We start from the raw sequence: 55,531 nt of genomic DNA, 5'->3' as shown, positions 1-55,531 counted from the left end.
GGATAGAACGATTCAACATGTTATTGACCAAGCTCCCGATGAAGCGCGCGGCGACGGCTTTTTACGTAGGGATCGCCTTCGTCGTCGCGAAACTCCCGTTTAATTTCGTTCTTGTCCATGCGCAGACGGCGCAACCACAGAAAGCGCTGGATGAGGTAGTCAGCGACGGCAGGTGCAATCTGCGATGCGGCCATCCAGGCAAGCAGGTGCGAGTGCGACGTCGCCGTATAGCCGAGGTGAACCGGCAACGAGAACGCCCAGATCGGCACAAGCTGCCGCAGCCATGCGACGATTGCCTGAACGAACAGAAATAGCAGGATCGCGAACTGCAGTAGCGTGAGCGCGGTGTCCCACAAGAGGCGCAGACTGAACATCTGCTTGAGCCCGTTGACCGGGTTCAGACGCTTCGGGTCGAGCGACACACGCTTCCATGCGATTAGCCCGCGCGTCTGCATCAACTCGGGCACCAGAACGGCGAGCGCCCCCACGCCAAGCGCCATCAGTGTCGATGGCATGACCGCGCTCAACGCCGCGAGCGTCGACACGAGCCGATCGCCGAATGGACGCGTAGCATCTAGCGTCGTCACATGCAGGATCAGTCTGGTGGCGAGTGCATACAAATGCGGCGCCTCGATGAACAGATACAGCCACCAGCAGAGGCCGCTGAACGCCACTGTCAAATGCGTGCTCTTCGCGATCTCGCCGTCCTGGCGTGCGCGGCGGATCCGTTTGGGGGTTGGGGCTTCGGTCTTGTCGCTCATTGCAGATGGATCACGTGATCAAACGCGGCGCGCAACTGTGCGAACAACGGGGGCACGCTCAGCATGGCGGCAAACGACAGGATCAACGCCTTGACGGTGCGTGCGGTGGCAAACGGGTTGAGTCGCTTCGCGTGCCGCGACATCAGTCCGAACGCGACATCGACCAGCAGCGCGAGGCCGAGCAATGGACTGGCGAGCCGCACGCCTTCGGTCAGCGCCACGGCCAGGTCGCGTAGCGCGAGTTGCCGAAACACATCGACTAGATCGACGCGCCAACGGCCTGGTGGCCATAGCACCCACGCATCCGTGAAAAAGCCGAAGAGGAGCGGCAAACCCGGCCCCGTGAACATCGTCAACGCAGCAAACTGCGAAAACAACGTTTCGAATAGCGCAGCTTCCTGCTGGAAGTGTGGATCGTAAATCGCCGCGCTCGAGTAGCCGCCTTGCTGGTCAAGCACCGCACCAGCCGCCGAAGCTGCATGAAAGATGGTGCCGAGCAGAAGCCCGAGCGCCGCACCGGTCGCCGCCTCTAAAAAGATTGCCGGTAGCAGTTGCGGCGGCCAACCGGCCTGTCGTGGCAGCATCGCCAGCGCGAGCATCATTGGCAACCGCAACAGGATCCCGAGTGAGCCGCTTTGGCCAAATGGAATCAGGGATAGTGCCACCGCTGGCCTGATCGTACAGAACGCGAAGCCCTCGATATAGTCGATGTAGTTCATGCTCAATGCAGACGCCCCGCGGCGATAAAGGTAAACACATGAGAAAGAAAGCGCGCGAGTTCGCGGCTCGCCCAAGGCGCGGTCACGATCAGCACCGCGCCAACGCAGATAATCTTTGCCCCGTAGGGCAAGCTCTGATCCTGAATCTGCATCACCGACTGCAGCAGTCCAATCAATAAGCCGACCACTGTCGCGACGGCAAGCGCGGGCAGCGATAGCCAGAACACCAGCATGAGCGCATCGCTGGACAAGGTGGCAAGAGTGGGGACACTGTTCATTTGACATAGCCGACGATAAGGCCGTGAATCAGCTTCGACATGCCTGACACCGAAACAAAGACGAAGAGCTTCAATGGAATCGACACCGTGCTCGGTGACAGCATCACCATGCCCATGGCGGTCAGTATGTTGGCAACGACCAGATCCACCACCAGAAACGCGATATAGAGCAAAAAACCCACTTCGAAGCCGCTCGATATTTCGCTGATCAGAAACGCCGGAATCAGCAATTGGAGATCTGTCTCGCGAGCGTCGTGCTCGGGATCGATCCGCTTCGCGGCGCCGACGAGAAACTTCCGTTCGTCGGGCCGCGAATGCGCCAACATGAATTCGCCGAGCGGGCCGCGTACCGCCTGAAACAGATCGAGGGCACGCGGCATGACCACTTCACCGCTATCGCCGGTCGGCAGCGCGGCCCCGATCTTTGCGATGGTCGGCGACATGACGACCAGCGTCGCCGCGAGCGCGATCCCCGAGATCACCAGGTTGCTCGGCGCCTGCTGCACGCCGAGCGCCGAGCGCAGCAGCGTCAACACGATGCTGAACTTCGTGAACGAAGTCATCATCGTGACCGCAAGCGGTAGCAAGCCGAGCATGAAAAACATGCTGACGACCTGGAGCGGATCGAATTGGTCGGTCATGCGGGCAGGTCCCCTTGGGTCATCCGGGTCACGCGCACGCCTAGCGAACCTTCGATATCGATCAGCTCGCCGCGCGCAAACGGAACGCCCTGGCAAAGCAGCGTGACCGTTCGCTCACGCGCGGGCAGCCGGAACGCGACGATCGACCCCTGGCGTAGATGGGCCAGTTCGGCAACCGACAGGGACAGCGTGCCGAGCACAGCTTCGAACGCGAAAGTCAAGGCGTCGATCGGCAGCAGTTCGCTGGTCACTTCCACGGGCGTCGTTTCATCATTCAGGACTTGGTCTACCATGGTGTACTCCTCAGTAAAGTTCAACAAGATCCTGCACGCGCCCAACCGCATTGGCACGCGCAGGTAACACGAATCACGGTCGAACAGCAGCGCATCACCCACCGCGACCTTGCGCAAACGCTGCACGGACATCGACGGGCCGGGCACGCAGATCGGCATACGCACGTACAGACGGCGCAGCAGCGCCGCGCTGGACGACGGCGTTGGCAGGCGCCGTCGCAGCCATGCATCGACCGCCGGACTGCAAAGCGAGAAATGGGCGGCTCGGCCACTCGCCACCTGCGTGACGGCGAGGCCGTATGCGCCCGCTTGGGGGACGGCGTCGAAAGCGACGCCGGCGAGCTCGATCGTGAAGCCGAACAGGCCTTCCAGAGCGCACAACCAGTCGCTCAGTGCGTCGACGACGTGCGTCAGCGCAATGTCACCGCGCTCGCTGATCACCGACGGCGTCAGCTCCGGCAACAGCGCGCCAGCATCGCACGCGGCAATGAACGGCGCTTGCGATGCCACGCCGGATACCAACAAGGGATAACGCTCCCGGCACGGCTCGAACTCCAGCGTGAAGCGCTGCGAGCCGACGCGCACCGTCTGCGGTCCGCCGAAGTGCCGGATCGCCAGGTTGTGGCGCTCGACATCCGCCAGCGCGACGGCTTCCATGTCCGGCCAAAGACTCATGCCGCCTCCCGCACGAACGGACGTCGAAAAACACCGGCCATGCCCGGCGAAGGAGGCCGCGTAGGTGGGGGTGCAAGCGGCGCAGCCAGCGCGGCCAGCGTCTGGCGCAGGTCGTGCCGGACCGCGTCGAGTGTCGTACGCCCTGAGCTGTCGGCCAGGTCATAGGTGCGCAGCACCGCGGCCACACCATCGCGGATGCCACGCTCCAGCGAGCGCAACTGCACCTTCAGACCGCCATCGATAACGCCGGATTCGGTTTCGATGACACACGAATGAGCGGGCAATCCCGCATCGGACAGTACCGTGCAAAACGGCGTGCCGAGTTCCCGCTCGATAGATGAGATCAGCTGCGTCGCATCCTCGAACGCCGCCGGCGCAACCCGTACGGAAACGAGCCGTTGCGACTGCGCCACGGCAACCGCGCGCCGCAATTGATTGACCAACGCCGCTGACGGCGGTAGTTCGCCGACAATATCGCTCACTGCGCCCAGTACGATCTGCGTTAGCCGGTCCTCCAGACGATGAGCGGCGAACACTGCTGCAGCAGTGCGTCCAACCTGTTCGCGCAGCGCAGCTGCCTTGCCGGCCAAGTGGCCCCGACGCCACGCTCGGCGTTTGAGTTCGCGCGCCTGCACCGCGAGGCGGTCGCGCTCATGTGACGCTTCGGCCGCGCGCTCCGCTTCGACGGTACGCAAGCCTTCGAGCGACACCAGTTCCAGCGCGCTCAAATGCCCATCAGATTCAATTCTCCATGGGCCCATTCGACAGATCAGCATGAGTGACCCTCCATCAAACGCCGCGCGTCGGCAACCAGTTCCCGCGCGTCAAATGCAGACAGTCCGTGCACGCGATAGCACGCCGCGGCCTCCGACATCTCGCGCGGCAAGCGCAAGCCCCACCAGAATGCATAGCGGGAGTCTCCAGCCGCTTGCATCGCCAGCGCCAGACCGAGCGCCGTCATCTCGCGCCGACTGAATAGCGACGGTGTCGGCTCGACCGTCAGGTCGGCGGTGTCGGCGCGCGGATGCCGTTGAATCGCGCCAAGCAGGCGCGGCGCAACACCGGCCGCAAACGCGGCACGGGCCTGCGCGGCGACCACGCGGCGCAACGAACGGGCGAATGCGAGCGCGGCAACGATACGGCACAAGCGCGCGCACGCCGGTCGTGGCAAGAGCGGGAGCATGGGCGGCACGTCCGCAAGCGTCACCCGAACCAGTTGCGGGTAACGGCCGAACAAGAATGCATGTGCGGCACGCGCAACACGCTCGTTACGGATGGAATGCCCGGATTCAAGCCAACTGCGATGCGCCCAGTAGGCCGGTGCGCAGGTATAGGCGTGCTTCATGCGTGCTCTCCGGTTCGGGTTGCGGACTTCGATGCAGCTTCGGTGGTGTTTGCTGCGGTTGCTGCATTTGCTGCGGTTGCCTCGGACGCATCGGGCGTCGCTTCCTGGACGACCTGCCTAGGATTTTCAACCGGCGCTCTGGTGCCGCCCCTGCGTGCTTTCCGCTTGAACCACGTGCCCGCCTTCGAACTCCAAAACCACATGAAGCCCGCCACCAATAGCGCTAGCACTGTCAACGCGCATAGCACTACCGTGGTCCGCGACTGCGCTTTACCTCCGTCTTGCTCGCAGGTCGTCACTGCGACACCACCCGCAGCACTGGCGACATCTGCGCCGTCCGCGCAGAGGCCTGGAAAAATCAGTACCGGCGTCACCGGCAGCAGCGTCAGCGACACGCGCGCGGGCGTCAGCCCCTCGACACCGCCTGCCACCAGCGCGCGAATCCGGTCGCGCATTAGTTCGAGGTTGTAGTCGCTGCGGTAACGCATCATCACGGACGCAGACGGCAGCGTGTCTTTCGCGGGCTCCATTGGATCCTTTTCGGGCAGCACGATGTGCACGCGGGCGAGCAATACGCCGTCCATCTTTTCGAGCGTTTCGGACAGTTCCTGCGACAGCCCGAAGATGTAACGGACGCGGTCCTCCTCCGGGCTTGAGATCAACCCTTGACGGCTAAACAGCTCGCCGAGATTCGCGTGCCCGCCGCGCGGTAGTGCATACGCGCTGGCCAGCTCGGTGGCGACCACTGCATCGGCGTCGTCGACCGAGATGTTCCAGGTCCGGTCCGCATTGCGCTCCTTGTAGCCGTTGATACCGTGGTGGCTCAGCGCAGCCACGATGCGGTTCGCCTGGTCCTCGTCCAGGCCTTCAAATAGGGAGGTTCTGCAGCCGACGAGGAAAAGCAGGATCGGCAGCAGGATCAGAGTGCGCCGCATCAGCTTCGTTGCGTCAGCGTCTGGATGGCGCGGCCTACCTCGTCGGAGACGCGTACCACCATCTGCACCTGAACCATAAAGGTGCTCATGTTGGCCTGAAAACGCAGCATGTCGATCGTCGATGGGCTGCTAGATGCGAGTTGGTCGAGGTGCATCGACAGTTGCTGCGTCGACGTATCCTGCTTGTCTTGCGCGCTCGCCAGCAGACGCTCGATCTGCGATCCTCCATCGCCGACTCCGTCTGCGGACCGGTCGGTAGCGGGAGACAGAGGAGACAACGCGCCGGTATGGACCGGTATGCTAGTGACAGGAAGTTGCAACATATCAATGCCTATTTCGCTTAGTCAGTCGTTCAATGGTTGAAAGGGAGGCCGCGGCCGGCGCAACCTGTGCAGCGCGGGTATAGGGCACACATTCAGGCAGATTAAGGAACGCCGCCGCCATCGAACTCGCACCCGGCTCGTCGCCATCCGCCACGGTCATCAACATGCGTGCGCCGAGCGCGTAATGTCCTTCGAACACTTGGCACACGCCGAGCCACGCACGCGCTAACGCACTGTCGGGCACGACCTCCACCGCACGGCCGAACAACAACGACGCACCGCGGTAATTCGCGCGATCGAGTTCGACAAGACCCTGCCCGAGGTACGGAAAGGCCCGCTTCGGGTACAACAGTGCCAGCCGATCGAATAGATACCGCGCCTCGTCGAAGCGTCGATGAATGCGGGCGTAATGACCTATCGAAATCAGCAGTTCCAGTGTGTCGTCCCGCATCTGCAATGGCTCCCGAAGACGCCACGAGGGCGTCTTCGTCCTGGTTAAAGAATCGTTAGCGGATATTCTTCGCGACGCTCTGCTGCGCTTCGCCCATGCCCGCCATCGTGGTGGTCAAAATGTTGATATCCGTGTTCATGACGGTAGTCGCCTGCTGGAGTTTCGCCATCTTGAGGTTGTCCTGGGAGTTGTCGGTACCGTTCTGCGTGTTGCCGGCGCCCGCGCCCTGCTGCGTGTTGTTTGAATCATTGACCTCGTTCATGGCTTGCTTGACATTCCCGGCATCCTTCTGGATTTTCGCTGCCATGACTGCGAAAACTGCCCCTGTCGATAAGCCACTGCCAGTCAATATTCCCTGGGCGCCCTGATTCGGTGAGAAACCCGTGATAGCCATATTTTCCACTCCTTACTTTAGTCACGCGCAATTTTGAAGCTCGCGCTTCGTTCCACCACCTGTCGAGCTGCGCGCAAACACTCGACAAGCAGAATCAGTTCCTTTTTCAAAGCCGGCGAAGCAATCAGCAACGCGTTATTCAAGCAGCCAATTTCGGCAGTGAGCCGGGCTTCGATCGCCTCTCGGCCGGCGCCATCGTCTTCGAGAAGTTGCGCTTCGATTGGCAAATCGGTGAACGAGCCGAGCGTACTTTTACCCGCATTTTTTTTGACCATGGGTAGCATCCATAAAAAATTCGTATACCGAACCGTCGTCGTCGCGCGTGATATCCGCTGTGCAAGCCGAGAGTCGCGTGATCCGTCCGATCGGCAGTCGCGCGCCGACGAAATAGCGCACGCCCTGTGCATCGCTGAGCCAGAACGCGTGACGGCTGGCAAGCAGATTCAGACCAAGCGCGTCGAGCGGCACGCGCACCCGTTCGCCTTGCTGCGCGTGGCCCGGAAAAGTCAGGTCACGCAACCCGTGAACCTCAGCGCGCGCCAGGCGGGCCACACGTGCGTAGTCCCACGATTCGGGCGACAGAAACCCGTGCACGTCAGGCAGCGTCGCGGTGAACGCACCGGGTTCCGCGGTGTGCACCTCGGCGCCGCGGTAGTAGCGCGCAAGAAATTCGCCAACCTCCTCCTGCAACTGATCGAGCACAATCACATGCATCACCGGCGCCCGCTGCCGCGACCACGCGCTCGCGGTCAGCGCTGCGAGATCGGTGGCCGACTGCACATAGCCTTCATAAACGAGCGCACCGGACTTCGGGTCGAGATGCGTGGTCACCAGCCGGAATGCTTCGTTGATGCGCGTCGTGCGCGGCACGCCGGACATTGGGCTCGACGAGATCCATGTCAGCAGCCCAAATACAACCGGTGTGACTAGAACGATCGCTTTCGTCACGGGCGACGCATCGGACCAACGTTTCGCGAGATACGCGAGCGGCGCATTGCGCAGCAGGTAGGCACGCTCGGCATCACGCGCCAGCGTCGCGCTCGGCGCATCGCGGCCGCCGAACTGGAAAGTGACACTACCTACTGAAAACCACGCACCGCGCCCTAACAGCACGCGCCGTCCCGGCGGTATCGGTCGGCCGAACACGGCAACGTTCGCGTGGTGCGCGACCACCGCGAGCGACGCACCTCGAGATTCGACGGTGGCATGCTGCGGTTCGACACCCTCGTCGATCACCATCAGGTCCGCGTCCGCGCCACTACCTATGCGTACCGGCTTCCCGGACGACAGCACCACCCTCGCACCGATGTGCACGCCATCCATCACGACGATCAGCGCGTCAGCGGTCATGGCGGTTCTCCCACGGCATCTTGCTCACCGCCGGCAAAACGGCCGGAGTAACGGGAGATGACGCTGACGACTGCGACGTGTCTCGTGCAACTGGCTGTACCAGGCTTCGCAACGCGGCGTCGACGTTTGGCGCAACGCCGACAACCACTGGTTGCACCGATTCCACCGTGCGGGGCGCGATATTGGTCGGCGACCCCGGCTGCGAAGGCGAAGCGGTTGCTGCAACCGGCGCTCGAGCCGCGATGAAGTCCGGATTCGGACTTGCGTTGCCCGACGTCGGGCCCGCGACGGCCAGCGTCCCATCCGGCGCCCCGTCACCCGACAGCCGTTTGAGGCGCGGTGTGATCAGAATCAGCCGTTCGAGGCGCTCATGCGTGGTCTGCGTATCGCGGAACAGCGCGCCCAGGTACGGCACGTCGCCGAGCACCGGCACCTTTGATGTGGTGTTTTCGCTGCGCTCGTATTGATAGCCGCCTATCAGCAAACTCTCGCCGTCGCGCACGACCGCCTGGGTGACAACCGAATGGTTGTCGACCCGTGGAATGCCATCTACAAACGTCGTCGAGCTGAACGTACCGTCGTCGATCTGGATGTTGAGCCGAATATTGCGGCGCGGGTCGCCGGTCGATTCGACACTCGGCGTAACCTTCAGCGTCAGCCCCGTATCTATATTGAAGAGGTCGACTGCCTGGTTGCCCGCTACGCGCACATACACTGAACTGCGCGAAGTCAACGCCGCTTCCGTGTTGTTCAGCGTCAGCACTTGCGGACGCGATAGCACGCGCGCCTTGCCTGCGTCCTCCAATGCATGAATCTGTGCAAAGAGGTATTGCGCCGAGTTGCCGACCAGCGTCGCCAGATTCAAGCCGCTCGCCGCACTGGCTGCCGTCACCAGGTCCGGAACACCGAAGCTGAGCGGTGCGCTCGCGGTTCCGGAGGCGCCGTTGATGCGCCCATTCGCGCCACCCCAACGCACGCCGAGCGAGCGCGCAGCATTCGAAGACACGTCGATCACCACCGCGTCGATCTCGACCAGTTCCTGCGGCTGGTCAAGCATCGCAATTGCGCGCTCATAATTCGGCATCATCGACACGATGTCGCTGATGATCACCGAGTTGGTACGCTGGTCGGCGACGATGTTGCGGCGCGCGGGGGTTGCGACTGGCTTCGCGGTATCGGAGTCGGGTAGCGGCGGACGATCGACGTCGCCGACGGGCAGCGCGCCTCCCAGCCCCAGGCCAAGCAGGCTGGGTAGCGGAGGCGGCCCGCTGCGCGCGCTGCGGGCGGCGGCACGGGCATCTTCGGCGCGTGGGCCAGGTGCGCGCGGCGCAGTAGGCTGCCAGGTATCCGTCATCAACTGGCGCAGCAACGTAGCGACGCCCGGCATGACTTGCTCCTGCGCCCCAACCGTAAAATGAATGTCCTGCGCTTGCGCGTAGCGCAACGGGAAAACCCGGATGACGATCTCGTCGAACGAAGGCTCAACGGTGGTCTGCCGTTGTGCGTTATCGATTGCCTGTGCAACCGCGTCGACGAATTTCGACGGGCCGGCAACCTTGACGGTCGTCGCCGAATATTTGATCGGCAGGCGGGCATCGTCGAGATCCAGGTTGCGAAGCAAGGACGCGACCGCTTCGCGGGTCATCGGCGCAAACGGGATAACCCGGCTGCGCACGTCCGACGCGGTCGCGACATGCATCGCCTTGCCGTCGAAATACCAGACAAGGCCGTAGGCCTCTACCAGTTGGGTGAATACATTGCCCGGCGTGTCGTCGAAGCGGCCATTGACCGCACCTTTCACGTCGCGGCCTATGTCCGCGCTCAGGCCCTCGACGGCAAGCACGTCGCGCAACACGTCCGGCAGTGGCGCACCGTTTACTGCGTAGTGAATCGGCGCGCCCTGCCAGACGGGCGTTGCGGCGTCGGCCCCCGGTATCAACAGCACCAGGCAGGCCACCCCGAGCGAACCAGCGAGGCGACGTACGGCGGCCGAGGGCATGCACGGCGACAAGGACGGCAGTTCACCGCTGCCTCTCCTGAGAACCGAATCGTTGAGTCGCGTGATAAGCATTAGAAAATCCCTGGCTACGTGTGTTGACCGCATTAGCCTGAAATTTAATGACGCTTCCATCCACCCTGGTCATATACATGTAAGACATTCGCGAAAGAGCAGACGCGGTGGCCGCCTGTTCCATTGTGCTACTCAAGCGAATACCAATATCCACGACTCATCCGCGACCAAATCCACCCAATTGACTCGCCCATCTCTAAATTAAGAAAAAATACCAATGCCGATAAGTCATACATCTGTATGACCCGTTTCCGCCGTATAGAGCGAGGATTGATGGGTAGCCAACCTGATTAAACCGATCATGACAAACGACCTATTAAATTCATGTTGCACCGCCAAGGTTTTCTCAAAATTATTCAGCGCCTTTAAGGACTTCGACTCCTCAATCGTCGTTTTGCACAGTCCGAATTTCCGGTGCGCCTACACATGCGGGTGACACGCTACTGCACCTTCACTCCGCAACTGGCAAGGCCCAAGCTGCGCTCTGTCAGAATTAACGGATTCGCAACCTGCCTACGGCTTGAAGAGATCTACTGGAGAATCATTGAAGAAATCGCGCGTCAGGAGTCTCTGACAGTCGGAAAGCTAATATCAAAATGGGCCATTGAAATTGACATGACGCAAGAAACCATCTGTAACTTCACCGGATTCATCCGAATAATTTGTGTAACTCAGGTACTCGCACACAAACACCCGATCGACATGAGGACGATCGACCCGGACGCGCCATGCAACTCATTTTAATAAAGCACAAGGAGGTTTATCGAATAATCATATTTAGTTCTTTCGTACAACCCGGTACGACAGCAGTTGACCATTCCGCTCAATTTCATACGGAATAACAACTGAGCGTTTTAATTACTCATGAGAAGGATTTGAGAATGACGAATGCAATCAACAACATGGGCCAGAGCAACCCCATCCCGTCGAATTTGCCCCCGGCGACAACGCAGGGCACGGGCAACGCTGCGTCCCCCACCGTGCGGGCGTACGAGTACGCCCCGAACGGCAAGCTCGCCGACGTTCCGTCGAATGTGCCCCGGCCGGACAGAACGCCGCCAGGTTTTGACCCGTCCCACGACGCGTTGGTGCGCCTGCCCGACAACACGCACAACACGGTCCCGCCCGCGCAACAAAACACCGGGTCACAAGACGCCGTGCCGAACGACACGGACGCTTTGCCGCAAACGCAGAGCTGTCTTCACGGAGGGGCGGCGTGTGAAATTGGTGGCGCAGCGAAGAAAGAATCGCACAAGACGGCCTCGCCCCCTGCGCCCCCCCGCGTGAATTCGGACAGCCCCTCCGATACCAATGGGAAGTCGACGCCGCCCGCTCGGGAAGAGGGGAAGAATGACCTTATGGTCTGGTGAGTAAGGTCATGGACGTCGTCCAGTCGCTCATTCCCGCCGTGATGCCTCTTCTCGGCGCAGCCATATCGATGATGAGCCAAGCGGGAGCGGGTGGAACTGGTCGAGTGGGTGGAACAGACGGAGCGGGCACCGCCTGACGAGCCCCTAAAACAACTGGCTAGCGCAGTGAGGCTGGCCGGGCCAAGGAGCGGCTCCACGGTACGCCGCCCCGTTTCGAGTCGCGCTATTCCCCTTACGTTGCAATTAATTAATGAGAAGGATTTAAGAATGATGAATGCAATCAGCAACATCAGCAGCACCCGGTTCGATATGCCCATGCCGGCAGCGCCGCAAAATAACGTGCAGACGGAGACGCACTCCGTCTCCGTACGGACGTTCCCGCCCGATGACATGGGCGATATGAACGGTGCGCCGCCGGCCATGGCTTCAGCCGATCTGCACGCCGAACATGCCTTGAACGCGGCCGCGGACAACACCGGCAATGCGCCGCAGGCGGGCAACGCAGCGCAACAGGGAGCGAACGGCGGCGGCTTGCTGGGTGGTCTGTTGAGTGGGCTCATGGACCTCGTCAAACAGGTCCTTCCCGCAGTGATGCCTCTTCTTGGCTCGGCCATGTCGATGATGGGCCAAGCGGGAGCGGGTGGAGCTGGTGGATTGGCTGGTGCTGGTGGATTGGGTGACGCTGGTGGGTTGGGTGACGCTGGTGGAATGGGTGGAACAGACGGAGCGGGCGCCGCCTGACGAGCCCCTAAAAAGCAACCGGCCAGCGCAGCGACGCTGGCCGGGCCAAGGGGAGGCTCCGCGGTACGCCGCCCCGTTTCGAATCCCGCTATTCCCCTCACGACGCAATGAATAATTCCCGCAGGCTGGGTTCCGTCGATTTCCGGCGCCTGGACGACCTCGTCAGACGCTCGAATGCAGGGCTGCACCCGGCGATTGCCGAGTTCGTCGACGGAGGCCATCGTCGAATCGGTCAGATGCTGCGCAGCGGGTCGCCGCCAGACGCGGCCGCGCAGCGTTTCCTCGACGCACTGCAGTCGATGCAGGATTACGTCGGCACCTCATACCGGGTATCGCAGATCACCCTTGGTGGTCTCGCCGCGCTACGACGCGGCCGGGACCGCCAATTTGCCGACTCCGGTATACAGTGCGCCTTTGTGCTGCCTTGTAGCGCAGCGACATGGGCGGCGCACGCGGCTCAAGCACAACTGCACGAAGGTGTGTATCGGCTGTTCTCGATCTTCGACGAATCAGTCCCACAGAAGAATCTGTCGACCGCACGACTCGCGGATCATGTCGCGGTACCTCCCGGAACGCCGTTGCGGCTCAAGGCTCTGCGCATCATTGCCAGCCAATGTGCGGCGGGCCCGGGCCTTGCACGCGTTGTCGCACATTTCGCCCGTGCGAATCACGCAGGCGGTACGCCATACGATCTTTACAGCGGTGGGTACGCGACGCCGCAACCTGCCACTGAAGTTGCTGCCGGCTAACACGATCATGTTTCGCGGCGAGCGGCCCGCGCCGCACGCCATGGACCACAGCAGCCAAACCATACTACCCCAAGTGCGAGGGCACATTGCCCGTCTCCACCTGGCTCGCTGCCCAGCGGGACCGTCGGCCGCTTAGGGCCACAGCAGCGCCGGCCGGCCCAGACTGCCCGCCGCGCCGCAGCAAATTCAGCCGGCGCTGTACAATAGCCCGCCTGACGCGAGCTTTTCCGGCCTCCCCTGGCCGCGTTCCGCGCCGTCTGCGCCTTGGTTTGCGTGCTCGATCCGCGCGTTTGGTTTGCGCTTCGGGTCAGCGCATATAGTCCGTGTTCCGTCACCTGCGTTTCATCTGACTCCTGCCTATGTCCGCCCCGCGACCCGACTCAGCCCGTCAGCGCCGCCCGATGCGTCCGCTGCCCGCCATCATCTTCATGAGCCGCTGGCTCCAGGTGCCGCTTTACCTCGGTCTGATCGTCGCGCAAGGCGTCTACGTCGTTCTGTTCCTCAAGGAAGTCTGGCACCTCGTCACGGCCTCGATGACGCTCGACGAGACCAACATCATGCTGGTGGTACTTGGCCTGATCGACGTGGTGATGATCTCGAACCTGCTGATCATGGTGATCGTCGGCGGGTATGAAACCTTCGTGTCGCGCTTAGGCGTGGAGGGGCATCCGGACGAACCGGAATGGCTCGACCACGTGAACGCCGGCGTGCTGAAGGTCAAATTATCGATGGCGCTGATCAGCATCTCGTCGATCCATCTGTTGAAGACTTTCATCAGCCCCGATCAGAATTCGACGCACACCATCATGTGGCAGGTCATCATCCACGTCGCGTTCCTCGTGTCGGCGCTGGTGATGGCTCTCGTCGACCGTCTGACCACCCATACGCATCCGAAACATTTTCAGGAACCCACGGCGCTGCATGTCGTGGGTTCGACCGGTTCCATTCCCCTGAAGGCGCACGACTGACCGCACTGCCCTGCGTGTCCGAAAACAAGCGCCACTGTCCCCACTGAGCTAGCCATGACCATCATCAAACAGGAAGATCTGATTCAAAGCATTGCTGATTCGCTTCAGTACATCAGCTATTACCACCCGCTCGACTACATCCAGGCCTTGGGCCGCGCTTACGAGCTCGAAGAGAGCCCGGCCGCGAAGGATGCGATCGCGCAGATCCTCACCAACAGCCGCATGTGCGCCGAAGGCAAGCGCCCGATCTGCCAGGACACCGGCATTGTCACGGTGTTCGTGAAGGTCGGCATGGACGTGCGTTGGGACGGTGCGACGATGGGCGTCACCGAAATGATCAACGAAGGCGTGCGCCGCGGTTATCTGAACCCGGACAACGTGCTGCGCGCGTCGATCGTGAGCCCACCGGAAGGCGCGCGCAAGAACACGAAAGACAACACGCCGGCCGTGATCCACTACGAGATCGTGCCGGGCGACAAGGTCGACGTGCAGGTTGCAGCCAAGGGCGGCGGCTCGGAAAACAAGTCGAAGTTCGCGATGCTGAACCCGTCGGACTCGATCGTCGACTGGATTCTGAAGACCGTGCCGACCATGGGCGCAGGCTGGTGCCCGCCGGGCATGCTCGGCATCGGCATTGGCGGCACCGCTGAGAAAGCGATGGTCATGGCGAAGGAATCGCTGATGGATCCGATCGACATTCAGGACGTGATCGCCCGCGGCCCGAAGGACTGGATCGAAGAACTGCGCGTCGAACTGCACGAGAAGGTCAACGCGCTCGGTATCGGTGCGCAAGGTCTCGGCGGTCTCGCCACCGTGCTCGACGTCAAGATCATGGCCGCACCGACGCACGCTGCGAGCAAGCCGATCGCGATCATCCCGAATTGCGCGGCCACGCGTCACGCACACTTCACGCTGGATGGCTCGGGCGTGGCGAAGCTCGAAGCGCCGTCGCTCGACGCATGGCCGAAGGTGCAATGGGAACCGAATACGGAAACCAGCAAGCGCGTCGATCTGAACACGCTGACGCCGGAAGAAGTCGCAGGCTGGAAGCCGGGCCAGACGCTGTTGCTGTCGGGCAAGATGTTGACGGGCCGTGACGCTGCGCACAAGCGCATCGCCGATATGCTCGCGAAGGGCGAAAAGCTGCCGGTCGATTTCACGAATCGCGTGATCTACTACGTCGGCCCGGTCGATCCGGTGCGCGACGAGGCAGTCGGCCCCGCCGGCCCGACCACCGCCACGCGCATGGACAAATTCACTGAGACCATGTTGTCGCAAACCGGTCTCATTTCGATGATCGGCAAGGCCGAGCGCGGCCCGGTTGCGATCGAGGCGATCAAAAAGCACAAGGCCGCGTATCTGATGGCCGTGGGCGGCGCTGCATACCTCGTGTCGAAGGCCATTCGCAGCGCGAAGGTTCTCGCGTTCGAAGACCTCGGCATGGAAGCGATCTACGAATTCGACGTGCAGGACATGCCGGTGACGGTTGCCGTCGATTCGAACGGCACCTCGGTGCACCAGACCGGCCCGAAGGAATGGCAAGCGAAGATCGGCAAGATTCCGGTCGCGACGGTTTAATTCGCCGCTAACGCCTGTTACGTATGTCAAAAGCCGGGACTTTGGTCCCGGCTTTTTCATTGCTGCGTGAGACGCGACGCCAGATGCCTGCAACAACGTCAAAAGATGTGTCTGTTTCCTTGGCTTTTTCGGGTCTGGCGTTTATTGTTGTTGAAAATTCAAAGCCCCTAAAAGGAATCCCCATGCAAGGCGACAAGAAAGTTATCGAGTATCTGAACTCCCAGCTCAAGAACGAGTTGACCGCCATCAATCAATACTTCCTGCACGCGCGGATGTACAAGCACTGGGGCCTCGAGAAACTCGGCAAGCATGAGTACGACGAATCGATCGGCGAAATGAAGCACGCCGACTGGCTAATCGAACGCATTTTCATGCTCGATGGCCTGCCGAACCTGCAAGACCTGCACAAGCTGCTGATCGGCGAGGAAACCAAAGAAATCCTCGAATGCGATCTGAAGCTCGAACAGATTTCGCAAAGCACCTGCAAAGAAGCGATCGTGTATTGCGAATCCGTTCGCGATTTCATCTCGCGCGAAATCTTCGTGAAGATTCTCGACGACACCGAAGAACACATCGACTGGCTCGAAACGCAACTGGACCTGATCGACAAGGTCGGCATCCAGAACTACCAGCAAACTGCGATGGGTTCGGTCGAGTCCTGATCGAACCAGGTTGAAACAGCCCGCGCGCCGGCTCATGGGCCTGCTCGCGAACGCCGGCTCGTTTGTCGAGCTTATTTGTCAGCTTATTTGTCAGTTCATTAGCCGGCTCATTTGCAAGGACAAGCGCCGCGCGGGCGATATACTTGCGCACTTCCCCGTTTTCGTGAGTTTCCCGTGACCGCTGTGCCGCGCGTCTCCTTATCGCCTATGCCCGCAGAATCGCCGTCTTCGAGTGCCCCGATTGCCACCTCAGGTGGCGGCTCGCGGGCGCCGGTCGGCATTTTCGACTCGGGTCTGGGCGGTTTGTCGGTGCTGCGGGCGGTCCGGGCACAACTGCCCGGCGAAGCGCTCATCTACGTTGCCGACTCGCTCTACGCCCCCTACGGCGAACGCGACGACGACTTCATTGCCGACCGCACCCTTGCGATTGGCGAATGGCTGGTCAAGGAAGGCGCGAAAGCGCTGGTGGTCGCATGCAACACGGCGACCGCGCAATCTATCGCACTAGTCCGCGAAAAGCTGTCCATTCCGCTGATCGGCGTCGAGCCGGGCGTCAAACCGGCCGCGCTGCAGTCGAAAACACGTGTTGCCGGCGTGCTCGCCACACAAGTGACCTTGCGCAGCGCCCGCTTTCAGGCCCTGCTGGAGCGCTACGCCGCCGATTGCCGTTTTCTTTGTCAACCAGGCCACGGACTCGTGCAGGCGGTGGAACGCTGCGACGTCGGGTCCGCTGAACTGCGCGCATTGCTGCGCAGCTACCTGCAGCCCATGCTCGATGCCGGCGCAGACACCCTGGTGCTCGGCTGCACCCACTACCCGTTTCTCAATGCGGCGATCCGCGATATCGTCGGCGACCGGCTGATGCCGATCGATACGAGCGTGGCCATCGCGCGCCAGCTGGAACGGGTACTCGACCAGCACGGGCTGCGCGCCGCCCCGGAAAATACCCGCGCTGCTCTGCCCCGTTTTTATTCGACCGGCGACGGCACGCATCAGCAGCAGCTCGCCGCTACGCTTCTGCAAATCGACGCCGCTGTCGAGCAGGTCGAGATCCCGTCGCGCCGCACGGCGGCGCCGGATTCCCAAGCCGCATAAAGCCCTCGTCCACTGCGCTTTAGGCCGCCATACGGCCTTTCTGCGCGCTTTTTAGGCATTTTTGCGCCCTCCCCGCCGCTCGCGCCGAATCCCGCCCCGCAGGTGAAACCCTGCTAACAGTCTGGTTTTGTTACAAAAAATCATGCAGGACGCTTGCCAAACGGCCCAATCAAAATGATAATAGTTCGCATTAACGTTAGCTATGACGCCCTGCCATGATTGTCTGTGTCTGCAAGTCTGTTTCTGACCGAAAGATCCGTGCCTCGATCGCGGAAGGCGTCGATTCGTTCGACGAACTCCAGTTCGAACTCGGCGTCGCCTCCTGCTGTGGCAAGTGCGCGGATTCCGTGCGCGACGTCATGATGCAAAGCGGCGTGTGCGCGAGCCGGTGCGGCTTCGAGCATCACCCGCAGGCTATGCCGCTGACGTTTTACGAACGTAAGGCCGCTTAAGTCCGGTTTTAGGGCGCAGCCCACGCCGCGTCTTGGGATTCACCACGTTACTGCTTCATGCGCTGCTTTTCGCGCCGCGTCATACTCCTGCTCCACGCGTTATCCCACTGCCGTCAGCAAGCCAGTATCCGTACCAGCCAGCTACCCGCTCACCCGTTAAAAGGAGTTCGAGATGGAATTGCTGATTGGTTTCGTGACTACCTTGTTCATTTCGTTGCTGATCTTCCGAACATGACGATGTCTTGTCTGACGTGCCGCATCGACGGCGCGTCGCCACGCTAATATGCAGGCCGCGCATCCCGTTTCAGCCGGCGCCACGCCGGCGTCGTCCGCCCGAATGAATTCCCGTGCCTTGATCGCGACTGCCGTGGTCGCGGCGATTCACGTCGCGTTGCTTGCAGTGGTCCTGACATTGCGTCATGAACCCGTGCAACCGTCACTCGAATCGCGCGTCATGACCGCGCAGCTGCTGGCGCCGGCCGCTGCGCCCGTCGCACTGCAATCGATCGCGCCGCCGCCACCCAAACCGGTGCCGCCGGTTCATACCAGGCCCAAAGTCCAGCCAAAGCCGGCGCCAACGCTCAGGCCGACGCCTGCGCCGTTGCCCGAGGCCGCCGCGCCGTCGCCCACGCCTGTTGCTGCAGCTGAGCCAACGCCGCCCCCGCCGGCTGCACCACCCGCTCAGGCTGCACCGGCAGTCGGCCGTCCGATGATGGAAATCACCGCGCCGAAGAACGTTTCGCACATCGACTGCAACATGGTCACGCCAGAGTACCCGTCGCTTTCCAGGCGACGCGGTGAAACCGGCACCGCCTATGTGAAGTTCGTAGTCGGACTGACGGGCAAGCTCGAGAGCATCGAACTGAAGAAAAGCAGCGGTTTCAACCGCCTCGACGATGCCGCGGTTGCCGCGGCGCATGCGAGTGCCTGCAAGCCCTATCTCGAGAATGGCCAGCCGATTCGGGCCGCGTACACCCAGCCTTACAACTTCAATCTGAACGATTGAGGCAGAATTTAAAAGAAGGAATTGCAATGCAAAACTACGGATTGGCGCACGTGTGGGCGCAAGGGGATTTCGTGACGCGCGGTATCGCGCTCGCGCTGTTGATCATGTCGGCGATGTCGTGGAGCGTGATCGTCATCAAAGGCTGGAATGTGATGCGCCTGAAACGTCTCACGAAGAACGCCGAACAACAGTTCTGGCATTCGGACGATCTCGCCGACGGCGTAAAGAAGCTCGGTGCCGGATCGTCGACGCCGCAGGACAATCCGTTCCTCGCACTCGCGCTGTCGGGCCAGGAAGCCGCCGATCACCACCATCAGACGCAGCCGCATCTGCACGATCGCATGGACGTGTCGGATTGGGTGACGCGCTGCCTGAAGGACACGATGGATGAAAGCGTCGCACGCATGCAAAGCGGTCTGGCGATTCTCGCCTCGATCGGCAGCACGGCGCCGTTCGTCGGCCTGTTCGGCACGGTGTGGGGCATCTATCACGCGCTGCTGGCGATCGGCGCGAGCGGCCAGTCGTCGATCGATCAGGTCGCGGGCCCGGTCGGCGAAGCGCTGATCATGACCGCGTTCGGCCTGTTCGTCGCGATTCCGGCCGTGCTCGGCTACAACGCACTGACGCGCGCCAACAAGGCGCTCGTCGCCAAGCTGAGCCGCTTTGCGCACGGTCTGCACGCCTTCTTCGTGACGGGCGCCCGTCTGTCGTCGTCCAAACGCGGCGACGGATTGCGCCTCGCCACGCGCGCTCACTGATCGACGAGGCATTCCGATGGCAATGAGCCCCTTCGCCGGCGACGATGACGACGGCCTGATGAACGAAATCAACATGACGCCGCTCGTCGACGTGATGTTGGTTCTCCTGATCGTCTTCATGGTGACGATCCCGGTGATTCGTCACGCGGTCAAAATCGATCTGCCGCATGCAAGCAGTCAGAAGGAAGACACCAAGCCCGCGCAAGTGACAGTCGCCGTCGATGCGGACGGCAACGTGTTGTGGGAAAACAAGAAGGTCGACGACGCAACGCTGCGCGCGAAGATTGCAGAAGCTGCGCAAGCGAATCCGCAGCCGGAGCTGCATCTGGATGCTGATCGCAAGGTCGCCTACGAGAAGGTGGCGGAAGTGATGTCGGCGGCGCAGGCCGGTGGTCTTACGAAGATCGGCTTCGTCACGCAGCCTAAAGGCAAATGACCTGGCAACCGGTCTGTCAAGGGGCTCGCGCGTAGAAACGCACCACTTGCCCCTTCGCGCCACTGTTAAGCAGCGCCTGCCGAAAAAGACAGAAACGCCCTTGAAACAGGGGCTAAAAGTAAAAGGCCTTCATCGTCAGATGAAGGCCTTTTTTGTGCGCACTCGGCGCCTTCGGGCGGCGGGATTATTTGCCATCGGTCGAAGAAGATTGATAGCTCGAGTCACCGCATGCGACAGCCGTGATCGACACGGACAGCGCGCTCAGCCCTATCAGGCCGACTATCATAGCGGCCATGAGTTTCCGCATAAGAGACTCCTTAGCGAAGGGATTTCACTATAGGCCTGTGAGCGCGCGCATTCAAGCAAACTGTCATTGAAAGTACTCATGACAGGCGGCGCTTAAATGCTAAAAGCGATGTCGCCGCGTGCAATAAGTGCTATGAAGCGATGGTCAGAACCGGCTGCACGGCGGCCTCTGGCGCGGTACGCGTCGGACACTCGCCCGCGATGTGTTTGCCTTCGTCCGGATCGAGCATTTCGACCAGATAATCGACGAACGCTCGCACCGCCGGCACCATCCCCTGCCGCGACACGAATACCGCGTACAACTGCGGCGTCGGCAAAGTCCAGCCCGGCATCACCGGCGACAACTGCCCCGCGCGCAACGCGCTGCCATACATCATTTCCGGCACCGCGGCGATACCCACGCCGGACAGCACCGCTTCACGAATCGTCATCAGATCGGCGGTGACGAGGCGTGGCTCGTGTTCGTGCGCGTGGCGCGTGCCGTCGGGGGCGATCAGATTGAAGACATGGCGGCCATCCCCGGTCGGCACATCGAGCGTTTCGAAGCGGCTCAGATCGGCCGGCAACAGCGGCGGCGCATTTTGCTGCAAGAGGCTTGGTGCGCCGACCAGCATCTGCTGCGTGCGCCACAACGGCCGCACCACGATATTGGCGTTTTCCGGCGGATCGGAGCGCACGCGCAACGCGACATCGATCGAATCTTCAAACAGGTCGACCACGCGGTTCGTCACACGCATCACTACGCGCACTTCCGGGTAGCGATGCATGAATTCCGGCAGGATCTGCGACAGGATGGTCTGCGAAATCGTCACCGGCACACTCACACGCACTGTGCCGCGCGGCGACGAGCGCAGCTGCTGCACGACATTGACGGCCGCCTGAGCCTCGCTCAGCATCGCCTGACAGTGCTGGTAGAAGAGCTCGCCGGCTTCAGTGAGCGCCAGCTTGCGGGTGGAGCGCTGCAGCAAACGCACGCCCAGCGACGCTTCCAGTTCGGTCAGCCGGCGCGAGAGGCGCGACTTGGAAATGCCCAGCACGCGCTCGGCGGCGGAAAAACCGCCGTGTTCGACGACCTGCGAAAAATACATCAGATCATTCAGATTGTGTGAATCGATTTTCATCTCATCGTTCCAGTAATAGGACAATCCATTGCGCGATGGCGGCTGGTGCCTAGGAAAACGGTCCCTATAATAGCGCTATGTTTCAAAAATAACGCTATTCCCCATTTTTCAAGGTGACTTTGATGACCACGACACGCACGATCGAACGCACGTTTCCCGCCGTTCGCGCGACCGAAGGTGGCGGCTTTATCGTCCACCGCCCGTTTCCGACCCGCCTGCTGATGGATTTCGATCCGTTTCTGCTGCTCGACGAAATGGGGCCGATCGACTACGCGCCGGGCGAGGCCAAAGGCGCGCCGGATCATCCGCATCGGGGCTTCGAAACGGTCACATACGTGCTCGAGGGCCAGCTCGGCCATAAGGATTCAGCAGGCCATTCAGGCACCCTGCATGCCGGCGACGTGCAATGGATGACTGCGGGCGCGGGCGTCGTGCACAGTGAGATGCCGGATCCGTCGTTCGTGCGCACCGGTGGGCGCGTGCACGGTTTGCAACTATGGGTGAATCTGCCGCGCCGCGACAAGATGATGAAGCCGCGCTACCAGGAGATATCGTCGGCCAGCATTCCGGTCGCGACGTCCGCGGACGGCAAGGTGCGCGTCAAGGTCATCGCGGGCGAAGCGCTCGGGGCGAAGGCAGCGATCGAAACGCGCACGCCGATCCTGTATCAGCATTTCTCGCTGCAACCGGGCGCGACGATCCAGCAACCCGTGCCGGCCGACTACCGGGTGTTCGCTTACAGCCTGTCGGGCAAGGGCTTTTACGGCGAAGGCGACGCGCGCCAGGAAATCGACGCGCAGAAGATGGTGGTATTTCAGAACGACGGCGAGTCGGTCATGCTGACGGCCGGCGCCGAGCCGCTCGAAGTGTTGCTGCTCGGTGGCGTGCCGCTGAAAGAACCGGTGGTACGTTACGGCCCGTTCGTGATGAACACGGAAGAGGAAATCCGCCAGGCGGTCGTCGACTACCAGGCTGGGCGCATGGGCGCGATCACCCATTGATCGGCCGGGCCGGCGCGTGTTGCCGCTCACGATTGCGGTGGCGCGGCGCTCACCACGCCGCCCGCGCCGCTGCACATGGGCGCGAAGGCGGGTAAATTCGTTCACAATAGCGATTCATGCCGTACGCCGCGCCGTCGAGCCATGACGGACCGTGGCGCGCGGCGATTTCCGTCCCTGTTCAGGAGCGCGCATGGCAGAGTCCACCGTCACCGCCCACATCGGTTCGACAAATTTCCAGGTCCTTTTCGACGACGGCAAGCACACATGGCTCGCCGACGAACCCGAGTCGCTTGGCGGCGGTGATCGCGGGCCGGCGCCCGTCGCGCTGTTGCTGTCGAGCCTCGGTGCCTGTACGTCGATCACGCTGAAGATGTACGCTCAGCGTAAGGGCTGGCCACTCACCGACGTGCGCGTGGCGCTGTCGCTCGAAACCGGCGACGCGGGCTCGACCATCGACCGCAAGATCATGCTGGAAGGCGATTTGTCCGACGAACAGCGGGAACGGCTCTTGCAGATTGCCAATGCGTGCCCAGTTCACAAGATCCTCACGCATTCGATTGCGATCCGTTCTGGTCTTGCCGTGGCCTGAAGCCATGCGAGTCTCGCGCGTCGGCACATTGGCGCGATAGCTCGCTGAGCGCGACAATGGAGTGGTTGGCTCAGCCGGGCTGAACGTTTCGCAACGCTTTCATAGGAAGCTGCCGTTTTGAATTTCGAACACCTTATCCAGATCAACGATCCGTTGAATCCGTTTGTCGACGCGATGACCCGCGAGCAGTTATGGGAGGGTCTCGTGCTGCGCGCCGAACAGCCGCAACTGTTCGTGATCGGACTCGACAGCTGCACCATCCTTTCGCGCGAGGGCGACACCCTCGAACGGGAGTTGCACTATGGCCAGGCCACCGTGCGCGACCGTGTCACGCTGCAGGATCGCCAGAGCGTGCGCTATGACATTCTGCCGACGGCGGACTATGTCGGCGGCTCGCTGACGATGACTATCGAGCAGCCTGACGAACTGCAGTTGTTCCTGCGCTTCGAATACGCAACCACCCTGCCCGTATCCAACGACCAGGACGCCGTGCAGACGCAGGAAATCGTGAAGTCGGCATATCGCGAGAACGATATCGATACCGTGCGGCTGATCCGCCAGTACGTGCAGACCAAGCAGGAACCCGGTTCGTTGCATTGAATCCTGTGCGGGCGCTCTGCCCGCACCGTCACCGGCGACCACGGGCCTGTGCATCGCCGGCCGTCATCCTCCCGGCGTGTGCGGCCGTCCCGGAACGGCCGGCCGGAAGTGCCCTGCTTCGCCGCCCTCTCCCGCCGTCCCGCTCCGCTGTCATTCAGCTATCGGAAGTCGAATCCGATGAATTTCCCTTTCTTGTAAATAGGAATGGTTATCATTTAGAATCAACTCATCGAATCGACCAACAGCTAAAACGAATGACCGATCTCACGCGCTCTTCAACACTCAGCTTGCGCCGCCCGGCGGCCGCGCTGACCAGCCGTCCGAAAACATCGACGGCGACGGCAACCGTCGCGAAGCCCGCAGCGGATCGCGTCGGCAGCACGAGCGAGAAGCCGGATCGGGTCGTGCGCAGCGACGCACTGCTGCAAGGACATAGCCACGTCAGCATCGTGCATAACGGCGAGACCTACCAGTTGCGTGCAACGCGCCTAGGCAAGCTGATCCTGACGAAATAACAGGCAAGAACGAATAGAAGTACGTATCGGGTATTGTGGGGACCACCTCCTCGAGAGGTGTTGGGCATTAGCCAGCCACGACGGCTTGCACGTGAGAACTAGACCCCTTCGTGCAGACATCAAGCCAGCCGTCGCAGCCAGCCAGGCCGCTTTTTTGGTTCTCACCCAATGCGGATGCACGAAACGACGTGTATCGCACATGCAGAAAATTAAAAAGCCGTGGGATGTGATCATCTCCACGGCTTTCTGTTTTTTGCACGGCGCCGATCGGATCTCGACAGCGCCTCTTCGAAGCGTTAAGACCTACTTCGAAGCCCAGCCCCAGAACATCAGCCACCATGCGCTATCGACCACAGCCAGCGCCGCGGCGAACCACACCATCGCGAGACCGCGTTGAAGGAAACGCGCGCTATAGCGGCGTGTGACGAGCCAGGCGAGCCACGCGCTCCACAGGTTGGCGATCGCCAGGATCGCGATACGCATATCCGACGCCCACCACAACGACATATGCTCCGCGCGCAGCAGCGACAGCGTGGTCGCCGACAAGCCAAGGAATACCCCTGCGCCGGCAATCGGAATCAGGCCTTGCGCCAAATGATGCAGACGCACGGTGTTGAAGCGTCCCAGCATGCGCGTCGCGCCCATCAGCAGCACCAGCAGCGCCGTGCCGTACACCAGCGCCGTGGCGAGGATGTAGCCGATCACCATCGTGCCGTCGAGCCACGAGAACACGTCGTTCTGCTCAGGGTAATGCGTGAACAGGAACCACGGCGCGTTCGTGTCGAGCGGCCAGGTGATGTCATGATCGACCAGCCACGTGGCGAAGAACATCTTCAGGTCGACGAACCAGCGCGAAGCGGTCCAGTGGAACGCGCCGATTGCGATGCCGAGCAGGCCGTACAGGATCAACGCGGTGTCCCACGGGTTCGCCTGCTTGTCGCCGAGCTGCACGACTTCCGACGACGGCGCGCGCCACGTCAGCGCGATCGCGTCGCGATGCCCGCTGCAACGGCCGCACATATGGCAGTCCGAGGCGCCCTTCATATTGCGCAGCGGCAGCAGCGGCGCGCAATTGATCGGAATCACGCGATGCCCATGTTCGCCGTTCTTGTACGAACGGCGCCACGCGTCTTCATCGACTTTGTAGTGGAACGGCGCGAGACGCGCGAGAAGCGAGAAAACCCCGTTGACGGGGCATAGATACTTGCACCAGACGCGCTTCTCGCGTCCGTACAGCAAGCCGATGATCATCGCCGCGAAGGTCGAGCCGCCGAGCACCAGCAGCACCGCTTTGGGATACTGGTAGACGCTGACCATCTGCCCGTAGATGGTGGTCATGCCGAATGCGACGAACGGCCAGCCGCCCCAGCGCATCCAGCGCGGAATCGCCCAACCGCGGCCATACTTGCTGGCGAATTCCGCGAGCGCGCCCTCCGGGCACAACACGCCGCACCAGACGCGGCCAAGCATCACCATCGACAGCAGCACGAAGGGCCACCAAATGCCCCAGAACACGAACTGAGCCGCCAGCGTCAGGTTGTTCCACAGATGCGCGGTGTCGTCCGGCAGCGGCATCACCGCCGGCACGAGAATCAGGAACGCGTACACCGCCACCACGACCCACTGAATGCCGCGGATCAGGCCGCCATGACGCTGCATCCACTGCCCGGCCGCGGCGAGGCGGCCCGGGCGGGTCATGACGGCACTCATGCTGCGCGCCCTGCGGCTTGCTGCGCCGGCTTGCGATTCACGCGACGCACCAGCAGATAGACGACCAGCCAGTACACGGTGTAGGCGACCAGATTCATCAGCGCCGGATGGGCGCGATAACCGGTGAGCGTCGCAACCAGCGAACCAAAGGTGCTCGAGTCGTCGAGGATGGCTGAGGAGTTCCACATCTGGCCGATGATCGTCGGCAGGATTTCCTTGTCGATCAGCTTGTCGACGCCGGTCTGGAACAGGCCCGCGCCGAGGAACAGCAGCATGATTTCGGTGACGCGGAAGAAGAGCCGCCACGAAAAATACCTGCCGCCCAACTGCAGCACGTAGAAGGTCAGGAACGCAAGACCGAGGCCGATCACCACCGCGAGCATCTGGTTGCCGTCCACGTGACCCGATTGGCCAAAGCCGAGACCGTACAGGAAGATCACCGTTTCGCTGCCTTCGCGCGCGATCGCCAATGCGACCAGCACCGCGACGCCCCACCAGTTCGAATCGCGCTGACTCTTTTGCAGCGACTGTTCCATGTCGCGCTTGAGCGACCGGCCGTGCTGCTTCATCCATAGCACCATCTGCACGATCAGCACACATGCGACCAGCACCATTGCGGTCTGGAAATAATCCTGCGCGTCACCGGAGAGCACGTCGGTGAAACCGACCAGCGCCGCGCCGAGTGCAACCGCCGCGACCACACCGGCCGCGACGCCGCCCCACAGGTACGGCAAACCGCGGCGCGCATCGTCGTCGCCATTTTTCAACCACGCGTACAGGATGCCGACGACCAGCAACGCCTCGACACTTTCCCGCCACACGATGAATAGAATCTGACCCATTCAAGCTCTCCCTTCTACCCTGCTAGTGCTTTGGCGAACGCGTAACCCGTTTTTGTTCGAGGCGTGCGCTCGCGCCCCAAGCCGCTACTTCGCGACGATCACGCCCTGCGCCTGCTGATGGAAATCGTCGAAGAACTTGTACTCGCCTGGTTCCAGCGGAGCGATCACGACGAACGAATCCGCACCCGGCGCCAACACCTTTTCTTTGCGCAGCTGCACACTTTCGAACTCAGCCGCGCCCTTGCCGGTGTTGCGTATCGCGATCTTGATGCGCTGCCCTGCCGGCACTTCGATGCGCGCCGGATTGAGCTTGCCGTCATTCATTTCCAGGCTGAATGTGGGCAAATCGGCGGCGTGGGCGGCGCCGGCCAGCGACGCCAGCATGGCGAGCATCGCGATCTTTCGGTTAATTCTCATTAGCCTTTCCGGAAAACGCGGCGCAGAGCGGGTCACATCGCCCGTGCGCCGCCTGCTGCTTGCATTCACTCATTCACGCCTCGTCACGCAGCGATGCGTGACGAGGCGTGATGATCTGCGTCGGCGGCGATCAATAACCGCCCTTCTTGCCGATACCCGCGAACGTGAAATCGTATTCGAGCGTGATCGGCTTGAACCACGGACCCACGCCGGTTTCCTTGTCGACGTGACGACCGAACGCCATGTGGCCGGTTTGCATCGGCGCCTCGACGATCATCTTCAGGTGATACTTGCCCGGGCCTTGCAGCTTGACGTTGTCGCCGTAGTGCGGACCGTCGTTGGCGACCATCGCCATCATGTCGCCCTTCTGGGTCTGACTCGAACCGGCTTTCGTCAATTCATAACGAACTTGCAGATACGGCATCCAGTCGCCTTCGGCGAAACCCGTCGGATTGTTCTTGACCGCATGGATGTCGGCTTCAAGGTGGATGTCCGATTCCGACGCCTTGCGCATCATGCCTTCGGGTTCCATCGTGATCGGCTGCAGATAAACCGCGCCGATTTCCATGCCACCCTGAATCTGGTGCTTGCCGATCGGGTATTCCGCTGCCGTTGCGGAAAGCGCCGCTACCGTGGCCACCGCTGCTGCGCCGCCACGCACAAATGAAGAAATCCGCATTGAAACTCCTTATTTTTATCAGACTGGAATCGAACCCATTGGAACAGTGCGGCGCACGTGCGTTTTATGCCGCGGCCCCGGCGCCCTCTGACAGAGGACAGACCGCAGACAATTTCATTACGAACGATAATGCGAACTATTCTCAATATTGGTCGAGTTTATCATTGATCGGCAGGGAGAACAAACGAGAACGCGCGCAAAGCCTTATGGGAGCAGGGCCTTAAGGCGGTCTTAAGGAAAGCGCGGGCGAAGGGGTTGGCGGGGTGTAGGCGAGGAGAGACAAGGCGCGGCACATTGCCGCGCCCTGAACAGGAAGGGGGTTTAATCGACGCCGGGCACGTGGTCGCCGACATTCGCGCCGAACACGCGCTGCCGCAACAGCGCCAGCTGGTCGCGAGTTTGTGCGGCCTTTTCGAACTCGAGATTCTTGGCGTGCTCCATCATCTGTTTTTCGAGACGCTTGAGCTCCTTGGCAAGCTGCTTCTCGGACATGTCTTCGAATTTCGCCCGAGTCTGCTGCTCCTTCAACTCGGCGCGGGCATCGTCGACGTTGTACACCCCGTCGATGATGTCGCGAATCCGCTTGACCACGCCGCGCGGCGTAATGCCGTGCTCCAGGTTGTAGGCGATCTGCTTGGCGCGCCGCCGTTCGGTTTCGTCGATAGCGCGGCGCATCGAATCGGTCACCCTATCCGCGTAGAGAATCGCCTTGCCGTTCACGTTACGCGCCGCCCGCCCGATGGTCTGGATCAGCGAGCGCTCGGCGCGCAGGAAGCCTTCCTTATCCGCGTCGAGGATCGCGACCAGCGAGACTTCGGGAATATCCAGCCCTTCGCGCAGCAGGTTGATCCCGACCAGCACGTCGAACGTGCCCAGCCGCAGATCGCGAATGATTTCCACCCGCTCGACCGTATCGATGTCGCTGTGCAGGTAGCGCACCTTGACGCCATGGTCGGCCAGAAACTCAGTCAGCTGCTCCGCCATCCGCTTGGTCAGCACTGTCACCAGCACGCGGTCGCCTACTTTGACGCGCTCGTTGATCTCGGCGAGCACGTCGTCGACCTGCGTACGCGCCGGGCGCACCTCGATTTCCGGATCGACGAGGCCGGTAGGACGCACCAGCTGCTCGGCCACCTGCCCCGCCGTTTTCTTTTCGTAATCGGCCGGTGTGGCCGACACGAACACCACCTGACGCATCTTGCGTTCGAACTCGTTGAACTTGAGCGGGCGATTGTCGAGCGCCGACGGCAAGCGAAAACCGTAGTCGACCAGATTCTCTTTACGCGCCCGGTCGCCGTTGTACATGCCGTTCAGCTGGCCGATCAGCACGTGCGACTCGTCGAGCAGCATCAGCGCGTCGGGCGGCAGATAGTCGACCAGCGTTGGCGGCGGCTCGCCGGGCGCGGCGCCCGAGAAGTGCCGCGAGTAGTTCTCAATGCCCTTGCAGAAACCCAACTCCTGCAACATTTCCAGATCGAAGCGGGTGCGCTGCTCGAGCCGCTGCGCTTCGACCAGCTTGCCATTGCTATAGAAGAACTCGAGCCGGTCGCGCAGTTCGGTCTTGATCGTTTCGACCGCGCGCACCACGGTGTCGCGCGGTGTCACGTAATGCGACGATGGGTACACGGTAAAACGCGAAATTTTCTGCCGCACGCGGCCGGTGAGCGGATCGAACAGTTGCAGCGTCTCGACCTCGTCGTCGAACAACTCGATGCGCACCGCCATTTCCGCGTGCTCAGCCGGGAAAATATCGATCGTGTCGCCGCGCACGCGGAACGAACCGCGCTGGAAGTCGGCTTCATTGCGGTTGTACTGCATCGCGATCAGCCGGGCGATGATGTCGCGCTGGCCGAGCTTGTCGCCAGTACGCAGCGTCAGAATCATCTTGTGATATTCCGACGGGTTACCGATACCGTAAATCGCCGACACCGTGCCGACAATGATTACGTCGCGCCGCTCCATCAGGCTCTTGGTGGCCGACAGCCGCATCTGCTCGATGTGCTCGTTGATCGACGAATCTTTCTCGATGAACAGGTCGCGCTGCGGCACATACGCTTCCGGCTGGTAGTAGTCGTAGTACGAAACGAAGTACTCGACCGCATTGCGCGGAAAGAACTCGCGAAACTCCGAGTAGAGCTGCGCGGCGAGGGTCTTGTTCGGCGCGAACACGATCGCCGGCCGGCCGAGCCGTGCGATGGTGTTGGCCATCGTGAAGGTTTTGCCGGAGCCGGTCACGCCGAGCAGCGTCTGGAACGACAAGCCGTCCTCAATGCCTTCGACGAGCGTGTCGATCGCCGTCGGCTGGTCGCCGGCGGGCGGATACGGCTGGTACAGCTGGAACGGCGAGCCTTCGAACGCAACGAATTTGGATTCGTCGAGCGTTTCGTCGGCTTCAGTCAGATGGTGTTCGGACATGGGGAGCGGCACCGGGCCTTGGGCAAAGAACTATTCTAACGGGTTGCGGGAGCCCGAGCCGAGCGGGCCTGCGTAGGGGTTGCGGGGGCAGTGGAGAAAGGGCAAATGGCGCCTTGGTGCCTGTTTTTCAAGCAAATAATTCAGTCCAGCGGGCTTTGTCGCCCGAAAAATGCCTGCGAATTCGCTACAATGCCAAGTTGCGCTCGCTCGTCGATGCCCACCCGCCCTCTGAATGAATCGTCCGTCAGACACCGTTGGCCGGGCCGCCCGCGCTCGAAGCCGCCCTCTTTTCACTACTGCTGCCCACCATCATGTCTCTGTTCTCCGCCGTCGAACTTGCTCCCCGCGACCCGATTCTGGGCCTGAACGAAGCCTTCAACGCCGATGCGCGCGCCACCAAGGTCAACCTTGGCGTTGGTGTGTACTTCAATGAAGAAGGCAAGATTCCGCTGCTGCGCGCCGTGCGCGAAGCGGAAAAGGCACGCGTCGAAGCCGCGCTGCCGCGCGGCTATCTGCCTATCGAAGGTATCGCTGCCTACGACGCTGCAGTGCAAAAGCTGCTGCTCGGCAACGACTCGCCGCTGATCGCCGCAGGTCGCGTCGTGACGGCGCAAGCACTGGGCGGCACGGGCGCGCTGAAAATCGGCGCCGATTTCCTGAAGCGCCTGAACCCGAACGCCAAGGTCGCGATCAGCGATCCGAGCTGGGAAAACCATCGTGCGCTGTTCGAAAGCGCCGGCTTCGAAGTCGTGTCCTATCCGTACTATGACGCGCACACGCATGGCGTGAACTTCGAAGGCATGCTGAACGCGCTGAATAGCTATGCCGCAGGCACGGTTGTCGTGCTGCACGCGTGCTGCCACAACCCGACCGGCGTCGATCTGACTGTCGACCAATGGAAGCAGATCGTCGAAGTCGTCAAGGCGCGCAATCTGGTGCCGTTCCTCGACATCGCTTACCAGGGTTTCGGCGACAACATCGAATCCGACGCTGCTGCGGTGCGTCTGTTCGCGGCATCGGAACTGAACGTGTTCGTGTCGTCGTCGTTCTCGAAGTCGTTCTCGCTGTACGGCGAGCGCGTCGGCGCATTGTCGATCATCACGGCAAGCAAGGAAGAATCGGCTCGCGTGTTGTCGCAGCTGAAGCGTGTGATCCGCACGAACTACTCGAACCCGCCCACGCACGGCGGCTCGGTGGTTGCGGCGGTGCTCGCATCGGCTGAACTGCGCGCCACGTGGGAAACGGAACTCGCCGAAATGCGCGACCGTATCCGTGCAATGCGCAACGGCCTGGTCGAACGTCTGAAGGCAAACGGCGTGGGTCGCGATTTCAGCTTCGTGAACGCACAACGTGGCATGTTCTCGTACTCGGGTCTGACAGCGCCGCAAGTGGACCGTCTGCGTGAAGAGTTCGGCATCTATGCAGTCGGTACGGGCCGCATCTGCGTGGCTGCGCTGAATACGCGCAACCTCGACGTGGTGGCTAGCGCGATCGCTCACGTGCTGAAGTAAGGCATGTCGGAGCGCGGGCGTTCATCGCGCGCGCTTTGCCTGGCTGTTGCGGCTTGAACTGCTTGTAGAAACGGCGCCCTTTCGGGCGCCGTTTTTTATTGGCCGGCTGTTGCTGGACGTGTGATTGTCACCGGCCGACACGCCCCGCCGCCGTCAACTGCTGACGTGACCTACTTCTGTCACCCACGACCGTTTCCGCGCGCATCCCGATGGATATCGTGCGTGACAAAACCTGCGTCGTTATCCGGCATGTCGAGCCAATCGGGTTGAGCAAGCGATTGGCGGATATCTTCCAGGCCGCTTTTCCAATGTTCACGCATTGTAGAAAGGCCGAACTGGAAGTCTTTGAAGTGCCCTTCGTATTCCTTCTGCCGATAGATAAGGTGGATCACGTTATAGCGCTTCGAACACGACAGTTCATCCGCCAGCTTGCACCACGGGTCGTCGCGCTGGTCAGACGGCACGCGATCGAGCACCTCGCGCAGCACATGCCGGAAACGCTGCGAACGTTGCAGCATATCGGTCACGAGACGTGTGCGGCTCGAATACTGGATGTCTTTCACGCGCCCTTGAACATCGGTGATGTTGTCCGGCACCGGCCCGATCGCGCTCCATAGATCGACCTGGAACGCGAGCGTATCGCGACGAGGCGTGGTCTGAATCACCTCATAGAGCGGTGTGTTCGACATCAAACCGCCGTCCCAGTAATACTGGCCGTCGATTTCGACCGCCGCGAAACCCGGCGGCAACGCCCCTGAGGCCATGAAATGCTCAGGCCTCAGTTTCGTATGCGTGTTATCGAAGTAGGCGAAATTGCCTGTACCGCAATTGACCGCACCCACCGACACACGCATATCGCCGGAATTGATGCGGTCGAAATCGCAAAGCGCCTCCAGCGTAGCCTTGAGCGGCGTGGTGTCGTAGTAGCTCGCCAGTTGCGGCGGCCCGGAGACGGCGGGCAGCGGCGGCGGGAAACGCGGCACGAAAAAGCCCTTTTGCCCTTCCACGATCGCGCCCATCGCCTGGGTCGCCGTGAAGGCCTTGCGAACGGCCTCACTGGAATTGAACAGCGCGTGCTCGACAAAGGCCGGCAACGGTGGCCCGAACGCCGGCTGACAGATCGTCTCCCAGAATTGCAGCAGCCGCTCGACGCGTTTTTCCGGTGGATTGCCGGCGATGATGGCCGTATTCAGCGCGCCGATCGAAATGCCAGCGAGCCAGTTCGGCTCGATGCCGGCTTCGTACAGCCCCTGAAAGACGCCGGCCTGATAGGCGCCCAGCGCGCCGCCGCCTTGCAGCATCAGCGCAACGGTTTCGTAGTTCGGCAACTGGAGCTGCTGGCCGGGATACGCGGCGGGCGCCGGACCAGCGCCCTCGCCTTCCCCGCCGCCGGGCGCGCCAACGCGCGCCCGCTTGAGATTGCGTTGCGCCATGGGCGCCTCCTTATTGCATGTACCAGCCGTGGCTCACAATAAAGGACTGGCCGGTCAGCGCCGCAGTCGGGAAAGTTGACAGGAACAGCACCGTCTGCGCGACGTCTTCCACCGTGGTGAAGATGCCGTCGACCGTGCCGCCCAGCATCACGTGCTTGACCACGTCTTCTTCACTGATGCCGAGCTCCTTGGCCTGCTCGGGAATCTGCTTGTCGACCAGCGGCGTACGCACGAAACCCGGACACACCACATGCGAGCGCACATTGTGTTTCGCGCCTTCCTTGGCCAGGACGCGCGCGAGCCCCAGCAGCGCATGCTTGGCCGTCACATAGGCGGACTTCAGCGGCGACGCTTCGTGCGAATGGACCGAGCCCATGTAGATCACGATGCCGCCGCGATCGTCTTTGTACATGTGCTTGAGCGCGGCCTTGGTGGTGAGGAAGGCGCCGTCCACGTGGATGGCCTGCATCTTCTTCCAGTCGGAAAACGAGTAGTTTTCGATCGGATTGACGATCTGGATGCCGGCGTTGGAAATCAGAATGTCGATCGAGCCGAACTCGGCCGCGACTTTGTCGATGCCCTGGTTGACGGCGTCTTCATTCGTGACGTCCATCGCCACGCCGATTGCCTTTCCGCCACCCTTTTTGATTTCTTCAGCGACAGCGTTTGCGCCGTCCTGATTCAGGTCGGCGATCGCGACCGCCGCGCCCGCCGCAGAAAGCGTGAGCGCAATCTGCTTGCCGATACCGCTCGCGGCACCGGTAACCACCGCGACCTTGCCATTCAGATTCGTGTTCAGTGACGACATCCAGAACCTCCATGCAGTTGATGAGCAATGACACCACGGGCCGCAGGCGGCGTGAAGTCAGCCAAACGGCATAGGCCGTTTGGCTGAATGCTGCACTGCGCCCGACGCTGCTATTGTGCATGAACCGTGTGGACTACATCCGTAAAACGCACATCGAGCCTTATCTCTTTAAACTAGACGTTTCAGTGGAATTCCGGCGGCATCACTACCAAGGAGGAATGCATGAATTATCGACGTCTGGGCCGCTCCGGCCTGCAAGTCAGCGAACTGTCCATCGGCTCATGGGTCACTTACGGCAATCAGGTGGATCGTGGCGCAGCGCGCGAGTCGCTTGCAGCCGCACGCGATGCGGGGGTCAACTTCTTCGACAACGCGGAGGTGTATGCCGGCGGCCAATCCGAAGAGATCATGGGCCAGGCACTCAAGGAACTGGCGTGGCCGCGCGTGAGCTATGTGGTATCGACGAAATTCTTTTGGGGGCTCAACGAAGCGCCAAACCAGTACTACACGCTGAACCGCAAATATTTGCTGAACGCGATCGATTCATCGCTTAAACGCCTGCAGCTCGATTATGTCGATCTGGTGTTCTGTCATCGTCCTGACCCGAACACGCCGGTCGAAGAAACCGTGTGGGCCATGAGCGACATGATCACGCGCGGTAAGGCACTGTACTGGGGCACGTCTGAATGGAGCGCCGACGAAATCCGCGCGGCTTACGAGATCGCTGAGCGGCATCATCTGCACAAACCGGTCATGGAGCAGCCGCAGTACAACCTGTTCCACCGCAAACGTGTCGAGCAGGAATACAAGCGGCTTTACGAGGATATCGGCCTTGGGCTCACCACATGGAGTCCGCTCGCGTCCGGCCTGCTCACCGGCAAGTACCGCGACGGCGTACCTGCCGATAGCCGCGCACAGTTGCAAGGCTACGACTGGCTGCGCAAGCAGCTCACCGATGCCGGCAAGAACAACGTGGTCGGCAAGCTGGGCGACGTGGCCGACGAGCTGGGCTGCACGGTCGGCCAGTTGGCGATTGGGTGGATTCTGAAGAATCCCCATGTAAGCACGGTCATCACCGGCGCGTCGCGCGTCGAACAGATCGGTGAGAACATGAAATCCGCCGATGTAGCCGAGCGGATCACGCTGGAGCTCAAGCAGCGGATCGAGGAGATCATTGGCGACGCCTACGACTGACCGGCCGCGCGCCAGAACCGGGGACTGCGGGACATGGCTCGCGTACCATCGGGGCTGTGTCGCGCGCAATGCCGCGCAATGCAATACGGCGCGCAACGCGGCGTCGCGTACAATACGCGACCGCGCCGCACTTCAGTTGTGCTGCCGCATTGCACTCGCATCGCCGAATCCGCCCTGGACCGGCCGCCCTCTTTCAGCGTCTCCTCATCATGCTCAGCTACCGCCACGCCTTTCATGCAGGCAATCACGCCGACGTTCTGAAACACGCCGTCGTGTTGCAGCTACTGCGCTACCTCGGCCAGAAGGACAAAGCCTACTGGTATATCGACACGCACGCAGGCGCCGGCGTCTATTCGCTGAAGGAAGGCTACGCGACCAAAACCGGCGAGTTCCAGACCGGCATCGCCAAACTATGGGAGCGTAACGACCTGCCGTCGATCTTCGCGGATTACGTCGACGAAGTGAGCGCGCTGAATCCGGATGGCCAGTTGCGCTTCTACCCGGGCTCGCCGTATATCGCGTGGCGGCAGATGCGCGAGCAGGATCGCATGCGCCTGTTCGAACTGCACACCACTGAAATCGACGTGCTGCGCCATAACTTCCGCGACGCAGGCCGCCGCGCAATGCTTTATGCGGGCGACGGCTTCGACGGCATCCTCGCGTTGCTGCCGCCCGCGCCGCGCCGCGCGCTGGTGCTCCTCGATCCGTCGTACGAAGACAAGCGCGATTACACGCGTACGCTGCGCTGCGTCGAAGAAAGCCTGAAGCGCTTTCCGACCGGCACCTACGCGGTCTGGTATCCGCAGGTAAGACGCCTGGAATCGCAGCGCTTCCCCGATCAGTTGAAGAAGCTGCAGGAGCGCAACTGGCTGCATGTGAGCCTGACCGTCAGCAATCCGCCGACCGACGGCTTCGGCTTGTTCGGCAGCGGCATGTTCATCCTGAATCCGCCGTACACGCTGGCAAAAACACTGAAAGACCAGATGCCCTGGCTGGTTCAGGCGCTCGGCGAGGACAAGGCCGCGCAGTTCAAGGTCGAATATCGCGGCGATTGAGCCGCGTTGCAGGCTCCGCGCAAACTTGTATCTTGGCGATCGAGCAGCGCCCCCGGTCGCATACGCGCGCGACCGGGTAAATCATCCGCCACCAGAGCGCCTACTTGAGTTGCGCCGCTGCCTTGCGGGCGAAGTCGTTGGTATAGGTCGCGTTCAGATCGATCTTTTTCGGATCGAGGCGATTATCGAACGACGACAAGGCGCGTAATGAGGTCGCCGGACCATCCGCAGGCATCAAACCATCCGGCGAATAGGCGTCACGCACGTTGTGGAAGGCCTCCACATAGAGTGCCGAGTCGTTGAGCAAATAGGCCGGCGGCACCATCTTCAGCAAGTCGGCATCGCTCGCGGTCTGCAGCCAGTGGTCCGCGCGCACGATCGCATTGGCGAGCGCCTGCGTCGTCTTCGGATACTTCTGGATGAAAGTCTCCGATGCATAGAGCGTCGCCGCCGGCATCGTCCCGCCGAATACCTCCTGCGTGCCCTTCACGGTCCGCGTGTCGACCAGCACTTTGATCGCGCCGCTACGCGTCAGCTTGGTCATCATCGGATCGACATTGGACAACGCGTCGATCTGACCGCCGCTCACCGCGGCCAGTACCGTGGCGCCGCTGCCCACGCCGATCGCCGAAATCTCGTTGCGCTGTACGCCCGCCTTGCGCAGAGCCACGGTAAGCACCAGATCCGTCGACGAACCCGGCGCGCTCACGCCAACTTTGGCCCCCTTGAAGTCCGCCAATGTCTTGATCTGGTCCGCCTTCGATTTCAGCACCGCGACGACGATCTGCGGCGCGCGGCCCATCAGCACGAACGCGCGGTAGTGTTGCCCCTTTGCCTGCATGAACAACGTGTGCTCGAATGCGCCGGCGCCCACGTCGGCGCTGCCGCCCACGACCGCTTCCAACGCCTTCGACCCGCCCGCGAAATCTTCGAGCGTGACGTCGAGCCCTTCGTCCTTGAAGTATCCCAACTGCTGTGCGGCGAGTACCGGCAAATAGTAAAGGCCTGGCAAACCGCCGACGGCCATCGTCAACGTGGGCTTTTCCGGTGTGTCTTTGGCGAGCGCGACACCGGGCAGCGCCGCGGGTACGATCAGCGCGATCAACGTGGCGCAGGTGCCGGCGATACGCCGCATCCAGTGAGTAGGCATTTGATGTCTCCTTGTTCTGTTTTCATTCGATGCAATGGCGCTGCGCACTGCGCATGGCCCGCATCGCTGGCGAGAAAGCGCGCAACGATTGTCGTCGGACCGTTTCGCACACGCCATGCGCCGAAACCCGAATGGCGTATGCAGTGCCTCGCGCGTTAGCCGAAGGTGCGCGTGCACATGCGGCCGCACGACAGAGGCACCGCCGCTCGAAGCATCAGCGGATGGAAAAAAGGAAAAGAAACGACTGGAAGATATCGCGCCGGAGACGCTTATTGCGCACGCGGCACGGGACGAGGTTGTGGCTGCGGTTGTGGAGACGGCGTGCCGCCGCCGACAGGCAACGGGATGTAGGGCGCGACCACGATCGGCATCGACGAATTCGGCGCCAACTCCGTGGGCGTTGCGATGGGCTGCGCCCCGACGATCGGCTGCCGCGAGAGCGGCGCGGTCTGCAACACGGTGCCGCTTTGGCCGTCGCTAATGCCGCTTTGCGAGTCGAGTATCACGGGTTGGCGGGCGTTGTCGCTCGACGCAGCGAAAGCCGCCGGTACTGCAACCACTGTTGCCAGCGAGGCTGCGACGGCCATGGCCAGGGCGGATTTGAGCAAGCGGACAGGAAGCATGGGCGGACCGGTTGAGTTTGAGAATGCCGGATAACGCAGAAAACGCTTCACCTTACCGCGGCGGCAACCGTCAGGCTAGTCGTTATTCGCCGTGAGTCGCTTTGAAGCGCCACTTGCCATGAAATTTTCGCGGTCCAGATGTGACAAAGCCCCGTCTATACGGGGCTCAACACTTTACTGCGATGGCTGCGCATGAGCGCTGCCGGGTCAAACGTGATGCAGTTGAAACTTACAGCGAGTAGCCGTTGGTTTCGAGCGAGCGGATGCGCTGTTCGAGCTGAACGATATCCGACGACGATGCCAGGTAGGCTTCACGACGGCTGCGTTCTGCGGTTTCAAACCAGGTGCTCAACTTTTCAAGTACGTATGCAAACATGATGTTCTCCAAGGATCAGATTGAATCCCCGGTGAGTTTTGCATCAGGGATTTCCCGTAAAAGGGTTAACCCGCATTATAGCCTTATGGTGCAACCTTGCTAGTGAAATGCCCGCATGATGTGCATTCCGTTTTGGAATGGCGCACGCCCGTGGTGCATCTAAGTTATTGATTTATATAAATTCAAACTGACTTCCATGAGTCAATCGATATTCCCCCCAATTATTTGGCACCATTACGGTGCGTTTTGGCGTTCGGCTAAGACAAATCCTGCGTCAGGTTGCACCCAGCGCTTTCAAATCGGATAGCAACCCTTCCCCGACACCAGATCGGTGTCGGCTAGCCGCTCGATAATCGGGCAATCCGGGCGCTCGTCGCCGTGGCAATGGTCCGCCAGATGCGCCAATGTGTCGCGCATGTCGGTCAGCTCGGCAATGCGGCGATCGAGTTCCGCGACGTGCTCCAGCGCAATCGCCTTCACTTCGGCGCTGGCGCGCGACCGGTCGTGCCACAGCGCCAGCAACCGGCGGATATCTTCGACCAGAAAACCAAGACGGCGCGCCTGCCGGATGAAACGCAGCGAATGAACCTCTTGCGGCCCGTATACGCGGTAGCCGGCGCTCGTGCGCGACTTTGCCGCCAGCAAGCCCACGCTTTCGTAATAGCGAATCATCTTCGCCGTGACGCCCGACGCGCGGGCCGCTTCACCGATATTCATGACTGTTTCCCCAGTGTATGCGCCGATCGTACACCTTCCCATAGTGGGAAGGTCAGCCACTCAACTACGCGTCGGCAGGCATAATTCAATCATCGCAACATTCATTTTTTCGAGGCAATCCCAATGACGATCGAATTCCAGGTAGAAGGCATGAGCTGCCAGCATTGCGTGGCGGCGGTCACGAATGCGATCCGTGAACACGATGAAGCCGCCCAGGTCCAGGTCGATCTGGCATCGGGCCGCGTGGCGGTCGAATCGGCGCAGCCGGCTGACACGCTAAAGGCCGCAATCGACGAGGCCGGTTACACGGTTATCAGCGTGACCAGCGGCCCGGCCCGCTGAGCGAGCGAGCGACCGTTATGTTCAAGGTTGCCGTCATTGGTGCTTCCGGGCTGCTTGGCCGGGCCCTCGTCGACGAACTGGCACAGCAGGCCGGTTGGCGAGTTGTCGCCACGGCGTTCAGCCGGCCGGGGCCGAACACTGTTGCGCTGGATATTCGCGATGCGCGGGCGGTCGAGCAATTTGTCGAGCGCGAAGTGCCGGACGCGCTCGTGATTGCCGCTGCGGAACGCCGGCCGGATGTGTGCGAGCACAATCCGGCGCTCGCCCGGGCCTTGAACGTCGATGCGGTGCGCACCCTGGCCGCGGCGGCAAAGCGGCGCGGCGCATGGACGCTCTCGATCTCAACCGACTACGTGTTCGACGGCGCCCACCCACCCTATCGGCACGATTCCGCGCCCGCACCGCTCAATGCCTATGGGCACAGCAAACTCGAAGGCGAGCGCGCACTGGCGGAATCCACCGATCTCGGCTGCGTGCTGCGTTTGCCGCTGCTATATGGGCCGATCGTCGCTTGGGCAGAATCGGCGGTGACGAGTCTCGTGCCGGCGATTGCCGCGTCGGCTTCACGCGAGGGCAACGCCGCCGCCATGGATGCATGGGCGATTCGCTACCCGACCTTTACGCCGGACGTTGCGTTCGCGATCCGGCAGATGCTCGAACGGCATGCGCGTGGCGATGCGATCCGCGGCATCGTGCAATGGTCGGGCGACGAGCCGATGAACAAGTATGAAATCGCCGTGCGGCTGGCAGAAGCGCTGCAACTTGATGCGCAACTGACGCCACAACATACACCCACCGACGCGACGCCGCGTCCGCATAACTGCCACCTGGCGTCGGACCGGCTCGCGGCGCTCGGCATTGGCCGCCGCACGCCATTCGACGTTGCGATCCGGCAAGTGCTGGCCGCATTTCCATGGCGGGGCGAGGCAGCGGCGTAGCGCCCGGCCGCGCGCTTAACCACGGCAGGTACTATCCGCGTTTCCACGGCCCGGCGGCACGCCAGCCTGGCGTTGGACCTGCAAGCTAAACCACGGCAGGTCGGCATCAATGAAAATCGCGGCTCGCCGTGGCCAGTTCGCCGAGCCACTCGCTGTGATCCTCGAGTCGATGCGCGACGAGATGGATCACCTCGCCCTTCTGTTTCCGTTTCGCCTTGCCCGCTTCATTTGCGTTCACCACGTTGCCAGCGCTGTCACCGCCGGCAGAAACGCCGTCATCGCGCTGCAAGACGCCATACACCGCCAGCAACGATGAACCCAGCAGCACCTTGCGCTGCTTTTCCACCAGCGATGGCCAGACGATCACGTTGATCGAACCGGTTTCGTCTTCGATGGAAACGAACACGGTGCCGTTTGCCGTGCCCGGCCGCTGCCGCACGGTGACGATGCCGCAGGCGCGCGCCAGCGTGCCGTGCTGACACGCGGCAAGTTCTGCCGCCGTGCGAAAACGCTGCCTGGCAAGACGTTCGCGCAATAGCGCGAGCGGATGACGATTGAGCGTGAGGCCGATGCTCGCGTAATCGTCGACGATCTCGCGACTTTCGGCGGCCTGCGGCAATACCAACGGCGCTTCGGCGATCGGCGCATCGCGCAGCAGTTTGGGCACCGCCTGCTGCGCGGTTACCGCCCACCACGCTTCGCGCCGATGGCCCGCGATGCTGACCAGCGCGTTCGCCGCGGCGAGCGCTTCGAGATCGCGCCGCGTCAATGCCGCGCGGCGCGTCAGATCGTCGACGTCGGCAAACTGCGCGTCGCTACGAGCCGCCATGATGCGTTCGGCAGCCACCTGCGAAAGGCCTTTGATCAGATGCATGCCAATGCGTACTGCCGGACCGCGCACACCATAGGTTTTCGACGATTGGAATACGCGTGCGGTCAGCTGTTTTGCCGCGCGCCGGATCGTCCGGGCCACCGTGAAGCGCCGTAACGACAGATCGCGTAATTGCTGCGCGGATAGTACGCCCTGCTGACGATGCAAACAGGTCTCGCTCGATGAAATCCGCTGCCCTTCGTGACCGCGTCTTTCGAAGGTCGATTCCCAATCGCTCAAGGTCACGTCGGGCGGCAATACCTGGACGCCGTGCCGCCTGGCATCCTGCACGAGTTGCGACGGCGAATAAAAACCCAATGGTTGACTGTTCAGCAATCCCGCCAGAAAAGCGGCCGGCTCATAACGTTTCAGCCACGCGCTGAGATAGACGAGCAATGCGAAGCTTGCCGCATGGCTTTCAGGAAAGCCATATTCGCCGAAGCCTTCGATCTGTTTGCAGATGCGCGCGATAAACTCGGGTTCATAGCCTCGCTTGAGCATGCGTTCGGTTAGATCTTTCTGATACTTCGCCAGATTGCCGGTGCGCCGCCATGCGGCCATCGCTCGTCGCAATTGATCCGCTTGCTCGCCAGTGTAGTGCGCCGCAACCATCGCGAGGTGCATCACCTGCTCCTGGAAAATCGGCACGCCAAGCGTGCGCTCCAGCACGGGCCGCAACTCATCCTTCGCGTAGTCCACCGCCTCCAGACCTTGCTTGCGACGCAGATACGGATGCACCATGCCGCCCTGAATCGGCCCGGGCCGCACGATCGCGACTTCGATCACGAGATCGTAGTATTTGTTCGGCTTCAGCCGCGGCAACATGCTTTGCTGCGCACGCGATTCAATCTGGAATACGCCGATCGTATCGGCATGGCCGCACATTTCGTAGACGGCTCGATCCTCGCGCGGAATATCCTGCACCCTGAATTTCGGAAAGCCGCGCCGCAATGCAACGAACTCCAGCGCACGCCTGATAGCCGACAACATGCCGAGCGCCAGCACGTCGACTTTCAATAGCTTGAGCGCATCGATATCGTCCTTGTCCCATTCGATCACGCTACGGTCTTGCATCGTCGCATTCTCGATCGGCACGAGCCGTGACAGCTTGTCTTTCGCGATCACAAAGCCACCGACGTGCTGCGACAGATGACGCGGAAAGTTGCGCAACTCTTTGGTGAGGCGAATCAGATTCTGCGTGATGTGCGATGTGGCATCGAAGCCCGCTTCGGCCAGATATTTGGCGACCGCATCCGTGCCGTCCCACCACTGCTGCGATTTACTGATCCGCTCAATCAATGATGCTTCGAGTCCCAACGCCTTGCCGACGTCCTTCAGCGCACTGCGTGCGTGATAGGTGATCAGCGATGCAGTGAGCGCAGCGCGATGACGGCCGTACTTCCCATAGATATATTGAATCACCTCTTCCCGACGCTGATGCTCGAAATCGACATCAATATCAGGCGGTTCGTTACGCGCGCGCGAGATGAACCGTTCGATCAGCATGTTCATGTGTACCGGATCGATCTCCGTCACATGCAGGCAGTAGCACACGATCGAGTTCGCCGCCGAGCCGCGGCCTTGGCACAGGATGTTTCTGGAACGCGCGAAGCTCACGATATCGTGCACCGTCAAGAAGTACTTTTCGTATTTCAGCTCGGCGATCAGCAGCAGCTCTTTCTCGATCTGACCGATTCGCTTCAGATCCATGCCATTCGGCCAGCGTTCGACTGCGCCGGCCATGACCAGCTTGCGCAGATAGCTCGACGGCGATTCGCCGGCGGGCACCAGTTCTTCCGGATACTCGTACTTCAGTTCGTCGAGCGAGAAGCGGCATAGGGCGGCGATGCGCAGCGTTTCTTCAAGCGTGTCGCGCGGATATAGTTTGCCGAGCCGCACACGCGTGCGCATATGCCGCTCGGCATTCGCCTCCAGCGCGTGGCCGCATGCCGATAGCGGGGTGACGAGACCGATCGCGGTCAGGGTGTCCTGCAATGGCTTGCGCGATCGCGCATGCATCAGGACGCCCCCTGCCGCCACCAGAGGCAAACCGCTCGCTTTTGAAATCATCCGCAACGCGTCAATCTGAAGATCGTCGCTGCCGGTTTGCCAGAGTTCGAGTGCGATCCATGAGCGTTGCGGAGCGACCGATGCCAGCCAATGTGCACAACGCAATGTATGTGAGAGCGTCGCCGTGCGTTGCGGCACGAGGATCAGGACGCAATCGGGCAAGGTCTTGAGATGTTCGAGATGCGGCAATGCATCGGTGAAATCGGACGGACTGAGGCGATAGCTGCCCTTGTCGGCACGCGAGCGGGCGAGCGTGATCAGTTCGGAAAGATTGCCGTAGCCATTGCGGTTGGTTGCGAGCGCAACCAGTGTGCAGAACGGTTCGCCTGCATCGTCCGTCAGATTCAGTTCGCTGCCGATGATGAGGTGAGGGATGGGTTTTAGCGGCTCTTGCTCAGTGGGTCCGTGTTGTGGGGCTTCGTGTTGTGGGGCTTCCTGTTGCGAGCCCCCTGGATTTGTGGGCGTCGGCTTTGCTGCTTCTTCCAGAAAGGTTCCTACTTGCGCGGCTTTCGCTTTGTCTTCGCGCTCCTTCTGTTGCCGGTCCCGCTCCTGCTTGATTTCTCTTACCGCCGTGTGTGCGCGCACGACGCCTGCCAGCGAGCATTCATCGGTGATCGCGAGCGCGCTATAGCCGCGCGACATCGCCTGCTCGACCAGTTCATGCGGATGCGACGCGCCACGCAGAAACGAGAAATTAGTCAGGCAATGCAGTTCTGCATACGGCGGCAGTTGCGCCACAAGCGCCTGCTCGAACAAGAATGAGGACCGGGGATTTGCCATGATGCTCAGCCGAACAAACCCTGCAAATACCACTCGCCGCCAAGACGCTCTCGATACACCCAGAACATATGGCCACGATCGTCTGCCGCAACGTAGTAATCCCGCTCGACGCAATTACCGTCCCACCACCCTGCTTCAATCCGTTCGGTACGCGTGAGCATTTTCAGCGGCCGACGATAGATCGGCCGCTGGTCGCGCACCATCAGGCGCAGCGGCTTGTCGAGCATCCAGACGGGGCGAGGCTGCGATGGCAATGCACTGTCGGGCAAATCGAGCGAGGCTTGGGCATTGACCGGTTGTGTGACGAATAGGCGCCGGCTTGTAGAGCCAGACTGTCGGGATAGGTGCACTGGGGGTGCGGTGCGTTCTGCCTGTTCTGCCTGTTCTGCCTGTTCTGCCTGTGTCGCCTGTGTCGCTGCATCTCCGTCTGCGCGCGCAATCTCCAATGCAGCGTGCTGCAACTCATCGGTCAGCCAGGTTTTATCCGCTTTGATTTTTGTCGTGGCTTTCGCAGACGAACGCTTCTTGCGCGAAAACGCTTGCGCCTGGTAGGCCTCGACGCGCATTGCCCGCTCAGGCCGATGATCGTTCTGCACCGACATCTTCAGCACGTTCTCCGGCCCCAATCGCGCGCTCAGGCGTTCGAGCAGACGTGCAATCGAATCGCCGTCTGATTCGGGCATTGGAAACAAGGTGTCCGACCGCCCTGCATACTCGCCGATCTGATCCGCGACCAGTTTCAACTCGATCACGGGCGCCACTAGAACCGTCTGATTCAGCTTCTCACGCAACAGCCAGATCAGATGCTCAGCATCGCGCGACGGTATCGCCCACGCGACCTTCAGACTCGACGTCTTCGGCGCATGACGGGATGCCAATTCATGTTCGAGCAACAACGTATAACCACTGAGCGCTGCATGATGCGCGCTCAACCATCCGGCCAGTTGCACAATCAGCCGGCGCGCGGCGAACAGTAGTGCATCTGCGCTATCGACCCGCGACGGCAACTCCAACTGCGCATGAAACGATGCCGGCGCACGAAACGATTCCCGCGGATCCGGGCGCGTGCCATATGCTTGTGCCAGCAGATCCAGAATGCCACTGCCGAAACGCCGCACGACACCCGACCTTGGCAACTGACGCAAATCGGCCAGCGTCGTGCAACCGAGATGCGTAAGCGCATCGCGATGCACCTGCGCAACCGGCAACAACGATACAGATACGCGATCGAGGACCCGCGCAAGCGACGTTTCCTTCATCACATGCCAACGATGCCCCTGACGATCGGCGCGTGCCCGCGCCAACAGCCACGCGCCCCATGCTGTCGGTGCGCACGCGATGCGCGCCGTATAGCCGAATTCGGCCACAGTCGCGGATACCCGTGATAACAACGCGCGCAAGCCGCCAAACAACCGCAAACCGGAGCCGACTTCCAGCAACAAGGTATACGCGTGCGCGAGCGACACCTTCGGTGTGTACGTCAGCAAAGCAAGCGCCATCGCTTCGAAAGCCTGGGTTTCTCGAGCTGTGTCTGCAGCAAGCATCTTTAGACCAGGAGCCAAAGCCAATGCGTACGAGCGCGAATGACCCGCATGCACCCCAGCACGCAATGCGTCGAAATCCGGCATCAGGATGTGCGCGTGATCAGCCAGCGCATAGCAACGCACCTCGCCGACATCTTCGGTGCCTGAAGGTTGACTTGCCTCGTCGCCGGGCTCACACCGATTCGGCTTCGCGAGCGAACCATCCAGGAGCGGCTCGAGAGGCTTCACCGCTTCCAGCGACAAGAGTGGCAATGTGACTGCGATCCACAACATGTTTGATCTCTCGTCCTTGATTGCTGCCGACTCCGCTTTCCGGCAACACGACGCTTTGTAACGGCAAAATGAGACGTAGAGGCTCCGCTAGTGGCGGACCGCGGCGCTTGAAGATGTCGATCGAGATACCAATCTCCTGTAACCATTGACGACGGTTGATCGTCTGCGCATTAGCCGGCAAGAGCGGCTCGCAGATCATTCGCAACGGTGCCGGCGAAGATTGCGTGGCTGCCTCGACAGGCCGGATCAAAAATGCCAGCGAGGCCGACTCCTGAGCCGCCACCTGCAGACGCCGAACCTTATCGGCGCGCGCATTCGGCAGCCATACCAGTACGGCACCCATACCATTCTGCTTCAATGCCTGAGCAGCGGCCCATAGGGCCTGGTCTTCACTCGAACGCACCCATAAGACGCGCTCGACATCGATACCCCAAGCCCTCAGTGCCGAAGCACAGGGCTGGTAAGGAGGCGCCACGAGCATGACGTGCCGTTCGGCTTGTGCCGTAAGCTGCCGAAGCGCGCGGGCCAGCAGACGCAGTTCGCCGACTCCTCCGTGTTCAATCAATAACTCCGTCAGGCTGCCGGCCGACCAGCCCTGTCCGGGCAGCAGTTGATCCAGCGCGGCATAGCCGCTGGAAATCACCCGCGAGTCCGCCTCGGCAAGCTCATTGCCTTGCCACACTTGACGCCGCAATCGCGACGACAGCGCTGTCGTCGTCAGATGAATCGCTGCTGCCATAGACACGCTCGTTTAATAGGGAATGCTCCGCCCTGCCCGGCATCGAGCAAGCATGGGGCGACGAGTTTTCACTGTATATTTATACAGTATTCCGCGACGGATGTTAAGACAAGGCGGAGCGACGTAAGCGCGCGCAGGAAGGAAATGAAGAGGAGTTGTGAAGCTGTTCGGCTGCAGTTCTTTCCGCCGTAAGCATTCGACCTGCACCGTCGCGGATTTTGTTGACGCGCGAGAGGATCTGCTGCTATCGAACGGGATCGATGTGTGAGGCGGCGGGCAGCAAAGGAGCGACGTTCCAGGGTAACAGTTCGTCGATGCGGTTCGCTGGGTGATCGGCGATGCGCTCGATGACGTAATGCAGGTAGGCTTCGGGATCAACGCCGTTCATGCGGGCAGATCCGATCAGGCTGTACATCGCGGCTGCACGTTCTCCGCCTGAGTCCGCACCGGCAAATAAAAAATTCCGTCTTCCGATAGCCACCCCGCGCAATGCGCGCTCGGCAATCAGATTGTCAATCTCGGCCTGACCATCACTGCAGTAATAGACCAGCGCAGGCCAGCGATTCAACGAATACTGGATCGCTTTGGTGGTGTCCGATTTCGCGGAGAGTGTGAGAAGCGTCGTCTCGAACCACCGCTTCATGTCTTCAAGCAGCGGCACAGCCTTCTCCTGGCGAACGCGCCGTCGTTCTTCAGGCGGCTTGCCACGAATGTGCTCTTCGATGCGATAGAGGGCGCCGATGCGCTCGAGTGCCTCGCTGGTGATCGGCGATGCCCGAAGAGCGTGCAGATCGTGTAGCTTTCGACGCGCATGCGCCATGCACGCGGCTTCGTGAATCTGACCGCCCAGATACAGATCCGCATAACCGGCGAACGCGTCTGCCTGCAGTACGCCCGTGAAGTTGGCAAGGTGACGCTGTGGGTGTTCGCCGCGACGATCCGGTGTATAGGCAAACCAGACCGCCGGCGCTTCGTCCGAACCGCTGGGCCGGTCATCGCGCACATACACCCAGAGCCGGCCAGTCTTCGTCCTGCCATTACCCGGCGCAAGCACCGGCAGCGGTGTGTCGTCGGCGTGAACCTTGCTGCCGCCAAGCGCGTGGCAGCGCACCGCGTCGACCAGCGGGTTGAGTAGCCAGGTCAGACTGCCCAGCCAGTGGCCCATGGTACCCGGTTCGATCTCGACGCCGTCGCGCGCGTACATGACGGACTGGCGATAGAACGGGATGTGGTACGCGAACTTCGATGTCGTGATGTGGGCGAGCAAAGCCGGACCCGGCAGGCCACGGTCGATCGGCCGGCTGGGCGCTGCGGCCTGCACGATACAGTCGCAGCACGAACAGGCGAATTTGGGACGGCGGTGACGGATGACGCGGAAGTGCGCGCGCACGTATTCAAGCTGTTCGGAAACGTCTTCGCCCAACGGTTTGAGCGCGCCACCGCATCCCGGGCAGTGTTCCTCGAGGGGCCGATGCACACGCTCTTCGCGTTCGAGATGATCGGGCAGTGGTTTGCGACAAGCACTCTCGCGGCGTTGCTGCGCCTTCTTTGAGTCAGCCTGGACGGCCGCACCTTCGTCGGCCTGCAGGTCCTCAAGCCGCAGTTCAAGCTGCTCTATCTGACGCTCCACCTTCTCAGACTTGCGACCGAACTGCATGCGGCGCAGCTTCGCAATCGTCAGCTTCAGATGTTCGATCTCGATTACGCGGGAACTGAGCTGGTCCTGCAATTCGACGACCCGCTGCGCGTTTGCGTGAGCCGACGCCGCATGCGCGCGAACCAGCGCCTTCAGCGCATCAATGTCGTCGGGCAGGTCGGTATCGGTCAGATCCATTGCGACAGTTTACGACCATCTGCCGCACACGGATCATCGGGTAACAGACGTTTACAAAGCACTGCGCGGGCGTGCCGCTTCGACTGGTTGTCGCCAGTCAAACCCTTCGAGCAGGAGTGAGAGTTGAGCGGTGGTCAACGCCACGACGCCGGCGTCGGCGCGGAGCCATGCAAAACGCCCTTTCTCAAGACGCTTCGCAAATAAACATAGGCCACCATCGCTCCAGTACAACGCCTTTAGAAGATCACCGCGCCAACCCCTGAAGATAAAAACATGGCCGCCATAAGGATCCTTCTCAAGCACCGTCTGTACCTTCGCCGCAAGCGAATTGAAGCCGGAGCGCATGTCAGTGACGCCTGCAGCGATCCAGATCCGTGTGTTTGCAGGCGGCCCGATCATCGGAGAATCCGCTCGAGGACCAGGCGCAATATCGTCGCATCGGGCACGCCTTCTATCCGGACCGAAGTATTGCCATGCTGAAGCTGAATGCTGCCGTTTGTAGCCACCGGAGGTGCCGGCGCGTCCGTCGCCTCCGGCGCATGGGCCGCGGGTCGATCGGACTGTACATCGACAACGACAGGCAACATGGTCTGCGTCTGCGCATCTTCGACCAACAGACCCTGAGCGTACAGTTTGCGCCAGGCCCACACCTGATTGGCGTTGATGCTGTTGTCGCGGGCGACCCGGGCGACCGAGGCGCCGGGTTCAAATGTTTGCTCGACGACCGATCGTTTCCATTCCAATGGATGCCGTCGGTTCTGGCGCTTCGCGGGTAACTCGACTGTCTGAGTCACTGTGTCCATTCTCGCTTGTTTGTGGACAGAGTCGGTCACTCCAGTCCGTCGCAGCCGATGATTGCATCTTCTACGCGAAGCGGGGAACGGTACAACTTAGACGCTTACCCAGAGTTAGCGTGCCCTGAGAGAGATGAGAACGGAGAGCCCACGCATGCATGCTGCGAATGGGGGCAAGAACTGACGGGTTACGCGAACGCGATCCGGATCGGGAAGGAGTAACGTACCCGCTTTTTTGCTCGAATCGGGGTAAGCGCACGGCGAACCCATCTTGAACGAAGCGGTATAGCACGTGAGGATAGTGTCCACCAGGATAGCCAGGTGGACACTATGGAAGTAAAGAGAATTCGTCGTACACATGGGGCAGAACTGAAGGCGGCGGTAGTCGACGCCTGCCGCCAACCCGGTGCATCAATCGCGGCCGTGGCATTGGAACACGGCATCAACGCAAACCTCGTTCACCGCTGGCTGCGCCAGGCCGAGTGCGCTGCGAACGAGGCAGAGGTCGTTCCCGCACGTATAGAACTTGCCGGCGGCTTCATGCCGCTGTCGTTGCCCCAGTCGACGCCGGGCGATATCCGCGTTGAAGTACGGCGTGGCGGCAGTGTCATCACGGTGAGCTGGCCGGTGCAGGCGGCCAGCGAGTGCGCGACGTGGTTGCGCACCTGGCTCAAGTGATCCGTATCGATGCGGTGTGGCTGGCGATCGATCCGCTAGACATGCGTGCAGGCACCGACACTGCACTCGCCCGGGTCGTGCAGGTGTTTGGTGCCGCGCGCCCTCATCACGCCTACCTGTTCGCCAATCGCCGCGCCACCCGCATGAAGGTGCTGGTCCATGACGGCGTCGGTATCTGGCTCGCGGCGAGGCGCCTGAACAGGGGCCGCTTCGTGTGGCCGCAGCCCGGACTGGGCACCCAACAGTCAATGACGCAGGAACAACTCGCCGCCCTCGTGCTGGGGTTGCCCTGGCAACGTATCGGCGAGGACGGCGTGATCCGTGTGATCTAGCGACGGACAATCGGTGCTCGTGCCAATTCAGGCGCTGGCGGCCCGCTGGCACAATAACGGACATGATCGATACGACCCAACTCCAGGACATGGACGCCGCGCAACTGCGGGCCCTGGCTATGGAGTTGATGTCGGAAGTGCGTGCCCGGGACAGCGAACTGCGCTTCAAGGATGCCCGCATCGCTCAACTCACCCATGAGATGGCGGTGCTCAAGCGGTGGAAATTCGCCGCACGCAGCGAGAAGCTTGGCGCAGAGCAGCAGAGCCTGCTGGACGAAGCCATCGATGCCGATCTGGTCGCCATTGAGCAAGAGATCGAACAACTGGCCGCCCAGTCGAAGGCCGACGCGATCCCGAACAAACCCCGCCGTATGCCGCTGCCGGCAAACCTGCCGCGTATCGAAGTTCGTCACGAACCGGAGTCGACAACCTGCGGTTGCGGCTGCCAGCTCAGGCGCATCGGCGAGGACGTCAGCGAGAAACTGGACTACACACCGGGCGTGTTTACCGTCGAGCGTCATGTGCGCGGCAAGTGGGTGTGCGCCAGGTGCGAGACCCTGATTCAGGCACCGGTTCCGGCTCAGGTGATCGACAAGGGCATCCCCACTGCCGGGTTGCTGGCACAGGTGCTGGTCGCCAAATACGGCGACCATCTGCCGTTGTATCGGCAGGAAGGGATCTTCGGGCGCGCCGGTCTCGCCATCCCGCGCTCGACACTGGCGCAGTGGGTCGGCATGTGCGGAGTGCAATTGCAGCCGCTGGTCGACGCACTCAAGGAACAGATGCTGCGGCATCGGGTGATGCACGCCGATGAGACGCCTGTCGCGATGCTCAGTCCCGGTAAGGGCAAGACACAAAGAGCTTATCTATGGACCTATTGCCCCGGGGCCTTCGAGGATCTGAAGGCGGTCGTCTACGACTTCGCTGACAGTCGGGCGGGTGAACACGCGAGGGACTTCCTGGGAGACTGGCGAGGGCAACTCGTCTGCGATGACTTCACCGGCTATAAAGCACTGTTTGCACAGGGCGTGACCGAGCTCGGTTGCATGGCGCACGCGCGGCGCAAGTTCTACGATCTGCATACGGCCAGCAAGAGCGAGATTGCACGGGATGCGCTTCAGTACATCGGTCAGCTCTACGAGATCGAACGGGAGGTACAGCAGCTCGCTCCGAACGAACGCCTGGATATCCGGCAACAGCGAGCGCGTCCCATTGCTGAGGCACTCCATGCGTGGATGACACAGCAACGCGTGCGGGTGAGTGAAGGCTCAGCCATCGCCAAAGCTCTGGACTACAGTTTGCGCCGATGGGTGGCGTTGACGCGTTACCTCGACGATCCGCAGGTGCCGATTGACAACAACTGGTGTCATGCCGCTAGCGGCATGACACCAGTTATGCCGATTCCCGGATTATGCCGCGTCAAGGTCCCAAAGAGCATCGAACACGCCCCTGTGTGATTGTCGAGCCGGCATAATCCGTATGATTTCTCAGGCTGGCTGTTACGCTGGCCAGGAGAAATCAAATGAAGGCGATACACACAGTCAGCGCATCGGGCGGGCTGCCCGCCCGTCACATTGATACATTCCTTGATCGTCTACGGACGGCACGTTATTCCGAAGTAACGCTTCTCAAGAAACGAAGGGTTTTGTCTGCCTTCTCTCGGTGGATGAAGAGCACGAACGTCGGACTGGTTGACCTTGATGAGTCCGCTACGGCTTGTTTCACGGAGCGCCTGACCGACGCTCCTGAAGCGCGTGTTCAGTTCGAGCTTGCCGTGTTACGGTCGTTTCTTGCCTATCTGCGTGACGAAGCCATCGTGCTCTCGTCGACATTGGGCGACCAATCTGCGATCACCCATATCTACGAGCGGTACCTGGACTACCTGCGGCAGGATCGTGGACTTGCGAAGAACTCGGTGCTCGTCTACGGGCCCTTCATTCGCGACTTCCTCAACAGCCAGGATGTCGGCGACGGCGACATATTGCCCGATGCATTCGACGCCATGACGATCCGGAATCACATCCTTACCCGCAGCAAAGGCCGGTCGGCGGAGTACACGCGGCTGATGACGGTGGCCCTTCGCTCGTTTTGCCATTTCCTCTTTCTGCATGGCGAGACGGCACGAGACCTGTATGAGTCGGTGCCTTCGGTTCGCAAGTGGCGGCAGTCAACTGTGCCAACGTTCCTCACGCCTGAGCAGGAAGAGGTCCTGATTGCAACTGCTGATCGGTCGACTCCACGCGGGAGCCGTGATTATGCCGTCCTGCTGTTGCTGGCGCGGCTCAGTTTGCGTGCCGGAGAGATCGTCGCGCTTGAACTAGGCGACATCCACTGGCGTTCCGGAGAACTCGTCGTTCATGGTAAGGGGCAAATGGTCGAGCATCTCCCGCTGCCATCCGAGGTTGGAGAGGCGATTGCCATGTACCTTCGCGACGATCGAGGTGCGAGCGCATCGCGACGGGTCTTCCTTCGCATGTGGGCACCGCGCGTCGGTCTGGCGGGACCGGCGGCGATTGGCCACATTGTTCGTCTGGCTTTCGCTCGTGCCGGATTCCGTCCCGCGTGCCGTGGCGCCGCGCATCTATTCCGCCACGGTCTGGCGACGACGATGATTCGCCATGGTGCGTCGATCGCGGAAATCGCTGAGGTCTTACGGCACCGCTCACAGGACAGTACCGCGATCTATGCAAAGGTTGCGTTTGAGGATCTGCGCAGGGTAGCACGCCCGTGGCCCACGACGGGAGGTGCAATATGACTGCGATCCGTGACTCCCTCGCTCGGTACGTCGCAGTGCGCCGGGCGCTCGGGGCGAAATTCTATGAACCTGCATTGGCACTCGGTCATTTCGTTGATCTTCTGGAACACGAAGGTGCCGAGTTCATCACCACCGATCTGGCTCTTCGCTGGGCGACGACGCCCGTACGCGTCGAACGCGCTACCTGGGGGCGGCGTCTCTCCCAGGTGAGAGGATTCGCCAAGTGGATGAACGCCATCGACAGTCGGAATGAGATTCCTCCAGCAGGACTCCTGAGTGCCCGCCGACGGCGCAATCCTCCGCATATTTACACGGAACAGGAAATTACCCTGCTCATGACTCATGCTGCGCGGCTACGCTCGCGCACAGGCTTGCGAGCACTGGCCTATACGACGCTCATCGGGCTTCTCGCAGCGACCGGCCTCAGACCAGGCGAAGCCCTTTCGCTCGACCGGTGCGACGTTGATCTCGTGAACGGAATACTCTCCGTTCGGGAATCGAAGTTCGGCAAATCGCGCTTTGTTCCTGTCGAAGAGTCGACCCGCGAGGCACTCGAACGCTACGCGCAGAGTCGCGACCAACTCTGCCCTCTACGGGTGAGTGAAGCGTTCCTGGTGGGTGAGCGTGGTATTAGACTGAACGCCAGCGCTGTGCGCAACATGTTCGTCAGAATGTCGCGTGCGGTCGGTCTACGGCCAGCGACAAAGGATGGCCGGGCAGGTTACGGCCCACGGCTCCAGGACTTTCGACACAGTTTCGCGACTGGAAGGCTGGTTGCATGGTATCGCGCCGGACTGGACGTGAGCCGGGAATTGCCGAAACTTGCCGCCTACCTTGGACATGTCAACGTTGGTCTTACGTACTGGTACATCGAAGCGGTTCCGGAGTTGCTTGAACTTGCGGCAGGCTATCTCAGCAGGAACTGTCCGGGAGAGTGGCCATGAACGCCGCCGGCCTTCCATCCCTCGTCCAGCGTTTCTTTACCCAGCGCTTGCTCGAGCAGCAAGGTCTGAGTTCGCACACGGTGGCGAGTTACCGCGACACGTTCCGGTTGCTGCTGGCGTTCGCCATGAAGCATATCGGGCGCGTGCCGTCAAAACTGCGGATCGAAGACTTCGACGCGTCGTTGATCGAGAAATTCCTTCAGCACCTTGAACAGGACAGGGGAAATTCAGTGCGGACACGTAATACGCGCCTCGCCGCTGTGCATGCCTTCTTCCGGTTCGTCGCGGTCAGCGAGCCCGCGCTGTTCCTGCAATGTCAGCGCATCCTTGCGATTCCATCCAAACGCTGTGAACACGGCCCCGTCGAGTTTCTCACCGAGAGCGAGGCCGCATCCCTGGTAGCTGCACCCGATGTACGAACATGGATCGGCAACCGCGACCGAACGCTGCTTCTTGTAGCGGTTCAAACGGGTCTGCGCAACAGCGAACTGACCTCTCTCAGGCGTCAGGATGTGGTGCTCGGCACAGGCGCCCACGTCCGTTGCCTCGGCAAAGGCAGAAAGATGCGATGCACTCCGCTGCGACCGGATGTCGTTGCCGTCCTGAAAGAATGGCTACGGTATCAACCAGGCGAACCAGATGATCCTGTCTTCCCCAGTTCGCGCGGCGGTCATCTCAGTGCCGATGCTCTTCAGCGACTCGTGTCACGCAACGTCGAAATCGCGCGTCTCTCGTGCCCCTCGCTGAAGAAAAAATCAGTAACGCCCCACACGCTTCGGCACGCGGCCGCGATGAGCCTGTTGCATCACGGCGTAGACCTGACCGTGATCGCGCTCTGGCTCGGACATGAATCATCTGAGACGACCCAGATCTACCTGCACGCCGACATGCGGCTCAAGGAACGCGCGCTTGCGCACGCCAATGCGAGCGGCATTGCGCCGACGCGTTACAAACCTCCCGACCCCTTGCTTGCCTTCCTGGAGGGCCTTTGATAATGCCGACAATCCGAGCGACCCGGAACAGGGATCCGCCCAACTGATGCGCCCGTGGCTTCGGGACGCGGCATAATCCGGGAATCGGCATAACTGGTGTGAGAATCAGATACGTCCAATCGCCATCGGTCGCAACAACTGGTTGTTCGCGGGTTCTCTGCGTGCTGGCCGACGCGCAGCTGCGGCCATGAGTTTGATCCAGTCGGCGAAACTCAACGGCCATGATCCGTACGCGTATCTCAAGGACGTGCTTACGCGACTGCCGACGCAGCCCGCAAGCCGCCTCGAAGAACTCCTGCCACATCGCTGGCAGCCGTCTCTGCAGGCCTGAACCGAACGCTGCCGTCAAGATGGGATGACCGGCCGCTTACGAATCGGGGAGCCCACTACGGCCATGGCGATTTGCACCCTTTTTTACGCCCGTTATTTACCGCCGCTTTTACGGCCGTAAACGCAAAAACCCCACCTTTGTGGGGTGGGGTTTCTGGACATGCTGGGGAGCCTGACGATTACCTACTTTCACACGGGAATC

59 protein-coding genes and 2 pseudogenes (1 of these 61 cut by a window edge) are annotated in these 55,531 nt (G+C 61.3%); 28 read left to right on the top strand and 33 right to left on the bottom strand.

All coding sequences use genetic code 11. The annotated features are described in order from the left end of the window. The 15 genes in view from P3T22_RS30165 to sctC are tightly spaced (at most 55 nt apart) and all read right to left on the bottom strand, a layout consistent with a single transcriptional unit that may run on beyond the window. A protein-coding gene (locus P3T22_RS30165) for a flagellar biosynthesis protein FlhA (RefSeq protein ID WP_429326945.1) crosses the window boundary here: on the bottom strand, positions 1-19 show its 5' end (the start). It extends 2,060 nt beyond the left edge of the window; 19 of the gene's 2,079 nt are visible here — the first part of the coding sequence; the start codon lies at positions 17-19; its stop codon lies off the left edge, out of view. Between the two features lies 1 nt (position 20). Beyond that, positions 21-761, bottom strand: a complete 741-nt coding sequence (locus tag P3T22_RS30160) for an EscU/YscU/HrcU family type III secretion system export apparatus switch protein (RefSeq protein WP_429326944.1) — start codon at positions 759-761, stop codon at positions 21-23. Next, positions 758-1,480 (bottom strand): EscT/YscT/HrcT family type III secretion system export apparatus protein, encoded by a 723-nt coding sequence (locus P3T22_RS30155; RefSeq protein WP_429326943.1) that lies wholly within the window; start codon positions 1,478-1,480, stop codon positions 758-760. The genes P3T22_RS30160 and P3T22_RS30155 overlap by 4 nt, the downstream gene beginning before the upstream one ends. 2 nt (positions 1,481-1,482) lie before the next feature. Further along, a complete protein-coding gene (sctS, locus tag P3T22_RS30150; RefSeq protein ID WP_063495365.1) occupies positions 1,483-1,758 on the bottom strand; it encodes a type III secretion system export apparatus subunit SctS in 276 nt (91 codons plus the stop codon). Then, positions 1,755-2,399 (bottom strand): EscR/YscR/HrcR family type III secretion system export apparatus protein, encoded by a 645-nt coding sequence (locus P3T22_RS30145; protein ID WP_063495364.1) that lies wholly within the window; start codon positions 2,397-2,399, stop codon positions 1,755-1,757. The genes sctS and P3T22_RS30145 overlap by 4 nt, the downstream gene beginning before the upstream one ends. Continuing rightward, positions 2,396-3,367: a FliM/FliN family flagellar motor switch protein gene (locus P3T22_RS30140; RefSeq protein WP_063495363.1), complete on the bottom strand. Its 972-nt coding sequence runs from the start codon at positions 3,365-3,367 to the stop codon at positions 2,396-2,398. Before P3T22_RS30140 ends, P3T22_RS30145 begins: the two co-directional genes overlap by 4 nt. Next, on the bottom strand, positions 3,364-4,143 hold the full coding sequence (locus P3T22_RS30135; RefSeq protein ID WP_082854957.1) for a FliH/SctL family protein: 780 nt from the start codon (positions 4,141-4,143) through the stop codon (positions 3,364-3,366). Before P3T22_RS30135 ends, P3T22_RS30140 begins: the two co-directional genes overlap by 4 nt. Further along, on the bottom strand, positions 4,137-4,712 hold the full coding sequence (locus P3T22_RS30130; protein WP_063495362.1) for a hypothetical protein: 576 nt from the start codon (positions 4,710-4,712) through the stop codon (positions 4,137-4,139). Before P3T22_RS30130 ends, P3T22_RS30135 begins: the two co-directional genes overlap by 7 nt. Continuing rightward, the gene (gene sctJ / locus P3T22_RS30125) at positions 4,709-5,647 is read right to left on the bottom strand and encodes a type III secretion system inner membrane ring lipoprotein SctJ (RefSeq protein WP_429326942.1); all 939 of its coding nucleotides are present in this window, start codon (positions 5,645-5,647) and stop codon (positions 4,709-4,711) included. Before sctJ ends, P3T22_RS30130 begins: the two co-directional genes overlap by 4 nt. Further along, positions 5,647-5,970, bottom strand: a complete 324-nt coding sequence (locus P3T22_RS30120; protein WP_429326941.1) for an acyl carrier protein — start codon at positions 5,968-5,970, stop codon at positions 5,647-5,649. Before P3T22_RS30120 ends, sctJ begins: the two co-directional genes overlap by 1 nt. 1 nt (position 5,971) lies before the next feature. Further along, positions 5,972-6,421, bottom strand: a complete 450-nt coding sequence (locus P3T22_RS30115) for a tetratricopeptide repeat protein (RefSeq protein ID WP_429326940.1) — start codon at positions 6,419-6,421, stop codon at positions 5,972-5,974. A gap of 55 nt (positions 6,422-6,476) precedes the next feature. Next, a complete protein-coding gene (locus P3T22_RS30110) occupies positions 6,477-6,815 on the bottom strand; it encodes a hypothetical protein (protein WP_429326939.1) in 339 nt (112 codons plus the stop codon). A 17-nt stretch (positions 6,816-6,832) separates the two neighbouring features. Continuing rightward, on the bottom strand, positions 6,833-7,090 hold the full coding sequence (locus tag P3T22_RS30105) for a hypothetical protein (protein ID WP_429326938.1): 258 nt from the start codon (positions 7,088-7,090) through the stop codon (positions 6,833-6,835). Then, positions 7,068-8,165, bottom strand: a complete 1,098-nt coding sequence (locus P3T22_RS30100) for an FHA domain-containing protein (RefSeq protein WP_429326937.1) — start codon at positions 8,163-8,165, stop codon at positions 7,068-7,070. Before P3T22_RS30100 ends, P3T22_RS30105 begins: the two co-directional genes overlap by 23 nt. Next, on the bottom strand, positions 8,155-10,236 hold the full coding sequence (gene sctC, locus P3T22_RS30095; protein WP_429326936.1) for a type III secretion system outer membrane ring subunit SctC: 2,082 nt from the start codon (positions 10,234-10,236) through the stop codon (positions 8,155-8,157). The genes P3T22_RS30100 and sctC overlap by 11 nt, the downstream gene beginning before the upstream one ends. A 426-nt stretch (positions 10,237-10,662) precedes the next feature. Between sctC and P3T22_RS30090 the strand changes: the two genes are divergently transcribed. The 12 genes from P3T22_RS30090 (at position 10,663) to P3T22_RS30035 (ending at position 20,051) form a co-directional block, all read left to right on the top strand. Then, positions 10,663-10,980, top strand: a complete 318-nt coding sequence (locus tag P3T22_RS30090; protein ID WP_063495355.1) for a ribbon-helix-helix domain-containing protein — start codon at positions 10,663-10,665, stop codon at positions 10,978-10,980. Between the two features lie 137 nt (positions 10,981-11,117). Then, positions 11,118-11,606 (top strand): hypothetical protein, encoded by a 489-nt coding sequence (locus P3T22_RS30085; RefSeq protein ID WP_429326935.1) that lies wholly within the window; start codon positions 11,118-11,120, stop codon positions 11,604-11,606. Positions 11,607-11,873: 267 nt separating this feature from the next. After that, complete coding sequence (locus tag P3T22_RS30080; RefSeq protein ID WP_429326934.1) at positions 11,874-12,347, top strand: hypothetical protein; 474 nt, start codon at positions 11,874-11,876, stop codon at positions 12,345-12,347. A gap of 107 nt (positions 12,348-12,454) precedes the next feature. After that, entirely contained in the window at positions 12,455-13,096 is a 642-nt protein-coding gene (locus P3T22_RS30075; RefSeq protein ID WP_063495352.1) for a hypothetical protein, read from the top strand. 359 nt (positions 13,097-13,455) lie between these two features. Further along, positions 13,456-14,064, top strand: coding sequence for a TIGR00645 family protein (locus tag P3T22_RS30070; RefSeq protein WP_082854956.1), 609 nt, complete (start codon positions 13,456-13,458; stop codon positions 14,062-14,064). A gap of 54 nt (positions 14,065-14,118) precedes the next feature. Beyond that, entirely contained in the window at positions 14,119-15,642 is a 1,524-nt protein-coding gene (locus P3T22_RS30065; protein WP_429326933.1) for a fumarate hydratase, read from the top strand. 182 nt (positions 15,643-15,824) lie between these two features. Continuing rightward, positions 15,825-16,304, top strand: a complete 480-nt coding sequence (gene bfr, locus P3T22_RS30060; RefSeq protein ID WP_063495349.1) for a bacterioferritin — start codon at positions 15,825-15,827, stop codon at positions 16,302-16,304. A 207-nt stretch (positions 16,305-16,511) separates the two neighbouring features. Then, positions 16,512-17,399, top strand: a complete 888-nt coding sequence (gene murI, locus P3T22_RS30055) for a glutamate racemase (protein WP_429326932.1) — start codon at positions 16,512-16,514, stop codon at positions 17,397-17,399. 215 nt (positions 17,400-17,614) lie between these two features. Further along, positions 17,615-17,851, top strand: a complete 237-nt coding sequence (locus P3T22_RS30050) for a (2Fe-2S)-binding protein (protein WP_063495347.1) — start codon at positions 17,615-17,617, stop codon at positions 17,849-17,851. A 283-nt stretch (positions 17,852-18,134) separates the two neighbouring features. Then, complete coding sequence (locus tag P3T22_RS30045; protein ID WP_429326931.1) at positions 18,135-18,857, top strand: energy transducer TonB; 723 nt, start codon at positions 18,135-18,137, stop codon at positions 18,855-18,857. Between the two features lie 26 nt (positions 18,858-18,883). Further along, a complete protein-coding gene (locus P3T22_RS30040; protein WP_063495345.1) occupies positions 18,884-19,615 on the top strand; it encodes a MotA/TolQ/ExbB proton channel family protein in 732 nt (243 codons plus the stop codon). Positions 19,616-19,631: 16 nt separating this feature from the next. Then, positions 19,632-20,051, top strand: coding sequence for an ExbD/TolR family protein (locus tag P3T22_RS30035; protein ID WP_063495344.1), 420 nt, complete (start codon positions 19,632-19,634; stop codon positions 20,049-20,051). Positions 20,052-20,488: 437 nt separating this feature from the next. On the opposite strand, the gene P3T22_RS30030 is transcribed toward P3T22_RS30035, so the two are convergent. Then, positions 20,489-21,478 (bottom strand): LysR family transcriptional regulator, encoded by a 990-nt coding sequence (locus P3T22_RS30030; protein ID WP_063495343.1) that lies wholly within the window; start codon positions 21,476-21,478, stop codon positions 20,489-20,491. Between the two features lie 122 nt (positions 21,479-21,600). Between P3T22_RS30030 and P3T22_RS30025 the strand changes: the two genes are divergently transcribed. From P3T22_RS30025 to hemP, 4 genes are all read left to right on the top strand, one after another. Further along, positions 21,601-22,479 carry a pirin family protein gene (locus P3T22_RS30025; protein WP_063495342.1) on the top strand — a complete coding sequence of 293 codons (879 nt, stop codon included), beginning with the start codon at positions 21,601-21,603 and terminating at the stop codon, positions 22,477-22,479. Between the two features lie 190 nt (positions 22,480-22,669). Then, positions 22,670-23,068, top strand: a complete 399-nt coding sequence (locus P3T22_RS30020; RefSeq protein WP_063495341.1) for an OsmC family protein — start codon at positions 22,670-22,672, stop codon at positions 23,066-23,068. Between the two features lie 117 nt (positions 23,069-23,185). Beyond that, positions 23,186-23,668, top strand: coding sequence for an SRPBCC family protein (locus tag P3T22_RS30015; protein ID WP_063495340.1), 483 nt, complete (start codon positions 23,186-23,188; stop codon positions 23,666-23,668). Positions 23,669-23,922: 254 nt separating this feature from the next. Further along, the gene (gene hemP / locus P3T22_RS30010; RefSeq protein WP_063495339.1) at positions 23,923-24,183 is read left to right on the top strand and encodes a hemin uptake protein HemP; all 261 of its coding nucleotides are present in this window, start codon (positions 23,923-23,925) and stop codon (positions 24,181-24,183) included. Positions 24,184-24,486: 303 nt separating this feature from the next. Here hemP and P3T22_RS30005 read toward each other — a convergent pair whose 3' ends face one another. The 5 genes from P3T22_RS30005 to uvrB all read right to left on the bottom strand — a co-directional run bounded on the left by P3T22_RS30005 (position 24,487) and on the right by uvrB (position 30,246). Further along, entirely contained in the window at positions 24,487-25,893 is a 1,407-nt protein-coding gene (locus P3T22_RS30005; protein ID WP_082854955.1) for a 4Fe-4S binding protein, read from the bottom strand. Further along, entirely contained in the window at positions 25,890-26,735 is an 846-nt protein-coding gene (locus tag P3T22_RS30000) for an FTR1 family iron permease (protein WP_063495338.1), read from the bottom strand. The genes P3T22_RS30005 and P3T22_RS30000 overlap by 4 nt, the downstream gene beginning before the upstream one ends. Positions 26,736-26,819: 84 nt before the next feature. After that, positions 26,820-27,152, bottom strand: a complete 333-nt coding sequence (locus P3T22_RS29995) for a cupredoxin domain-containing protein (RefSeq protein WP_063495337.1) — start codon at positions 27,150-27,152, stop codon at positions 26,820-26,822. Between the two features lie 130 nt (positions 27,153-27,282). Continuing rightward, positions 27,283-27,831 (bottom strand): iron transporter, encoded by a 549-nt coding sequence (locus P3T22_RS29990; RefSeq protein WP_063495336.1) that lies wholly within the window; start codon positions 27,829-27,831, stop codon positions 27,283-27,285. Between the two features lie 321 nt (positions 27,832-28,152). Continuing rightward, on the bottom strand, positions 28,153-30,246 hold the full coding sequence (gene uvrB, locus P3T22_RS29985) for an excinuclease ABC subunit UvrB (protein WP_063495335.1): 2,094 nt from the start codon (positions 30,244-30,246) through the stop codon (positions 28,153-28,155). A gap of 311 nt (positions 30,247-30,557) precedes the next feature. Here uvrB and P3T22_RS29980 point away from each other — a divergent pair, with 311 nt between their 5' ends. Next, positions 30,558-31,757, top strand: a complete 1,200-nt coding sequence (locus P3T22_RS29980; protein WP_063497852.1) for an amino acid aminotransferase — start codon at positions 30,558-30,560, stop codon at positions 31,755-31,757. Between the two features lie 179 nt (positions 31,758-31,936). Here P3T22_RS29980 and P3T22_RS29975 read toward each other — a convergent pair whose 3' ends face one another. After that, on the bottom strand, positions 31,937-33,190 hold the full coding sequence (locus P3T22_RS29975; protein ID WP_063495334.1) for a DUF3734 domain-containing protein: 1,254 nt from the start codon (positions 33,188-33,190) through the stop codon (positions 31,937-31,939). Between the two features lie 10 nt (positions 33,191-33,200). Further along, positions 33,201-33,998, bottom strand: coding sequence for a 3-hydroxybutyrate dehydrogenase (locus P3T22_RS29970; RefSeq protein WP_063495333.1), 798 nt, complete (start codon positions 33,996-33,998; stop codon positions 33,201-33,203). A gap of 222 nt (positions 33,999-34,220) precedes the next feature. On the opposite strand from P3T22_RS29970, the gene P3T22_RS29965 reads away from it, so the two are divergent. Beyond that, positions 34,221-35,192: a potassium channel beta subunit family protein gene (locus P3T22_RS29965; protein WP_063495332.1), complete on the top strand. Its 972-nt coding sequence runs from the start codon at positions 34,221-34,223 to the stop codon at positions 35,190-35,192. Between the two features lie 209 nt (positions 35,193-35,401). Further along, on the top strand, positions 35,402-36,247 hold the full coding sequence (locus P3T22_RS29960; protein WP_063495331.1) for a 23S rRNA (adenine(2030)-N(6))-methyltransferase RlmJ: 846 nt from the start codon (positions 35,402-35,404) through the stop codon (positions 36,245-36,247). Positions 36,248-36,347: 100 nt separating this feature from the next. Here P3T22_RS29960 and P3T22_RS29955 read toward each other — a convergent pair whose 3' ends face one another. The 4 genes from P3T22_RS29955 to cueR all read right to left on the bottom strand — a co-directional run bounded on the left by P3T22_RS29955 (position 36,348) and on the right by cueR (position 39,113). Continuing rightward, a complete protein-coding gene (locus P3T22_RS29955; RefSeq protein WP_063495330.1) occupies positions 36,348-37,397 on the bottom strand; it encodes an ABC transporter substrate-binding protein in 1,050 nt (349 codons plus the stop codon). Between the two features lie 269 nt (positions 37,398-37,666). Further along, positions 37,667-38,020, bottom strand: coding sequence for a hypothetical protein (locus tag P3T22_RS29950; RefSeq protein WP_063495329.1), 354 nt, complete (start codon positions 38,018-38,020; stop codon positions 37,667-37,669). 229 nt (positions 38,021-38,249) lie between these two features. Beyond that, positions 38,250-38,396, bottom strand: a complete 147-nt coding sequence (locus P3T22_RS29945) for a DUF3563 family protein (protein WP_074284875.1) — start codon at positions 38,394-38,396, stop codon at positions 38,250-38,252. 294 nt (positions 38,397-38,690) lie between these two features. After that, positions 38,691-39,113: a Cu(I)-responsive transcriptional regulator gene (gene cueR, locus P3T22_RS29940; RefSeq protein ID WP_063497851.1), complete on the bottom strand. Its 423-nt coding sequence runs from the start codon at positions 39,111-39,113 to the stop codon at positions 38,691-38,693. A 123-nt stretch (positions 39,114-39,236) separates the two neighbouring features. Between cueR and P3T22_RS29935 the strand changes: the two genes are divergently transcribed. Both P3T22_RS29935 and P3T22_RS29930 read left to right on the top strand, forming a co-directional pair. Continuing rightward, positions 39,237-39,455 (top strand): heavy-metal-associated domain-containing protein, encoded by a 219-nt coding sequence (locus P3T22_RS29935; RefSeq protein WP_063495328.1) that lies wholly within the window; start codon positions 39,237-39,239, stop codon positions 39,453-39,455. A gap of 17 nt (positions 39,456-39,472) precedes the next feature. Beyond that, positions 39,473-40,393, top strand: a complete 921-nt coding sequence (locus P3T22_RS29930) for a dTDP-4-dehydrorhamnose reductase family protein (protein WP_429326930.1) — start codon at positions 39,473-39,475, stop codon at positions 40,391-40,393. Between the two features lie 106 nt (positions 40,394-40,499). On the opposite strand, the gene P3T22_RS29925 is transcribed toward P3T22_RS29930, so the two are convergent. The 6 genes from P3T22_RS29925 to tnpA form a co-directional block, all read right to left on the bottom strand. After that, positions 40,500-44,114, bottom strand: a complete 3,615-nt coding sequence (locus tag P3T22_RS29925) for an error-prone DNA polymerase (protein ID WP_429326929.1) — start codon at positions 44,112-44,114, stop codon at positions 40,500-40,502. A gap of 5 nt (positions 44,115-44,119) precedes the next feature. Next, positions 44,120-45,931, bottom strand: a complete 1,812-nt coding sequence (locus P3T22_RS29920) for a Y-family DNA polymerase (protein ID WP_429326928.1) — start codon at positions 45,929-45,931, stop codon at positions 44,120-44,122. After that, the gene (gene imuA / locus P3T22_RS29915; protein WP_063497850.1) at positions 45,831-46,670 is read right to left on the bottom strand and encodes a translesion DNA synthesis-associated protein ImuA; all 840 of its coding nucleotides are present in this window, start codon (positions 46,668-46,670) and stop codon (positions 45,831-45,833) included. Before imuA ends, P3T22_RS29920 begins: the two co-directional genes overlap by 101 nt. Before the next feature lie 244 nt (positions 46,671-46,914). Next, on the bottom strand, positions 46,915-48,504 hold the full coding sequence (gene tnpC, locus P3T22_RS29910) for an IS66 family transposase (protein WP_429326927.1): 1,590 nt from the start codon (positions 48,502-48,504) through the stop codon (positions 46,915-46,917). 51 nt (positions 48,505-48,555) lie between these two features. Continuing rightward, positions 48,556-48,903, bottom strand: coding sequence for an IS66 family insertion sequence element accessory protein TnpB (tnpB, locus tag P3T22_RS29905; protein WP_429326926.1), 348 nt, complete (start codon positions 48,901-48,903; stop codon positions 48,556-48,558). Further along, positions 48,900-49,307: an IS66-like element accessory protein TnpA gene (gene tnpA, locus P3T22_RS29900; protein WP_429326925.1), complete on the bottom strand. Its 408-nt coding sequence runs from the start codon at positions 49,305-49,307 to the stop codon at positions 48,900-48,902. The genes tnpB (P3T22_RS29905) and tnpA overlap by 4 nt, the downstream gene beginning before the upstream one ends. A 321-nt stretch (positions 49,308-49,628) precedes the next feature. Between tnpA and P3T22_RS29895 the strand changes: the two genes are divergently transcribed. The 7 genes and pseudogenes from P3T22_RS29895 to P3T22_RS29865 all read left to right on the top strand — a co-directional run. After that, complete coding sequence (locus P3T22_RS29895) at positions 49,629-49,976, top strand: transposase (RefSeq protein WP_148662105.1); 348 nt, start codon at positions 49,629-49,631, stop codon at positions 49,974-49,976. Next, positions 49,952-50,308: an IS66 family insertion sequence element accessory protein TnpB gene (tnpB, locus tag P3T22_RS29890; protein ID WP_148662106.1), complete on the top strand. Its 357-nt coding sequence runs from the start codon at positions 49,952-49,954 to the stop codon at positions 50,306-50,308. Before P3T22_RS29895 ends, tnpB (P3T22_RS29890) begins: the two co-directional genes overlap by 25 nt. A gap of 62 nt (positions 50,309-50,370) precedes the next feature. Beyond that, positions 50,371-51,669 (top strand): annotated as a pseudogene (gene tnpC, locus P3T22_RS29885) (IS66 family transposase); the annotation flags it as partial. Between the two features lie 161 nt (positions 51,670-51,830). Then, positions 51,831-53,063: a site-specific integrase gene (locus P3T22_RS29880; RefSeq protein WP_429326924.1), complete on the top strand. Its 1,233-nt coding sequence runs from the start codon at positions 51,831-51,833 to the stop codon at positions 53,061-53,063. Next, positions 53,060-54,007, top strand: a complete 948-nt coding sequence (locus tag P3T22_RS29875; protein WP_429326923.1) for a tyrosine-type recombinase/integrase — start codon at positions 53,060-53,062, stop codon at positions 54,005-54,007. Before P3T22_RS29880 ends, P3T22_RS29875 begins: the two co-directional genes overlap by 4 nt. Further along, a complete protein-coding gene (locus tag P3T22_RS29870) occupies positions 54,004-54,999 on the top strand; it encodes a tyrosine-type recombinase/integrase (protein WP_063495242.1) in 996 nt (331 codons plus the stop codon). The genes P3T22_RS29875 and P3T22_RS29870 overlap by 4 nt, the downstream gene beginning before the upstream one ends. Before the next feature lie 88 nt (positions 55,000-55,087). Then, positions 55,088-55,330, top strand: a pseudogene (locus P3T22_RS29865) (transposase domain-containing protein); the annotation flags it as partial. Positions 55,331-55,531 lie beyond the last annotated feature (201 nt).

The sequence above is a fragment of the Paraburkholderia sp. GAS348 genome, assembly GCF_050434205.1.
In the GTDB taxonomy this organism is placed as follows: domain Bacteria; phylum Pseudomonadota; class Gammaproteobacteria; order Burkholderiales; family Burkholderiaceae; genus Paraburkholderia.
Note: the sequence above shows the minus strand (reverse complement) of the source record. Positions and strands in the feature narration are given on the sequence as shown.

Bases quoted from the DNA above. Each gene is read 5' to 3' on its own strand.
- P3T22_RS30160 (WP_429326944.1), bottom strand. From the start codon at position 761: ATGAGCGACAAGACCGAAGCCCCAACCCCCAAACGGATCCGCCGCGCA.
- P3T22_RS30155 (WP_429326943.1), bottom strand. From the start codon at position 1,480: ATGAACTACATCGACTATATCGAGGGCTTCGCGTTCTGTACGATCAGG.
- sctS (WP_063495365.1), bottom strand. From the start codon at position 1,758: ATGAACAGTGTCCCCACTCTTGCCACCTTGTCCAGCGATGCGCTCATG.
- P3T22_RS30145 (WP_063495364.1), bottom strand. From the start codon at position 2,399: ATGACCGACCAATTCGATCCGCTCCAGGTCGTCAGCATGTTTTTCATG.
- P3T22_RS30140 (WP_063495363.1), bottom strand. From the start codon at position 3,367: ATGAGTCTTTGGCCGGACATGGAAGCCGTCGCGCTGGCGGATGTCGAG.
- P3T22_RS30135 (WP_082854957.1), bottom strand. From the start codon at position 4,143: ATGCTGATCTGTCGAATGGGCCCATGGAGAATTGAATCTGATGGGCAT.
- P3T22_RS30130 (WP_063495362.1), bottom strand. From the start codon at position 4,712: ATGAAGCACGCCTATACCTGCGCACCGGCCTACTGGGCGCATCGCAGT.
- sctJ (WP_429326942.1), bottom strand. From the start codon at position 5,647: ATGCGGCGCACTCTGATCCTGCTGCCGATCCTGCTTTTCCTCGTCGGC.
- P3T22_RS30120 (WP_429326941.1), bottom strand. From the start codon at position 5,970: ATGTTGCAACTTCCTGTCACTAGCATACCGGTCCATACCGGCGCGTTG.
- P3T22_RS30115 (WP_429326940.1), bottom strand. From the start codon at position 6,421: ATGCGGGACGACACACTGGAACTGCTGATTTCGATAGGTCATTACGCC.
- P3T22_RS30110 (WP_429326939.1), bottom strand. From the start codon at position 6,815: ATGGCTATCACGGGTTTCTCACCGAATCAGGGCGCCCAGGGAATATTG.
- P3T22_RS30105 (WP_429326938.1), bottom strand. From the start codon at position 7,090: ATGGTCAAAAAAAATGCGGGTAAAAGTACGCTCGGCTCGTTCACCGAT.
- P3T22_RS30100 (WP_429326937.1), bottom strand. From the start codon at position 8,165: ATGACCGCTGACGCGCTGATCGTCGTGATGGATGGCGTGCACATCGGT.
- sctC (WP_429326936.1), bottom strand. From the start codon at position 10,236: ATGCTTATCACGCGACTCAACGATTCGGTTCTCAGGAGAGGCAGCGGT.
- P3T22_RS30090 (WP_063495355.1), top strand. From the start codon at position 10,663: ATGCGGGTGACACGCTACTGCACCTTCACTCCGCAACTGGCAAGGCCC.
- P3T22_RS30085 (WP_429326935.1), top strand. From the start codon at position 11,118: ATGACGAATGCAATCAACAACATGGGCCAGAGCAACCCCATCCCGTCG.
- P3T22_RS30080 (WP_429326934.1), top strand. From the start codon at position 11,874: ATGATGAATGCAATCAGCAACATCAGCAGCACCCGGTTCGATATGCCC.
- P3T22_RS30075 (WP_063495352.1), top strand. From the start codon at position 12,455: ATGAATAATTCCCGCAGGCTGGGTTCCGTCGATTTCCGGCGCCTGGAC.
- P3T22_RS30070 (WP_082854956.1), top strand. From the start codon at position 13,456: ATGTCCGCCCCGCGACCCGACTCAGCCCGTCAGCGCCGCCCGATGCGT.
- P3T22_RS30065 (WP_429326933.1), top strand. From the start codon at position 14,119: ATGACCATCATCAAACAGGAAGATCTGATTCAAAGCATTGCTGATTCG.
- bfr (WP_063495349.1), top strand. From the start codon at position 15,825: ATGCAAGGCGACAAGAAAGTTATCGAGTATCTGAACTCCCAGCTCAAG.
- murI (WP_429326932.1), top strand. From the start codon at position 16,512: ATGCCCGCAGAATCGCCGTCTTCGAGTGCCCCGATTGCCACCTCAGGT.
- P3T22_RS30050 (WP_063495347.1), top strand. From the start codon at position 17,615: ATGATTGTCTGTGTCTGCAAGTCTGTTTCTGACCGAAAGATCCGTGCC.
- P3T22_RS30045 (WP_429326931.1), top strand. From the start codon at position 18,135: ATGCAGGCCGCGCATCCCGTTTCAGCCGGCGCCACGCCGGCGTCGTCC.
- P3T22_RS30040 (WP_063495345.1), top strand. From the start codon at position 18,884: ATGCAAAACTACGGATTGGCGCACGTGTGGGCGCAAGGGGATTTCGTG.
- P3T22_RS30035 (WP_063495344.1), top strand. From the start codon at position 19,632: ATGGCAATGAGCCCCTTCGCCGGCGACGATGACGACGGCCTGATGAAC.
- P3T22_RS30030 (WP_063495343.1), bottom strand. From the start codon at position 21,478: ATGAAAATCGATTCACACAATCTGAATGATCTGATGTATTTTTCGCAG.
- P3T22_RS30025 (WP_063495342.1), top strand. From the start codon at position 21,601: ATGACCACGACACGCACGATCGAACGCACGTTTCCCGCCGTTCGCGCG.
- P3T22_RS30020 (WP_063495341.1), top strand. From the start codon at position 22,670: ATGGCAGAGTCCACCGTCACCGCCCACATCGGTTCGACAAATTTCCAG.
- hemP (WP_063495339.1), top strand. From the start codon at position 23,923: ATGACCGATCTCACGCGCTCTTCAACACTCAGCTTGCGCCGCCCGGCG.
- P3T22_RS30005 (WP_082854955.1), bottom strand. From the start codon at position 25,893: ATGAGTGCCGTCATGACCCGCCCGGGCCGCCTCGCCGCGGCCGGGCAG.
- P3T22_RS30000 (WP_063495338.1), bottom strand. From the start codon at position 26,735: ATGGGTCAGATTCTATTCATCGTGTGGCGGGAAAGTGTCGAGGCGTTG.
- P3T22_RS29995 (WP_063495337.1), bottom strand. From the start codon at position 27,152: ATGAGAATTAACCGAAAGATCGCGATGCTCGCCATGCTGGCGTCGCTG.
- P3T22_RS29990 (WP_063495336.1), bottom strand. From the start codon at position 27,831: ATGCGGATTTCTTCATTTGTGCGTGGCGGCGCAGCAGCGGTGGCCACG.
- uvrB (WP_063495335.1), bottom strand. From the start codon at position 30,246: ATGTCCGAACACCATCTGACTGAAGCCGACGAAACGCTCGACGAATCC.
- P3T22_RS29980 (WP_063497852.1), top strand. From the start codon at position 30,558: ATGTCTCTGTTCTCCGCCGTCGAACTTGCTCCCCGCGACCCGATTCTG.
- P3T22_RS29975 (WP_063495334.1), bottom strand. From the start codon at position 33,190: ATGGCGCAACGCAATCTCAAGCGGGCGCGCGTTGGCGCGCCCGGCGGC.
- P3T22_RS29970 (WP_063495333.1), bottom strand. From the start codon at position 33,998: ATGTCGTCACTGAACACGAATCTGAATGGCAAGGTCGCGGTGGTTACC.
- P3T22_RS29965 (WP_063495332.1), top strand. From the start codon at position 34,221: ATGAATTATCGACGTCTGGGCCGCTCCGGCCTGCAAGTCAGCGAACTG.
- P3T22_RS29960 (WP_063495331.1), top strand. From the start codon at position 35,402: ATGCTCAGCTACCGCCACGCCTTTCATGCAGGCAATCACGCCGACGTT.
- P3T22_RS29955 (WP_063495330.1), bottom strand. From the start codon at position 37,397: ATGCCTACTCACTGGATGCGGCGTATCGCCGGCACCTGCGCCACGTTG.
- P3T22_RS29950 (WP_063495329.1), bottom strand. From the start codon at position 38,020: ATGCTTCCTGTCCGCTTGCTCAAATCCGCCCTGGCCATGGCCGTCGCA.
- P3T22_RS29945 (WP_074284875.1), bottom strand. From the start codon at position 38,396: ATGTTTGCATACGTACTTGAAAAGTTGAGCACCTGGTTTGAAACCGCA.
- cueR (WP_063497851.1), bottom strand. From the start codon at position 39,113: ATGAATATCGGTGAAGCGGCCCGCGCGTCGGGCGTCACGGCGAAGATG.
- P3T22_RS29935 (WP_063495328.1), top strand. From the start codon at position 39,237: ATGACGATCGAATTCCAGGTAGAAGGCATGAGCTGCCAGCATTGCGTG.
- P3T22_RS29930 (WP_429326930.1), top strand. From the start codon at position 39,473: ATGTTCAAGGTTGCCGTCATTGGTGCTTCCGGGCTGCTTGGCCGGGCC.
- P3T22_RS29925 (WP_429326929.1), bottom strand. From the start codon at position 44,114: ATGGCAAATCCCCGGTCCTCATTCTTGTTCGAGCAGGCGCTTGTGGCG.
- P3T22_RS29920 (WP_429326928.1), bottom strand. From the start codon at position 45,931: ATGTTGTGGATCGCAGTCACATTGCCACTCTTGTCGCTGGAAGCGGTG.
- imuA (WP_063497850.1), bottom strand. From the start codon at position 46,670: ATGGCAGCAGCGATTCATCTGACGACGACAGCGCTGTCGTCGCGATTG.
- tnpC (WP_429326927.1), bottom strand. From the start codon at position 48,504: ATGGATCTGACCGATACCGACCTGCCCGACGACATTGATGCGCTGAAG.
- tnpB (WP_429326926.1), bottom strand. From the start codon at position 48,903: ATGATCGGGCCGCCTGCAAACACACGGATCTGGATCGCTGCAGGCGTC.
- tnpA (WP_429326925.1), bottom strand. From the start codon at position 49,307: ATGGACACAGTGACTCAGACAGTCGAGTTACCCGCGAAGCGCCAGAAC.
- P3T22_RS29895 (WP_148662105.1), top strand. From the start codon at position 49,629: ATGGAAGTAAAGAGAATTCGTCGTACACATGGGGCAGAACTGAAGGCG.
- P3T22_RS29880 (WP_429326924.1), top strand. From the start codon at position 51,831: ATGAAGGCGATACACACAGTCAGCGCATCGGGCGGGCTGCCCGCCCGT.
- P3T22_RS29875 (WP_429326923.1), top strand. From the start codon at position 53,060: ATGACTGCGATCCGTGACTCCCTCGCTCGGTACGTCGCAGTGCGCCGG.
- P3T22_RS29870 (WP_063495242.1), top strand. From the start codon at position 54,004: ATGAACGCCGCCGGCCTTCCATCCCTCGTCCAGCGTTTCTTTACCCAG.